Genomic DNA, 46,703 nt, shown 5'->3' on the forward strand with positions numbered 1-46,703 from the left:
CTGTCCGGCTTCAGGCCGGCGTTCCCGCCCGCCCGCCGATCCAGCACGATGCTCACGCCCCGGGGGGCGTCATCCGCGGTTGCGGCATAGGTGTAGCTGTAGCGCTTCCACTCGGTGCCCACCTGCAGACGGGTCCTGCCTGCGCCGGTGGCGCGCATGCCGAAGTCGATCGCACAGGGTTCGGTTGCACGCAGCCAGATGCTGATGGTGCGCACGGCACCATTGGGAAACGCGCTTCCATCCTCGTCCACCACGCCGGCGAAGTTCTGCTCCGGGCCCCCGATCGCATCGGAGACCGGGAAGGACCAGGCACTGGAGCTGCCATCCGGAGCGGGATGACTGGACGACAGGTTGGCCGGCTTCACGTAGAAGCCTTTCCATCGTGGATGGTCGAAGGATGCCGAGAAACGCTGCAGGTTGCGCCGCATCGTATCCGACAGCTTCAAACGCCCCTGCCAATCGGTGCGGTACACCGCCTGCAGGGTGGCCAGTGCGCCACCTGGATGGCGGAACTGCAGGTTGTGCCCATCGATCGCGCCACGCAGGCGTGCATTGATCAGGCGTGCGGTGGAATCATTCATCGTTGCCGCCATGGGTCAGGGTCACCGCGGTGCAGTAGGTGGCCTGGGTCCGGTCCACCACCACGTCAGCCGCCGGGCTGGAAATCTCCACGCGCTGCACGCCCTCGGCATGCAATGCGGCGAACAGGCCGGAGCGGGTGACATCGCGGCCGAGCCGATGCGACTCGGCGATGTAGCGATCCAGGCGCGAGCGTGCTTCGGCCAGCACCACCTGCGAATCCGGGCCGGCGTAGGTGTAGAGCGTGGCGGTGACCGCGTAGTTGATGATTGCCGCCGTGCGTACCAGCACGTGGTCCGTCAGCGGACGCACGTCGGCCGCACTCAGCTTCGCTTCCACTGCGTCGAGCAGCGCCTGGGTGGCCGTGCCATCGGCTTCACGCGACAGCACCGAGACCACCACTTCACCCGGCGACGGACTGGTCGCGCTGGCGTCGAGCACCCGCGGATCGGCACTCAGCGCGTGGAAGATGTAGGCGCCTTCCGGCCCGGCCACGCTGAAGCCTTCCGGACCCAGCTGGATGCGCCGACGGAAATCTTCATCGCTCTCGTAGCGTGGCGGAATGCCTTCCTGCGGCTTGCCCGGGTCCAGCATCTGGCGGCCGATGCCGAAGATCGCGGCCAGCTGGTCCAGGTCGCTGCCGACCGCGTAGGCCAGCATCACGCCACGCGCCGCATCGTTGACGCGCTGTCGGTCGAGGAGGCGCAGGTAGGTGCAGACCTCCAGGATCTTGAAGGCCGGGTCCGACGGCAGCAGCGCGTCGAAGGTGGGGTCGAGCGCCTGCAGTGCGGTCAACGATTCATCGAACAGCGTCTCGAAATCGAGCACTTCGATGACCGCCGGTGCAGGCAGCTGGGAGAGATTGACACTGGTGAACGAGCCGGATGCCACGGTTAGCGAACCTCGATTCCTTCGATGGTGATGGCCTCGCCGTCCGGCAGGTGGATTCCGGTCACTGCCAGGATCATCACGCCGGGGGCGGGGAGGGAGACGTCGACGTTCTCGACGTGAAGCCGCGGTTCCCATCGCGCGAGTGCGTCGACGGTGGCCGCGATCAGGTCCATGCGCAGCGAGCGGTTGGTCGGCGCATCGATCAGTTCGAACACGCGCGAACCGTATTCACGGCGCAGTACCCGGGAGCCAAGGGGCGTGGTGAGAACGTCACGCACGGACTGGTGCAGATGGGCGAGCCCATCCAGTGATTTGCCGGTGTTGGCGTCGATTCCTCGCATGGCCTCTATCGTCGTGGAGTGCGGGTTTTCAGGGCATTGCACGCGTGGCCGCTCAGGGCTGCGCGGGCGTGGTAGGTGCGGTCGGACCCTGTGCGGTGTGCTTGTGTGCCTTCAGGCCGATGGCGCCAGCCTTGACCTCGCCGGATGTGCTGATGTCCTTGCCGGCACTGATCGCACCGGTGACGTCCAGGTCGCCAGTCGCCTTGACCGATGGCGTATCGAGCACGATCGACTCACTGGCGATCACCTGTGCACTTGCACAGGTGACGATGACCTTGCCGCTGCCGACATCGACGTTGAGCGTTGCGGTTTCCTGGTCGTACTCGACAACGCTGCCGTCGGCGAACTCGGTGCGGTGCCGCAGCCGCGAGTCGGCGGGCGCCGGGAACCGGTCCTGGTACAGGCTGCCGAGAACGAGTGCCTGGCCGGGGTCGCCATAGGGGCACGCCAGCAGCACCTGCTCGCCGGGTTCGGGTGCACACCAGCTGCGCACGCCCGGGCCAGCACGGCGCTCCAGCCAGGGAATCCAGTCGGTCAGCATGCCGTCTGCATCCACGCGCACGCGGCCGCCCGCTTCGTCCAGCTCGCGCACGACGCCGATCATCAGCAGGTTGCCGATCAGGCGCGCGTGTTCGGCACTCATGGTGCTGCTCCTTCAATGGGCTGGTAGCGTGCTTCGTGATCACGACCGATCTCCGGTACGAAGCTGTAGAAGGCCTGGGGAACTGCGCCTCCGGTCTCCTCCCAGGCGTTGCTGCCCAAAGCGACCGGCAGTGACCACTCCACCAGCCAGGTGCGAAGGCCTGGCTGCGCCGCCGCCGTGTCTTCGGGCAGTGCGGCGATCACATCGATCGCGCCGCTGGCCGCGCCGGGGAACCGGCCGAGCTGGTGCAGCCAGCCGGCGAGCGCGACGGCGGCCTTGCGCAGCTGCAGTGCCGCGTCGATAGCGGCGGCAGCGACGACGACGCGTGCCTCGAAGCGCAGCAATGCCTGCATCTGCCCGCTGCCATCGTCCTTGTCCTTGCTGCGATCGCAGCGGGTCATTGCCAGCAGGCAGGCGGGTGTGGCCAGGCCTTCAGCACCGGGTTCGCGATAGAACTCGACGGTTGCGAAGTCCGGGAAGCGGGCGCGGATCGCGGCTTCGATGGCGGGGTGCAGTGCGTCGAGAATGGAAGAGGAGGAGTTGGTCGCCATGTCAGCTCGTGCGTTGAATGGGAGTACGCGCCTGGTTGGGGACGCGCGCTGTCTGCATCCAGTGTTGCCATCACCCGCCGCATGGGACATTGCAGGCGTGGCCGCGGGGATCAGCGCTGTTGTCGCGCGGTGGCCGTGCCGGTGGCTGTGCACTCTGCAGGCGCCATTGGCGCTGTACCGTTGAGGGTGATCCCCTGCTGGCTGCCGAGGCTGCACAGCAGGGCACGCAGCTGGTCGGCCAGTGCGTGGTACTGCCGCGCGACGGCAACGTGATTGCGTAGCAGCGCATCGTCGTTGGCCGCCTGCAGGTCCGGCAGCTCGTCCGGCGCACGCAGCTGCGCCGGGGCGATGCTGAGATCAACGCGACAGGGCGCGACCGGCGTTGGCTTCGCGCCAGATGCGCACGAACTCAGCATCAGCATCGCCGCGGTCACGGCCAGGAGTCTTGGCATGGGTCTCGATGTCCTGTTGCAGGGTTTGGAATTGCCGGGTGCGTTCGGCCTGCGTGGCCAGGCGCTGCGATTCGGCCTGCGCACCTGCGCGGGCGTTGCCGAGGTCCCGCTGATGTGCGGCCTGCGCCGCATCAGCGCGCGATGCCTGCTGTGCGGTCTGGACGGTGGCGATGGCAAGGTCCGCGCTGCGGTCGCGCAGCGTCCACCCCAGCCAGGCACAGCATGCATGGGTACCGGCGAGGACCAGCAGGCCCATGCGGAACCGCAGGGCGACGGGCGTCACTGCAGGCCTCCGCCGGCGGCGCGGTAGGCCACGCGCAGTGTTTCCAGCGCATGCTCCTTCTGCCCGTAGCCGGCGCCCGGCAGTGACGCCCAGATACGTCGTGCGGCGTTGATGCCGGCATCGAAGCGACCGAGGCGGATCAATTCGTAGGCACCGCATTGCTTGAGCAGCGCCACGGCCGCGCGGTCCTGCGAAACCGGGCCGAAGTCGGGCAGGCCCAGCCGCGCGCGCAGGTCATCCCAGGTACTGCGCAGGAACTGGTAGCGACCGGCGGCACTGGACTTGATGCCATAGCGTGGCAGCGACACCAGCACGCGGGGATGGTCGCGGTAGTCGTTGAACAACTGGCCACCCACGATCACGTCGTAGCCGCGGTCACGCGAGTGCTGGCTGGGGATGTCGGTGCCTTCGGATACCGCCAGCATGTCCAGGAATGCGGCGACGTTGGCCCCACCGAGGGCGCTGGCTGCAGCGGCGGTCATGCGGCGGCCCCCGGCTGCTTGCGCACCAGGTTCAACAGCGCGTCTATCTGCACGCTCTGCTGGGCGATCTGCGCGCGCAGGGCGTTGACCTCGCCGCGCAGTTGGCCGATCTCCTGGGCCATTGCTTCGCGCTCGTGCATCAGGCCGTCGGCGCGGGTACGCTCGGCTGCGAGCTGCTCCTGCAGGGTGCGCAGGGTGTTGCTGGTGGCCTCGTCTGCGGTGCGGTCGACCTTGGCCGACGACAACCATTGGCGCAGCCACAGCGACACCGCGATCAGTACACCCGAGGTTCCCCCTAGATATTTGGCCCAGTCCGGTACACCGGCCAGCAGGTCGCTCTCGTTCATGCGCGTGCGTACCCCTTGAGCAGGGCCGGATGGACCGCGGTCGGTGGCGCGGAACGGGCGCCACGCAGGGCGCGCTTGATGGTGGTCTGCGAGACACCGAACTCGCGCGCGACGTGCTCGCGCGGCATGCCACAGGCGACCGCTCGTGCGATCTGCTCGCGGCGCTCATGGGCGCTGGCTGCAAAGCACGAGGCCAGGAACAGCAGCTCGCCACCGAAGTGGTTGACCAGCCGTTGGGCAACGTCGCGGCCGAGGATGTCGATCAGGCGATGCTGGTCGGGCAGGGTGGAGGGAACGTAGACGATGACGCGATGACGGCCGGTGGTGCTGGACGTTGTCGGCGGCCACGCACGCACCAGCGTGAGGGCTGCGGATTCGCCGATGACCTCGGCCAGGGTCTGGATGCTGTCGGGCAGGGCGTTCATGGAGGATGTCTTCAGTGGCATTGATCTCCACTGTTGCCATCCCTCACTGCCAGTCAACACCTTTCGTCTACTTTCGAGTATGGGTGCTGAAGGTATTCATCGGTGCCCCGAGGACGGGTGAGGATGGCTGCTCGGGAGCGCATGACGCCCTGCGGCCGCTGGCTGTTGCTGCTGATGTTTGCTCCTTCCTTCGTACTCGCAGTCCTCACAGAGAGGAGGGAAAGGCAGATCAAGGGGATGTGGCAGGTATGGGGTGAGGATGGCGTCCCGTTGGTCGTCCTCCCTCACACCGGTGAGCAGGCCCTGAAACGAAAAAGCCCCGGACGATGCCGGGGCTTCAGGACTGCAGGTGGTGCTGGATCAAAGGTCGAATACCAGGTTGCCGCCGGTCTTGCGCGGAATGTAGCCGGCATCACGCAGCCAGCGCGCTGCATTGACCTGGTCCATGCGCTTGACCGGGAAGCGGTTGGCGAACATCAGGAACCGCGCCACGGTGATCGATTCGCCCTTGCCCTTCAGGGCGGCCAGGGTCTCGGTGAACCACGGCGCGGGAGGTTGCTGGCTGCCAGGACGAGCCGCAGTGCGTTCCTGCCGGGTGGTGCCGGTCTCGGCCCGGGCGTTGGCCAGCGAGCACAGCGAGATGAAGATCGCGTCCAGGCTCACGATGTCCTTGCCACCCTTGGGCTGCGACTTGAACAATTCGATGGCCTTCTGGCGCGTCGACGTGAACTGTTCGACCTCCATGACAATTCCTCTTTGCGAAATGATTGGGGATGCAGGGTGACGACAGGTGCCGTCGGTGATGGGGGACGACCTTACATCATTTTCGCCGATGATGGGCCGGAACCTGCGGTTGGGTCAGGGGAAGCTGCAGGGCAGCGCGGCCCTGCTCCAGGCTCAGATCACGCCGCGCGACAGCAGCTGGTCCAGCGTCCTGCGTACCAGATCGGCCCGGCTGCCGTCGTTGCTTACCTCGATGTCGACCAGCTCATCGGGCAGTGGCTGCTCGCTGGCGTGGGTGTCATGGCCTCCATGGCCCGGGCGGCTGACGCGGATCACGACACCACCGCGGCGACGGATCGCGCAGGCCTCATTACTGAAGCGGACGTCGGGCACCAGTCCTCCCGCAGGCAGGCGCGCGAACAGCGAGCGTACCCACAACTCGGGATGGACACGGTCGCGGCCCCATTCGGTACCCGCGGTCTGCATCAGGTGGCGAGGAGTAAGTTCGGCCAGCCAGTCGATGGTGTCCTCCTTGCGGCTGTCCAGTTCACGCAGGGAGAGCCCGAGGAGGGACGCGACGAACTGCCGCAGCGGTGCGGCGAAGCTGTCGCAGGGCAGTGCCAGTGCCGACGCCAGCCCGCTGGCGAGGGTGTCCTTGCCCGCGCGCTGGGCGCCGGCGATGCCGATGTAGAGCGGCGGACCCGCCTGCGGGCGTGCGCGGAGCGCAGTGCTGGCCAGGGCAGGCCCGGCACGGAACGCAGCCAGCGTGTCGGCGATCATGCGATGGCCGCTGTCGAGGGACGCGGGAATCATGGGAAATCTACTCCTTGAAGGACGTGGCCGCTGCCGGTGGATCAGGAATCACGTGCGGCGGTGCTGCGGGCGCGCAGGATGCGCTGGGTGATGCGGCCACCGCGCGCTGCCGCCGCGATCGGGTCAAAGCACAACATGGCGGTACGCGTACGACGGCCGGCAGCAAGGTGATCGCGGATGGTCCGCTCGGACAGTACCGGTACCCGTTGGTGGATCTGTCGCACGGTGAGCTGCTCACCTTCGAAGGCATGCAGTCGGGGTCGAGGCATGGCGGAAGCGCTCCTGGAAGGTGGCGTGGCCGATACAGTCATCTTGCCTCTGTGGACCGCTCCAGTCAACACCTTTCATCTACTGGCATCCTCGGCGGGCTGGGAGGGGGGATTGGCGATCCATTGCCGTACCGCCAGTGACGCCAATCGCTCGCGCTCCACAGGACCCCGGGTGGCCTGTACGCGCGCCAGGTACTGCTGGCGATGCCGGCGCGGGCTGATCGTTCTGCACCGCCCTTGAGCGTCGATGCAGCGGTAGCCCGCCAGTTGCAGCAGGCGCCGTGCCTCGCAGTCGAGGCGCCACTCGGCGCTGTCGCTGCCGACTTCGCGGCCATCATGGGTGCGTGGCATCAGAACGGTCCTGCGATGTGTTCGGACAGGCTGCGGCTGCGCGGTGGCATCAGCCATACCTTTGCCCGTTCCTTGCCCACCACGCGGGTGCGCACGCCATGCCGCTTCACCACGTAGGCGGCGGCCTCGTTGACCTCGCGCCGGTTCGGTCTGTCGATGCCCACCGCGATGACGATCTCGGTGGCACGGTAGTGCGTGCTCCAATGCTCGGCGGGGAGGGACCAGTCGAAGTGGCGATCGATCAGCTCGGCGATAGGCGAGATGGGTTCGTGCTCGCTGTTGGTGGCATTGAGCGCATCCAGCTCTTCGCCGGACAGGTGCCAGGTCTCGCCATTGCGGTACAGCGCGTGGGCTTCGGCCCACACCTGCTGCATGTCGATCCGCGCCGGTTCACCCAACGCCACGGCATGCACGGTCCACCAGCGGCTGTTGCCGGTCGCGTCACGCAGGAAGCGCTCGTCGTTGACACTGGCGAACAGGATGGTGCGCCGCGCATAGCGCGATTCGGTGCGTGCGTAAGGCCGGCGGATTTCATCGTGGCTGCGCGAGATGAATGATTTCAGCGCGGCGATATCAGTGCGGCGGAAGGTGGCGTCGACCTCACCCAGCTCCACGATCCACTTGGAGATGACCTGCTTGATGCTGTCCTTGTTGGTGGGGTCGAGTACCACGCCATCGGCGATCAGCTGCAGTTCGGCCGGTGCCAGCTGCCGTGCCCAGCGCGTCTTGCCCAGATTCTGCCTGGAGACGAAGGTCAGTACACCACGCGCGACCACGCCATCCGGTTCAAAGGCGGCCGCCACGCCGGAGATCAGCCAGCGCCGCATCAGCACCTCCTTCAGGATGCGGCCATCGGCCATGCGCGTGGGCTGGGCTTCCTGCACGGTGTCGAAGAACGCCTGGAGGCGGGAGTGGCCATCCCAGGGCTGCGAGGTGATCCAGCTGGCAACGGGATTGTAGGGATTGGCTTCGGCCACCTGGCACAGGTTGGTCTCGAAGCTGGCGGTGGCCATGCCGGCACGGTGCATGCAGTCCATCACTTCGCCGGCGGCAACCTCCTTGGCATTGTCGATCGTGGACTGGAGGTCCGGCACCAGGATCTCCAGGTCCTTGCGGATGACGTTGTAACGCACCGTAACGCCGGTGCGGCGGCACAGCTCGGCGAGATTGCGCGCGGTCGGCAACGGGCGGCCGCGTGCGCTGCTGTCGGGGAACGGAGTGAAGGTATCGAAGGCGGAGAGGTTGCCGGGAACCTGGTAGCTCGCGGCGGCCGGGGAGCGTGTGCCGCTCTCGGCGGGGACTTCGCCCGGCGCGCACGGTGGGTCGGCAAGCAGCTGCGCGCGCAGTGCTTCCAGGCCTTCACGCCGATGCAGGTCGTTGAAGTCGGTGGGGCGATCATCGTCGCCGTGCACGATGGCGAATTCCGGCCAGACCACCCGAGCACCGATGTCCGCCGCAGCCTGCGTGGCCTGGCTGACACCAGGGTTCTCCAGTGGTTGCCGCGTCCATTGGTCGTTATCCGCGCAGAGCACGAACGAGGCATCGGGTACGGCGTTGCGCCAGGCACGGGCCACGGCCGTCAGGTTGCCCGCATCCCACGCGACCACGACGCACCAGCCGGTGGCCTGATGGATCGATGCCGCGGTGGCATAGCCCTCGGCAATGGCGATGGGATGCCCGGGCAATGGTTTGCCGATGACATGGAAGCAGCCCTGCTTGCGGCCACCGGCCAGGAAGTCCTTGTCGCGCCCCAGTGCCGGGTCGGTACGGGGAAGGATCGCCTGCAGGGAGACGATGCGTCCGGCAGTGTTCACCACCGGCACCAACAGCGCATTCTCGATGTGGCGGAACACCAGCCCATCGCTGTTGCGTACCGGCCACGCTGCCACGCGCAGGCCATGAGCGTGCACGCCCTTCCGGGCAAGATAGGGGTGGCTGTCGTCGGCGGGCATGGCCCGCTGCCACAGTACGTTGGCGGCCTTGGCTGCGGCATCCTCGCGCTCGCGTTGTTGCCGCTCCCGTTCGGTCCGGGCCGATTCCTGGCGCTGCCGGATCGCGCGCTGCTCGGTGGGACTCAGCGTGGCCGGTGATTGCGCGCACCAGGCGTGACGGGTCCCGGTACGCCAGCTGCCGAACTCGCCGGCGGGCACGTTGTCGCCGAACAGGACCGCCCAGCCATTGCGGGTGCCACGACGGTCACCCTCCACGTGGAAGCGCACCAGCGTGCCGTCGGCGTTGAGTGCATCGCGTCCGCGTGCGTCCGGCACGATGCCGTGTGCATGCATGGCCTGCAGGAACGCCGGGACGACGTCCTGCGTTGGGTGCGGTGTGTACATTCGGCTGGACCCCCTTGGAACGTTGTTCGATGCACAGCGACCGTGGATGGCAATGGCGCTGTGCGATGCCTGCGCTGTGCAGGCCATGCGGCGGCGGCCCGACGCGAAGTGGTCAGCAGGTGATGGAAGGTGTTGATGTGGTCATGGTGTCCGATGGATCCGCCATTTGCAACACCTTTGGATACCTGCTGTCCCTGGATCCGCCAAGGGCGCTCCACGCGGTTCAACATGCGACTGCGATCGCAGATCCGCATCATCGCCGTCTTGTGTCGCAATCGGCGAGAACCGGTTTCCGGATGATGGCCGCGCCGTTCGACGCGGCCCTTCACTCTCTCTCGAACGCCCGCCAGGGCGCCCATGCACAAGGAGCCTGCATGACTGAAGCCGACCTCAATGAAATGCCCCGGCCTGACGCCACATGCGCGCCGCAGGCCGCGGCCGCGACGTTCTCAATCAGTGCGACGACCCCTCGATAAAATACAACCCGCATGACGGACACCATCGACGAAGCGCAGGAACTGGACGCGCGCCATCTGCAACGAGCACTGGCCCGGCACGCAACGCGGGCCCGCAGCGTTGCCCCACTCAGGCCCATTGGGGAATGCCACAACCCGGACTGCAGCGAAGACTTCGACAACGATCCGGCCAGGCTGTTCTGTGGGCCTGCCTGCGCCGAGCGTTTCGAAGCCATCCATCAACACCGCAACGCATAGGAACAGGGGACATGTCTCTGAACAGCAACGACGCTGGCTTCACCGAACGCATCGCCGGATTGTCGGCCGAGCTCGCCGTGCTGGTGAGCCTGGTGGAGAACCACATCCATCTGCAGTTGGCCGACCTGGCCGACTCGGGTGATGTGGATGCACAGGAGCGATTTGCGGTGGCCGATCCGGAGCGCTGGTTGGAGAACGCCCGCAACAGCCTGCAGGCGGGCGTCATGTTCCTGGAACGTGCGGTGCAGCAGCCCGCGCGGTTCTAGCAATGCGATGTGGGGACGGAAGGGGCTGTAAGGCCGCCTTCCGTCCCCCTTTGGGGCCGTGGAGAGCGTCTGCGTCCGCGGCTGCGTCATAACGTCGCACCGCCTTTCTGGAAACCCTGAACTAGGTCCAAGGTTGGCCGTCGCCCCGTAGAATGGTGGCGTGCGTCGTTCTGTCCTCCACCGCCGGTTCCAGGTCCTGGCATGGCTTGCCATGCTGCTGGTGCTGCTCGCCCCGCTGGTGAGCCGCTGGCTGGCGCATGACCACGTTGCGGCCACCGCACCGGTGGCAGCCTTGAATCACGCGATGCACGCAGAGCATGCACAGCACGCGATGGAAGCGCACCATGACCATCACGCGATGGCAATGCAGAACGGGGAATCGACACCGAAGCCGGCTGCCGATCCACACGCCGACCATGAGATGGGTGTGGACTGCGATTACTGCCTGATCGCTGCACGGCTGATCACCCTGCTGGTGGCGGCAGTGTTGCTGTTGGCGCCGATGGCACCGGTGTGCCGCGCGCTGCGCGGTGCGGTGCAGACGTTGCCGCAACGGATCAGCGGCACATTGGGAGCGCGTGGGCCGCCGGCCTTGATGGCCGTCTGAGCCGCACGCGTGTTGCACTGAACGTTCTTCCATGAGGTTGCCGGCCACGGCCGGTGCCCGCACGCGCGTGTTTGCCCCTTTCTGATTGCTGCCCTGCCATTGCGGGGTGGCCTTGCATGCCGTGAACAAATGAAAACCAACCCCAACTCCGCGCGCCTGCGCAGGGCGACACTGCCTGCGCTGTGCATGTCCCTGTTGTACGCCGTGCCCGCCCTTGCCGCCGATGCGCCACCTCCGACCACGCTGGATACCGTGCGCGTGGTCGACACCCGCAGCGGTGAACTGTCTTCCACCGCCAGCGCCGGGTCTGCGCTGGGCCTGAGCGTGCTGCAGACACCGGCCAGCCTGACCGTGATCTCGCGCGAACAACTGGAACAGCGGGGCGACACCAACCTCAATGATGCGATCAGCCGGGCAGGCGCGATCAGTGCGATGCCGCACCCAGGCAACGGCCTGAGTGCGTTGTCCAGCCGTGGCTTCACCGATGGCGCCTCGGTGATGCGCCTGTACGACGGGCTTCGCCAGTACGGCGGCGTGGGCATCACCTTCCCGTTCGATACCTGGTCGACCGAACGCATCGAAGTACTGCGCGGCCCGGCGTCGGTCATCCATGGTGATGGCGCCATTGGCGGGGTCATCAACATCGTGCCCAGGAAGCCCTCGCGTAGCGCCATCGAGAACGAGATCAGCGTGACCGTCGGCAGCGAGGATACTGCGCGCCTGGGCTTCGGCAGCGGCGGTGCGTTGACCCCGGACCTGGCCTATCGGCTGGACGTGAGTGGCAACTACAGCGGTGGATGGGTCGATCGCGGGCGCAACAGGGACGCGACCTTCTCCGGTGCCTTGCTGTGGCAGCCGCGCACGGATCTGCAGCTGACGCTCACCCATGCGCAGGGCTACCAGAAACCGATGCGCTACTTCGGCACGCCGCTGGTGGATGGCCACCAGCTGGAAGCACTTCGCCATCGCAACTACAACGTGGAAGACAGCGACATCCGTTATCGCGACCGCTGGACCCAACTTGATGCGCTGTGGATGCCGACCTCGAACGTGGAATGGCGCACCCGCGTCTACCAGATCGACAGCCAGCGCGACTGGCGCAATGCCGAGGCCTATGTCTACAACCGCGCCACCGGTTTGATCGATCGCTCCGGCAACACCGAGATCACCCACAACCAGGACCAGACCGGATTGACCTCGACACTGCGGGTACAAGGAAACATCGCGGGCCTGGCCAACCGCTTTGCCGTGGGCCTCGATGCCAATCGTGCGCACTTCAAGCACACCAACAACACCTATGCCGGCAGCTCGGGCCCGGTCGATCCGTTCGATCCGGTGCCAGGCCGGTTCGCCAGCGACGCGCCCAACCTGCCGCGCTATCGCAACCGCGCCGAGCAGTACGCGCTGTTCGTGGAGGACCGGCTGGCGTTGAGCGAACGCTGGTCGGTACTGGGTGGACTGCGCCACGACCGCGCGCGCATCGATCGCACCGATCTGATCAGTGGCCAGAACGCGTTCTCGAAGACCTACAGCAGCACCGGCTGGCGTGCAGGTACCGTATTCGCGCTGCAGCCGACGCTGAGCCTCTACGCGCAGTACTCACAGGCGGCGGACCCGGTCAGTGGACTGCTGATGATCAGCCCAGCCAACGGTGCCTTCGATCTGGCCAAGGGCCGGCAGATCGAGGTGGGCCTGAAGCAGGCCTTCGATGGCGGCGAGTGGACGCTGGCGGCGTATCGCATCCGCAAGACCGGTCTGCTCAGCCGTGATCCGCTGGTGCCGGATCGCCGGGTGCAGGTGGGTGCGCAGACCTCGCGCGGTATTGAAGCGTCCTTGAACTGGAACTTCGCGCCGCACTGGTCGCTCGATGCCAACGCGACGGTGCTGAAGGCCGAGTTCGAGGACTTCCTGGAAACCACGGGTTCGCCGGCGGTGCTGGTGTCGCGTGATGGCAACGTACCGCCGAACGTGGCCGAGCGCTTGGCCAACGCATGGTTGAGCTGGCAGTTCCTGCCGGACTGGAGCGCAGCGGCGGGTGTTCGCTATGTCGGCAAGCGCTACGCCGACAATGCCAACGCGTTGGAACTTCCCGGCTACAGCACCACCGACCTGGCGCTGACCTGGCAGGCGGCACCGCGCACGCGGCTGTCCGCGCGGTTGTTCAACGTGTTCGACAAGGCGTACTACGCCACCGCGTACTACACCAGCACGCAATGGCTGCTGGGTGCGGACCGGCGCGTCGAACTCACCGTCGACCATCGCTTCTGAGGAGGCCGGCCATGACGCTGCGATCCACCGCCAGGCGCTGGACCTATCTGGTGCACCGCTGGCTGGGCATTGGTGGGTGCCTGTTGATGCTGCTGTGGTTCGTGAGTGGCATGGTGATGCTGTTCATCGGCTACCCGAAGCTGACGCCGGGTGAGCGGCTGGCGGCGTTGCCGGTGCTGGGGGATGCCCGCGGCTGGCAGGGGCTGTCGGCATTGCCGGCCGCCGTGCAGGCCGAGCCGGAGGCCGTGGCACTGACGACGCTGCGCGGCGAGCCAGCGTATGTGGTGCGAAGCGGCGGCAACGTGGGCGCCTGGTCTGCGCGCACCGGCCAGGTGCTGCTGCCGGTGTCGGCACAGCGTGCCGAAGCATCCGCTGCGCAGTTTGCTGGCGGCCAGGCGTTCGTCGGCGCGATGCGCGTGGATGAGGATCGCTGGACGCACTCGCGCGCGCTGGACGCGCACCGGCCGCTGTACCGGGTGGAGGTAGGGGGCGCGCAGCCGGGTGACCTGTATGTGTCCTCGCACACCGGCGAAGTGGTGCTGGACGCACCGCATGTGCAGCAGCGTTGGAACTATGTGGGTGCCTGGCTGCACTGGCTGTACTTCCTGCGCATGCAGTCGGTGGACCCGGTGTGGACGTGGGTGGTGATCGTGTTGTCCGCGCTGTGCACGGTGGCCGCAGTCAGCGGCATCGTGGTCGGTGTGTGGCGCTGGCGTTTCCGTGGACACTACCGTTCGGGTGCAAAGACGCCATACGTCGAACCATGGATGCGCTGGCACCATCTGATCGGGCTGGTGGCTGCAGCGTTCGTGTTCACCTGGATCTTCAGCGGGCTGATGTCGATGAACCCGTGGGGCGTCTTGAGCAGCACGCGCGAGGCGATCGACAGCGGACGTTATCGTGGTGGTCCGGTGGTGGTGGATGGCGCACTGGGCGAACCAGCGGCGCTGCTGACGGCCGTCGAGGCCGAGCGGTTCAAGCCCGTGGAGATCCAGTGGCGACGCATCGGTGGCGAGCTGTTCGCGGTGCTGCTGGACGGACAGGGCGAGACCCGTATCGTGTCCGGCAGCAATGGGCATCTGCAGGTTGCGCGGTGGCTGCCGGCCGGGTGGCTGCAGCAGAAGGTGCGGGCGCTGTCGGATGCGCCCATGCAGGGGTACTGGGTCCAGCATGCAGCGGATGCGTACTTCTACCCACGTGCACCGGAAGCCATGAACGGCGCAGCGGTGCGCCGCTTCCCGGTGGCGGTGGTGGACTTCGGCGATGCCGAGGCGACGCGCGTCTACCTAGACCTGGCCACCGGCGATCCATTGCTGACGATGGGGTATCGCGAGCGGGTGGGGCGCTGGCTGTTCTACTTCCTGCACAGCTGGGACCTGCCTGCGATGCTGCGCTTCGACACCGCCCGGTTGGCTGTTCTGCTGCTGTTGAGCGTTGCGGGCACTGCGTTGTGTGCAACGGCCACGGTGATCGGCTACCGCCGGTTGCGGATGAAGCTGCGGCGCAGGCGGCGCTGATGCACTGGGCTACACCCGCAGCCAACGCGTGGACACGGCCACCAGCAGCAAGGCCGTGGCCACGCCGATGAACGCGGTGATCAGGCCGAAATGGTTGGCGGCGAAGCCGATCAGCGCCGGTCCGGCAAGGATGCCGGCGAAGCCCAGCGTGGAAACGGCGGTGATCGCCAGCGCACCCGGCATGCGGGTCTGGTGGCCGGCCAGCGAGAACAGCGCCGGTGCGATGTTGGCGCAGCCAAGGCCGACCAGCACATAGCCCGCCAGCGACGCCTGCCATGGCGTGACCAGGGTCAGCACCAGCACGCCAGCGGCAGCAAGCAGAGCGCCGAGAACGATCGCGCGCTGGCGGCCCACGCGCGCCACCAGTGCATCGCCGAACAGGCGGGCGATGGTCATGGTCAGGGTGAAGGTCACATAGCCGATACCGGCGAGGCTGGCATCGACGCGACGCACATCGCTGAGGAACACCGCGCTCCAGTCCAGCATCGCACCTTCGCCGAGGAACGCAACGAACGCCAGTACGCCGATGAACAGCACGATGCCGTGTGGCAGGGCCAGCATCGGTGTGTCGTGCGGCATCCGTTCGCTGTGCCAGTACGCCGCTGACAGCAGCAACGCCAGCAGCATGGCGCCGACGCCGATCAGCACCGACGCTATCGGTGGCAATTGCGCGGACAGCAGCACGGTCATGGTGGCCGCGCCGAGGAAGCCGCCGATGCTGAAGAAGGCATGGAAGCCGGACATCATCACGCGCCGTGCTTCGCGCTCGACGATGACGGCCTGTACGTTCATCGTGCAGTCCATCGCGCCCACGGCGGCACCGAACACGAACAGCACCAGTCCCAGCGTCCAGGCCGAACCGGCCAGTGCCAGGCCGGGCACCGTCAGGCAGATCAGCAGGCTGCTGGCCACCATCACCCGGCGGCAGCCGAGGCGCGCGGCCAGCACGCCGGACAAGGGCATCGCCAGCAGCGAACCGGCACCGAGGCAGAGCAGTACCAGGCCCAGCGTCGCGTCATTGATCCCGGTACGTGCCTTGGCGAAGGGCACCAGCGTGGCCCACAGCGCGGTGGCGAAGCCGGGAATGAAGAATGCAGCGCGGGTCGCGTGCTGTTCGGCACGCGCGCGGTTGGCGAGGGACATGAGCGGTACGGTCAGGGAGGAGTGGGGTGCACCGCAATACCGGCGGCGCGGAAGCGAGCTGCCAGTGCTGGCGGTGCGGTGGTGGTCAGCACCAGATCGTCGATCTCGTCGAGGCTGGCGATCTGCCAGTGGCCGCGGGCGCCGAGCTTTTCCGTGGTGGCGGCGACGATGATGCGACTGCTGCAGGCCACCATCGCGCGCTTGAGCGTGGCTTCCTCGGCATCCATCGCCCACACGCCGGTGTCGCCGTCCACCGCGCAGGGGCCGGGCAGGTACACGTCGGCACGCAGGCGTTGCACCTGGGCCAACGCTTCGGCACCGACCGCACCGCCGCCGCTGGCCAGGCGGCCGCCGATCAGCTGCACCAGGGTGCCTTCAAGCATGCTGGCGGCGGTGGCGATCTGCGGGGCATTGGTGATCACCGTCAGCCCGAGAGCGGTCGGCAGCTGCTGGGCGATCGCCAGGTTGGTCGAACCGGCATCAAGCAGTACGACCTGGCCGGGTTGCAGCAGCGCGCAGACGCGGGCGGCCAGCTCGGCCTTGTCGCTGCGGTCGCGGGTGAGCCGCTCGCGCAGCGGGCGTTCCTTCGGCGGTGGCAGCACGGCGCCGCCGTAGACACGCTGGCACAGGCCCTGTGCGGCCAGCTCGCGCAGGTCTCGGCGGATCGAGTCTTCGGAGACGGCATAGCGGCGCGCCAGTTCGGCGGCGACCACGCGGCCCTGCTGGCGCAGTTCCTCAAGGATCTGCCGGGGGCGCTGGGCGGGGAGGGGGCTGGGATCTGAGCTCATGCTGCAAGTCTGCACATTCGTGCGTTAACGTGCAACAACGTGCAATGGGTGGAAGTGGACACAGGGTGGCTGGACTGCCGGTGAACCCGCCGGCGCCTGGGGTCTATGGATCGCCCTCGCGGCCCGGCATCATGGCGGGGCACCTGGCATGGAATCCCTGATGTCCCCCACCGTTCACCGCGAGCTGCGCATCGGCGCAGACCAGTACACCGGCCAGAAGGTGGTCGACCAGCAGTTCCACAAGTGCGATTTCTCCGGCGCGGACCTGACCGGCACCGAGTTCATCAACTGCAGTTTCTACGATGCCGACAGCCGTGCCGGCTGTCGCTTCAACGGCGCCACGCTGAAGGAAGCCAGCTTCCGCAGCTGCGACATCAGCATGTGCCACTTCAACTTCATCAAGGCACTGGGCCTGGAGATCAGCGAGTGCCGCGCGCAGGGCGCGGATTTCAGCAACGCCAGCTTCATGAACCAGATCACCACGCGGAGCTGGTTCTGCAGTGCCTTCATCAAGAAGTCGAACCTGCGCTACGCGAACTTCTCGCGGGTGACGCTGGAGAAGTGCGAGCTTTGGGAAAACCGTTGGGACGGTGCGAACGTGAGTGGCGCCAGCTTCGCCGGCTCGGACCTGTCCGGCGGCCAGTTCGAGGGCATCGACTGGAACAGCGCCAACTTCACCGACTGCGATCTGACCAACTCCGAGCTGGGCGAGCTGGACCTGCGCAGGACCAACTTGCGCGGCGCCACGCTGGACGTGCAGCAGGTGGCGCTGTTGATGCAGCGCATCGGCATCACCGTGGTGCCGTAGGCATCATCTGGCGTACGCCACCCAGCCCTTGAAGCTGAAGCCGGCATAGAACAGCTCCACGTCGTCGAAGCCGGCCTCCTGCAGCAGGGCGACCTCCTGCTCGGGCGCCAGCAGCGGCAGCCGCTCGGCAATGGCCTCGATCGCGCGCTGCGCATCGGCGCGGGCAACCCCCGAGGCTTCGGCGAACGCCGCGTAGCGCTGCAACCAGCGCAGCTTGCCGGCCGGATCCTGCGGCACGCTGTGGTGCGCCACCACCAGCGGCGCGCCGGGCTGCAGGCGCCGGTGCAGCTCGCGCAACGTGTGCAGGCGCTGCGCGGCGTCGAGGAAGTGCAGGGTCAACAGGCAGGTGGCACCGTCGAAGCGCAGATCGGGCGCATCGTCGATGTAGCCTTCCAGCAGCTGCACGCGCGACTTCAGCGGACCCAGTGTCTGTTCGGCCAGGGCCAGCATCGGTGCGGCCGGATCCACGCCGAGCAACTGCCAGCCCGGCTGTGCCTCGGCGAAGGCCTTCAGCTCAAGCCCGCCACCGGCACCGAGTACCAGCACGCGGCCCTGTGCGGGAACGCGTTCGGCCAGCAGCAGGCGGCTCATCTGCTGCAACGCGAGGAAACCGGGCACCTGGCGCAGCGGTGCTTCGGCATAGCGGGCCACCGCCTGCGGGTCGGAGAACGTGGACATGTGCGGATTCCTTCGACGGGGACAGACCACTGTAGCGCGGCGCGCAAGAGGTATTGCGCGCCGCTGCCGCAGAGACAGCACAGGGCTCAGGCCGCTGCGGCCTCAAGCACGTCTTCCAGCCTCACCTCGCCGAGGAAGCCACCACTGCTGGTTGCCGGCTGCTGCGCTTCGATGGCGTGGGCGAACTGCACGCCCGCGTCGTCCTGCAGGCGTTCGAACAGCTGCTGCACCCTGGGGAACTCGCGGCGGTCGACCACCTGGTGATAGTCGTTCCAGCGCGCGATGCCGGCGAAGTAGGCATCGGCGAAGCTGCGCTGTTCGCCCAGCAGCCACGGGCCCGTACCGATCATCTGCTCCAGCGCCTGGTGGGCGTGGCGCACCTTGGTCGTGCCATAGGCACCCAGCACCTCGGCTTCATCACCTTCCGCATGCTCCAGTGCGTGCCAGAGCGGCGCGTAGGCACCGAAGAAGCTGGTGTTGAGATAGGCCAGCCGGTGGTTGAGGCGATCGAAACCAGCCGTGCCCTGTGCGAAGCCCAGCCCCTGCGCGATCCCCTTCGCAGCCAGGTGGTTGAGGATGGCCAGGCTCTCGCTGAGCAGCTCGCCCTGCGGGGTTCGCAGGGTCGGGGTTTCGCCCAGTGGATTGAGGCGGCAGTAGTCTTCGCCCTGCACCTGGCCGGGCATGTCGATGCGGCACAGCTGGTAAGGCTGGCGCAGCCACTCCAGTGCAACGATGGAGCCGAACGAGCAGCCCGAGGGCACGCCGTAGAAGAGGATCGGGGTCATGGCAGATTTCCGGTTCGAGCCGCGATGCGGCGGGTGAGGAAAGCGTGCCAGCATGGACATTGCCGCTGAAGCCGTCCGAATGGCATCCTGAAGTCCACACGTGTGGACGTTGCGCATGCTCAACCTCAATGATCTGGCCCTGTTCGTGACCGCAGTGGAGCAGGGTGGTTTCGCCGCAGGTGGGCGCCATCTGGGCCTGCCGCGCTCGACCCTTAGCAAGCGCGTGGCGCTGCTGGAAGAACACCTCGAAGTGCGGCTGCTGCAACGCAGTTCGCGCCGCTTCGCGCTGACCGAGGTCGGCCAAGAGTTCTTCGAACGCGCACGCGCGGCGTTGTCGGAGGTAGAGGCTGCGGAGGCCATTGTCCGCGACCGCCAGGCCGAACCCAGCGGCACCGTGCGCATCAGCGCTTCGATTCCGGTGGTGCAGGGCGAGCTTGCCGCGTGCCTGCCCGCGTTGGCCCGCCGCTATCCGCGGCTGCGCATCGAAGTTGAAGTGAGTGATCGTTTCATCGATCTGGCGCAGGAGGGCATCGACATCGCCCTGCGCAGCCACTTCGGTCCGCTGCCGGATTCCGGGTTGGTGCAGCGAATGCTCGGTAGCGAACGCATCGTGCTGGTGGCGTCCCCTGGTTATCTGGCAGCCGCGCCGGCAGTGGACACGCCCGAGCAGCTACGCGCGCATGCCGGCCTGCTGACCGCGCGCCATGCAACGCGCTGGACGCTGCACAGCGCCGACGCCGGCACCGTGCAGGTGGAGCCGCAGGTGGCGCTGGTCGGCAATGAATCGCAGCTGCTGATCGCGGCGGCAGAAGCGGGTCTTGGCATCACCGTGCTGCCCTACAGCCTGTGTGCGGCGGCCATCGCTGCTGGCCGCCTGCAGCAGGTCCTGCCGGCGTGGCATGCCGGCGAAGTCACCACCAGCGTGCTGCTGCCGCATCGTCGCGGCCAGCTGCCGGGCGTGCGCGTGGTGGTGGATGCGCTGGTCGCGCATTACCAGCTCAACGCAGCGCGCGTGCCAGTACCTGCCAGATCCTCGGATCCTGGCACTGCGAGACGTTGAAACGCACATAGTCGGCCGCGCGCTGCGATTGGCTGAACGCGTTGCCCGGGGCCAGCACGATGCCTTCGCGCAGGCACTGCCGTGCCAGCGCAGCAGCATCGCGGCCATCGGGAAGCTGGCACCAGAGGAACAGGCCGGCTTCCGGTTGCAGCCACGGCGTGATGCCCAGCGTGTGCAGTTTCCGCAGTGTGTGCCGGCGCGCATCGGCCAGGCGCGAGCGCACCGATTGCATGTGGCGGCGATAGCCACTGTCGGTCAGCGCGATGTGCATCAACTGCATCGCCAGATGGCCGCCGCCGAAGCTGGTGGCCAGCTTCAGGTCGGTCAGCGCTTCGATCCAGTCGTGGCGTGCAGCGATGTAGCCACAGCGCGAAGCGGCCGACAGGGTCTTGGAGAAGCTGCCGACGTGGATCACACGCGACAGCCCATCCAGCGCAGCAAGGCGCGGTGCCGGCTGCAGTTCGAAGTCGGCGAAGATGTCGTCCTCGACGATGATCAGTTCGCTGCGTTCGGCCAGCCCCAGCAGCCGATGCGCGGTGCTGGCCGAGAGCACCGCGCCGGTCGGGTTGTGCAGGCCCGAGTTGGTGATGTACAGCCGTGGCGAATGCGCCTGAAGTGCCTGCGCGAACGCCTCCAGGTCCGGGCCGCTGTGCGTGTACGGCACGCCGATGGCCTGCACCTGGTGCGCCTTCAGCAGCGCGTGGTAGTTGAAGTAGCTCGGATCATCCACCAGCACGCAGTCGCCGGGCTTGAGCAGGAAACGGCAGAGCAGATCGACCGCGTGCGTACCGGATTCGGTCAGCAGGATCTGCTCAATCGGTGCATCAATGCCCAGCGCCGCGCAGCGCCGTTGCAGCAGCTGGCGCAATGCGGGCAGCCCGAGCGGGCCGGCGTAGTCGACCAGCTGCATGGCATCGGCACGCGCCAGTCGGCGCAGGCCGCGGCGCACGCCGTCGTGATACAGCCAATCACTGGGCATCCAGCCGCAGCCCGGCTTGAGGTGGCCCGCCGGCGTTTCCAGCGATTGCCGCGACACCCACAGCGGGTCCACCGCGCGGTCCAGGCGTGGTTCCATTTCGGCCAGGGCGAGCGGTGCGGCCGGTCCACTGACATAGAAGCCGGAACCGGCACGCGCGCTGATCAGCCCTTCGGCGGCGAGGCGCTCGTAGGCCTCGACCACGGTGGAAACCGACACGCCCATTGCCGCCGCCTGCGCGCGTACCGAGGGCAGCCGCGAACCGGCGCCATCCACCCGCGTGCCGATACGGGTACGGACGGCCTGGATGACCGATTCGATGCGGGTAAGCGGGCGCGTCATGGCGAAAGTGTGCTGTAAGTGTGGGCAGTACAGTTATTTGAAACTGTACTGGATTGTAGCTGGGGGGCGCGGGCCGCAGGTGCTTCCATGGAGATCCCGCCGGGCACCGCCCGGCACCCCGGGAGTACAGACGTGGAACGGTCGGCGAGTGGTTGGATCAATGGCTTCATCGGTGTGGTGATCTTTGCCGGCTCGTTGCCGGCCACCCGCCTGGCCGTGCTGCAGCTGGACGCCGGGTTCGTTACCGCCGCGCGCGCCACCATCGCCGCCATACTCGGCCTGGGCCTGTTGCTGCTGTTGCGCCAACCCTTTCCGCGACGCAGCGACCTGCCCGGGCTGGCGGTGGTCAGCCTTGGCGTGGTGGTCGGCTTCCCGCTGCTGACCGCGCTTGCCCTGCGCCACGCCTCATCAGCGCACACCATCGTGTTCCTCGGCCTGTTGCCGCTGAGCACTGCGGTGTTCGGCGTACTGCGCGGTGGCGATCGGCCGCGCCCGGCGTTCTGGCTGTTCTCGCTGCTGGGCAGCGCCTGCGTGGTCGGCTATGCCGCGCGCAACGGCATTGAGGCCTCGTTGCAGGCCGACCTGCTGATGCTGGCGGCGATCGTGGTGTGTGGACTGGGCTACGCGGAAGGCGGTCGGCTTGCCCGTCATCTCGGCGGCTGGCAGGTGATCAGCTGGGCGCTGCTGCTGGCACTACCGGTGATGCTGCCGCTGACGGTGTTGATGCGTCCGGCCTCGTTCGTCGAAGTGGGGGCATCCGCGTGGTGGGCGCTGGGCTACGTGGCGGTGTTCAGCATGCTGCTCGGGTTCCTGTTCTGGTATCGCGGGCTGGCCCAGGGTGGAATCGCCGCGGTCGGCCAGCTACAGCTGCTGCAACCGTTCTTCGGCCTTGCGCTGGCTGCGCTGTTGCTGCATGAAGCGGTCAGCCTCAGCATGGTGCTGGTGACCGTGGTCGCGGTGATCTGCGTCGCCGGCGCGCGCCGCTTCAGCCGCTGAGCGAAAAAGGGGACGGAGGGGATTAAGTCGTAACTGGCCCTGCTGTGCCTGAAACGACTTAATCCCCTCCGTCCCCTTTTCCGGTGATAGCGAGGGCGTATCGTGGGCGGTGGTCAACGGTATTGGCCGGGGCGGTGAGCTTGGCTGAAGCTGTGCGCATGAAGCCGATGTCGCGTATTTCCTTCGAGGGTCAGGTGGGCCTGGTGACCGGTGCCGCGGGTGGGTTGGGCCTGGCCTACAGCCGCCTGCTGGCCGAGCGCGGTGCGCAGGTGGTGATGCATGACGTCGGTGCCGGTACCGATGGCCGCGGCGCCGATCCGCAGCGCATCCTTCGCAGCGTGGAAGTGCTGCAGGGGCAGGGTCTGCCGGTGCAGGCCGCAAGCGGTCCCATCGACCATCGCTCGGGTTGCCACGCGCTGGTGCAGGATCTGTTGCAGCAACATGGCCGCATCGATTTCCTGATCCACAACGCGGGCTGGGTCGAGTACCAGCCGCTGGAAGCGATCGAGGACGAGGCGCTGGATCAGACGCTGTGCCTGGCGGCGAAGACGCCGCTGTGGCTGGCGCAGGCGGTGTGGCCGGCGATGCGCGCGGCGGGCGGGGGCCGCATCGTCATCACCACCTCCGATCGCGCGCTGTATCCGCAGTACGCACAGCGCGGACTGTCTGCCTATGCGATGGGCAAGCTGGCCGCGCTTGGCCTGGTCAATGTGCTGGCCCTGGAAGGCGCCGAGAACGGCATCGTGGTCAATGCGGTTTCGCCGGTAGCGAAGACGCGCATGTGGGGCATCGAAGGCGAACCCGACGAACTGCATCCGGAGGCGGTCGCGCAGGGCGTGGCCTATCTGGCATCCACGCGCTGCCACGAGGGCGGATGGACGCTGCGCGCCAGCAACGGGCAGTTCCATGCACTGCGCCTGCAGGAGGCCGAGCACGTGGCGTATCCACGCGATCTGCGTGCGGTCAGTGCAGACAGCATCGAGTCGGTGGCATTGCAGTGGCCGGCCATCGCGCGCGCCAGCGTGGACGCGCGTAGCTGAGGGCGTACCCTAGGCAGGTTTCCACTGCCTGCTCCCAGATGATCGACCTGCGCCTGCTTCGCCAGTTCGTGGCCGTGGCCGAAGAACTGCATTTCCACCGCGCCGCGGCCCGCCTGCACATGTCGCAGCCACCACTGACGGCAGCGATACGTCGGCTGGAAGACGTGCTCGGATGTGAACTGATCGTGCGCGGCAACCGCACCCTGGGCCTGACCGTGGCCGGGCAGACGTTGCTGGTGGAGGCACGTGCGACGCTGCAGCAGGCCGAGCAGGCATTGCTGCGCACGCGCGAGGCGGCGAGCGGACAGTCTGGCTGCCTGCGCGTAGGCTATGTCGGCAGTGCGCTGTATGGCCGCCTGCCAGGTTTGATCCGCCGCTTCCGCCAGCAGTACCCGCAGGTGCAGTTGCACCTGCAGGAAGCCACCTCGCGCCAGCAGCAGTTGTGGCTGCGTGAGCAGCGCATCGACGTAGGCGTGCTGATTCCACCGATTCCCGCCGCCGAGCTGGTGCTGCACGACTTCGACCACGACCGCCTGGCGATTGCGCTGCCGCGTGCACATGCGTTGGCCGATGCGGCGGAGGCCAGTGTGGCGATGCTGGCTGATGAACCGTTCGTTTCGTGGCCGGCGGGCGAGGGCATCGGCTTCCATGCGCAGGTGCTGGGCCTGTGTACCGCAGCGGGATTCACCCCACGTGTGGTGCAGGAAGCGCAGGGCATGCACGCGGTGTTGTCACTGGTGGCGGTGGACGCCGGCGTGGCGATCGTGCCGGCCAGCATGGCCAGCTTCCGCCCGCAGGAGATCGTCTATCGCGTGCTGGAGGGCGAAGCCGCCCGTTTCGCCCTGCAGTTCTGCATGCGCCCGGAACCACCGTCACCGGTGCTTGGCAATTTCCTGGACGTGGCGAAGCTGCCTGCCCGCGGCTGAGCCGCGGGTTCACCTGCTGAATCGGCGGCCAGCGTGATCCTCGGTCAGAACCGATAGCTGATGGTGCCGGTGACCACGCGCGGGTAGCCGGCGAAGCAGTCGCCAAACGTACGGCACGGGGCGTAGTAGCGCTTGTCGGCGAGGTTGGTGATGTTCAATGCCATCGTCCAGTCGGTCACCTGCACTTCCACCAATGCATCGGCCAGCGTGTAGCTGGGCGTGATGATGCGCCCGCCATTGCCCAGCGATACGGTGTTGCCGACGTGGCGCACGCCCAGGCCCAGGCGCAGGCGTGCGGCATCGTCAAGCTGGAAGCCCTTGGATACCCAGGCCGAGGCCAGGTCCCGTGGGGTGTCGTTGAGGCGCTGGCCCACTTCCAGCGCGAAGTTGCTGCGGCTGACTTCGGCCTCATTGCGGGCCACCGCGGCGGTGATGGTGAGGTCGTTGGCGAACTGGAACTGGCCTTCCAGCTCGAGGCCCTTGGAGCGGATCTGCCCGGTCTGCACCACGTTCAGCACGTTGTCCGGATCGTTGGTCTGGCGATTGGTTTCGGTGATGCGGTACGCCGCCATCGTCAGCAGCAGATTGCGTGCCGGTTGCCACTTGATGCCGGCCTCGCTCTGGCGGCCACGCATTGGTTTGAAGGCCTGGCCGAACAGGTCCTGGCCAGTGACCGGCAGGAACGATTCGCTGTAGCTCAGGTAGGGCGATACTCCGGCGCCGAGGTCACCGATCAGGCCGGCGCGGTAGGTGGTGGCGTTGTCGGTCTGGCTGGGTTGGCCTTCGGTCTTCGAGCGCGCATGGTCGCGGCGCGCGCCCAGCACCAGCGAGACGCGGTCGGCCCAGCGGATCTGGTCCTGCACATAGACACCCAGCTGGGTGGAGGTCTGGTCCGGCTGACGATCCCAGCCACGCACGACCGGTGCGGCCGACACCGGGGCGTAGATGTCGATCGGCGTGCCGGTGGCATCCAGCCGCTGCAGCTGCTCCTTGTACTGGCTGTAGTCCACCCCGGCCAGCAGCAGGTGCTGGAACGCACCGGTGGCGAAGTCGAACTGCAGCGCATTGTCGGCGCTGAAGATCTGCACGTCGGGGCGGGTGCCGTAGGCGGTGCGGTTGACCACGCGGTGGTCGGCATCGATGAAGGGATCTGCCGGATTGCTGTAGCTGTCCACGTACATCTGCTGCAGGGTGGTCCTGCCATCGATGTAGCGCACCGCCGAGCGCAGGCTGAGCACGTCATTGAAGCTGTGGTCGAACAGCGCGGTCAGGCTGTAGACGCGCGAATCGATGCGATCAAAGCCGGGGTGGCCGATGAAGGTGGAAGTGTCCAGGCGGCGGCCCGGCAGTGCCAGCAGGGTCGCGGCCAGCGGCAGGAACTGCTGGCTGGAGCCGGTCCTGTCGTGCTGGTAGCTGGCCAGCAGGGTCAGCGTGCTGCGTTCGCCGCGCCAGCTGATCGAGGGCGCCAGGTAGATGCGGTCATCATTGAGTACATCGGTCTGCATGTTCGATTCACGCAGCAGCCCGACGAAGCGGCCGGCAAGCGTACCGGCATCGTTCAAGGCGCCGCCAATGTCACCCTGAAGCTGCCTGCGGTCGAAACTGCCGAACTGCACGCCGACTTCGCCCGTGAGGGCGCCGAAGGTCGGGCGCTTGCTCATCGCATTGATGATGCCGCCGGTGGCGCCGGCACCGTACAGCACCGAGGACGGGCCGCGCAGTACTTCCACGCGTTCCAGGCCGTAGATTTCCGGGCGGGCGAGCGGGCTGAACCCGTAGCTGCGGCGCAGGCCATCCTGGTACTGCACGGGGTCCAGCCCGCGTACCGAGGTCGCGTCGTTGCGGGTATCCAGGCCCCAGGCATCGGCGGTGACGCCGGCGCTGTAGCGCAGCACTTCCTGCAGGTTGTGCGCGCCGCGATCGGTGAACAGCTGCTGGGTGACCACGCTGATCGCCTGCGGCGTCTCGGTCAGGGCGGTGTCGGTCTTGGTCGCGGTGCTGGCCCGCTCGGCCACCACGGTCACCTTGTCCAGGGTGCCTGCCGCCGGGCCGTCCTGGGCCTGGGCGACGGCCGAGGCCAGCAGGGTGGGCAGGGCGAGCGTGTACAGCAGCGGGCGGCGCGGCGACAGGGCGGGCATCGTCAGGAATCCGGGAAGGCGGTGACGGCGGATTATCCGGATGCGTGCCTGCAAATACAAATGATTCCCAAATGCAATTGAGTTACCCAGGCCCGGTGTCAGGGCAGGCCGTCCGAGGCGCCGCGGATGCTCAGCCAGGCGCCACCGCCCGGGGCGCTGCCCGCGCGCAGCCGGAAGCCGTGCAGGCCGGCAATAGCAGCCACGATCGACAGGCCCAAGCCGAATCCAGGTCCCTGGCCGGCACTGCTGCTGCCGCGGAAGAAGCGCTGGTAGATCAGCGTGCGATCCTGCGGCGGGATGCCGGGTCCATTGTCGATCACATCGATCCTCGGCGCGCCGTGATCATCGACCGCACGCAGCAGGATGCGGCCGTGCGCAGGGGTGAACTGCAGGGCGTTGGACAGCAGGTTCGCCACCGCTTCGAATAACAGCTCACGGTCGCCGCGCAGCAGGCCGGCCTGTGGATCCACCTGCAGTTCCAGCAACTGCTGCTTCTCTTCGGCCAGTGGCAGGTAGAACTGGTGCAGTTCCTGCAGCAGCTCGGCAAGGTCGACCTCGTCGAAGGCCGAACGCCGCTGGTGGCTTTCCAGTTCGGATACCCGCAGCAGCGCGGTGAAGCGCGCCATCAGCATGTCCGTTTCCGCCAATGCCCTGTCCAGCGGGTCTGCATGCGGATCCTGTTCGTCCAGACCGACGCGCATGCGGTACAGATGCGCCCGCAGGCGGGTGAGCGGGGTGCGCAGATCATGGGCGATGCTGTCGCACACGCCTTTGACCTCGGTCATCAGCTGCTCGATGCGTTCGAGCATGGCATTGACGATGCTCGACAGCCGATCGATCTCGTCGCGACGGTTGGATACCGGCAGGCGCTGGCCGAGGTCGCCGGCGACGATGCGGCTGGTGGCCGCTTCGATCTGCTGGATCCGCTTCAACGGGCGCCGGCGCAGCAGATGCCAGCCGACCAGGCCAGGGATGACGGTCAGCGACACGCCCCACAGCAGTGCATCGAGAATGATGCTGTTGACCGCCATGAGCTTGCCGTTCTGGCGCACGAACACCAGCGTCCGCCCGTCCCGGGTCGCTACGCCAAGTGCGCTGCCGCCGCTCTCGTGCTTTCCATCGACCAATGTCCAGCCTTCCACCGGATGCGAGCTGCCATCCAGCGGCAGTCCCGCTGGGATGGCGGTCAGCGGTCCAGCCAATGGCGCGCCGTCGCCGCTGAACAATCCGTAGGTGTAGACCTGGTGCAGGTCGAAGCGCTGGCTGTCGCGCAACGCATCGTCCAGTGCCTGGCCGTCGAATGCCATGAACAGATGGGCACGCTGCTGCAGCCCGGATTCGGTCAGGTCATTGAGATAGTCCGAGATGCGCCAGTACATCACCCCCAGCAGCAGGCTCGACCAGGCCACGAACAGGATGCAGTACAACCCGAGCAGGCGGCTGCTGGACGAGCACCACTGGTCAGGATTGCGCATCGAAGACATAGCCGGTTCCACGGACGGTGGTGATGGGTTGCGGGCGGCCCGGCTGCTCGATGCGCTTGCGCACGCGGCCGATGTGGACATCGATCAGGTTGGTGCCGGGGTCGAAGTGATAGCCCCAGACTTCCTGGAACAGCATGCTGCGGGTGACCACCTGGCCGGCATTGCGGACCAGGAATTCGAGCAGCTTGAACTCGGTCGGCAGCAGGCTGATCTCCTGCCCGCCACGCCGGGCCGAACGGGTCATCAGATCCAGTTCGAGGTCGCCGGCATGCAGGACACTGTCGGCAGGGCCGGCCTGGCTCTGGCGACGGATCAATACCTCCACGCGGGCCGCCATCTCATCGGAGGCGAACGGCTTGGTCAGGTAATCGTCGCCGCCTGCACGCAGGCCACGCACGCGCTCGTCCACGTCCGACAGCGCGCTGATCATCAGTACGGGGGTGACGATTCCTTCGCGCCGCAGCGCAGTGACCAGCGCCAGGCCATCGATGCCGGGCAGCATGCGGTCCAGGGTGATCACCGCGTAGTCGCCCGCACGCGCCAATGCGAGGCCGGCAGTGCCATCAACGGCAACGTCGACCTCGAAGCCATGGCTGCGCAGCTCGGTTACGATTTCCTCCGCAGTGACAAGGTCGTCCTCGATGGTGAGTACGCGCGGCATGGGCCATTGTGCAGGTTGGATGGCTGCCATCCTCGCAACCGCTCGCGGTGACTGCAAATGAAAAATGTTTCATGCGCGATTCGCCGGATTCCGCGCACGGGTCTTCTATATTCGGCGCCGAGCGTCTCCCCACGACGCGCGGAACCCCGGCACCCGATGAACCTCCTGCACATGCCCTTGCCATGCCATGCCCGGCCACTGCGGCTCCGGCGGCCTCTGCTGCTTGCGCTCGTTCTGCTCGGCCTGCTGTCGGCCTGCGGCAAGGATGCGCCCACGCCGGCCGGCCGGCTTCACGAGGTGGAAGTGCTGACCCTGCAGGAAAGGCCGCTGGCGATGGAACAGGAGCTGCCGGGGCGAACCATCGCATCGCAGGAGTCGGATGTGCGCCCGCAGGTGGATGGCGTGCTGGTGAAACGCCTGTTCGAAGAGGGCGAAACCGTGCGTGCCGGGCAGCCTTTGTTCCAGATCGAACCGGCCCTGTACCAGGCGGCGTTGAATCAGGCTCAGGCCAACCTGAAAACCGCCGAAGCGGCGGCAGTGACCGCACGCCTGCGCGCGCAACGGATGCAGGCGCTGGGCGGCGAGCAGCTGGCCGCGCGCCAGGACGTGGATGACGCCATCGCGAGTGGGCAGCAGGCCGCAGCCGCGGTGCAGGCGGCACAGGCGAGCCTGGATACCGCTCGTACGCGGCTTGGTTTCGCCACGGTGACCGCGCCGATTGCCGGGCGCATCGGCCGTGCGCTGTTCACACCCGGGGCGCTGGTTACCTCGGGCCAGGCCAACCCGCTGGCGCGGATCCAGCAGGTCGACCCGATGAACGTGGACATCACCCAGTCCAGCAACGAGTACCTGGCCTTGCGCCGCGCGATCGCCGACGGTGGCGTGCAGGCCACCACCGCTGCGGTGCGGCTGCGGCTGTCCGATGGCAGTGCGTATCCGTTGCCCGGCACCCTGGAATTTGCCGATATCGACGTGCAGCAGGAAACCGGCAGCATCACCCTGCGTGCACGGTTTCCCAATCCCGCCGGGCAGCTGCTGCCGGGCATGTACGTGCGGGCGCAGGTGGGGCAGGGCACGCAGCGGCAGGCGCTGCTGGTGCCGCAGTCTGCCGTGGACCGCAGCCCGAAGGGCGAGGCGCAGGTGTGGGTGGTGGATGAGGGCGGCAAGGCGAAGCTGCGCCTGTTCCGTACCGCGCGCGCGATTGGCGACCAGTGGCTGGTGCTGGATGGCATCGCTGCCGGCGAACGGGTGGTCGTGGCCGGCGCACAGGGGCTCTCCGATGGCATGGCGGTGCAGGTGAAGCCCGCTGGGGCAGTCACGCCGGCAGCGGCCGGGAAGGACTGAGCCCATGCTGCCGCGCTTCTTCATCCACCGCCCGGTATTTGCCTGGGTGCTGGCGATCTGCATCATGGCCTTCGGCGCGATTGCCGTCAGCCAGCTGCCGGTCGAACAGTACCCGGACATCGCACCGCCACAGGTCAACATCACCGCGAACTACACCGGCGCCTCGGCGCAGACGGTGGAAGACAGCGTCACCCAGGTGATCGAACAGCAGATCAAAGGCATCGATCACCTGTTGTATTTCTCGTCGACCAGTTCGTCATCGGGGCAGGCGCGCATCACGGTCACATTCGACCAGAGCGCCAACCCGGACATTGCCCAGGTCCAGGTGCAGAACAGCGTCAACCAGGCCATCAACCGGTTGCCGCAGGAAGTGCAGCAGCAGGGCGTGACGGTCGCCAAGTCGCAGGGCGACTCGCTGATGGTGGTCTCGCTGTATGACACCAGCCGGCGCATGGAACGGGTGGATGTTTCCGACTTCCTGGTCAGCAACGTGCAGGATCCGATCAGCCGCATTCCGGGTGTCGGCGAGATCAATGTGTTCGGCTCGGCGTATGCGATGCGCGTGTGGCTGGACCCGCACAAGCTGCGCGCCTACGACCTGATGCCGGCCGACGTGCGCACGGCCATCCAGGCCCAGAACACCCAGGTCACGGCCGGCGAACTGGGCGCATTGCCATCCAGCGCAACGCAGAGCCTGAATGCCACCGTCACTGCCCAGTCGCGGCTGCAGACGCCCGAACAGTTCCGCGCGATCATCCTGCGCACGCTTCCCAGCGGCGCTGCAGTGCACCTGGGCGACGTGGCACGGGTGGAGATCGGTGCCGAGAACTACCAGACCAGCAGCTATCTCAATGGCTATCCGGCGGCGGGTTTCTCGGTCACGCTGGCCTCCGGGGCCAACGCGCTGGCCACCGCGGATGCGGTCCGTGAGGAGATCGAACGCCTGCGACCAACGTTCCCGCCCGGGCTGCAGGTCGCCTATCCGCGCGACAGCACACCGTTCGTGCGGGTCTCGATCGAGGGTGTCATCCATACCCTCATCGAGGCCATCGTGCTGGTGGTCGTGGTGATGTTCCTGTTCCTGCAGAACCTGCGTGCTACGTTGATCCCCGCGATCACGGTGCCGGTGGTGCTGCTGGGCACGTTCGGCGTGCTGGCGGTCGCCGGATTCACGATCAACACGCTCACCTTGTTTGCGATGGTGCTGGCGATCGGCCTGCTGGTCGACGACGCGATCGTGGTGGTGGAGAACGTGGAGCGCATCATCCACGACGAGCACCTGCCGCCACGCGAGGCCACCGAAAAATCGATGGGCGAGATCACCGGCGCGCTGATCGGCATCACCGTGGTGCTGGGCGCGGTGTTCCTGCCGATGGCCCTGTTCGGTGGTTCCACCGGCATCATCTACCGCCAGTTCTCGATCACCATTGCATCTGCGATGGCGCTGTCGGCGCTGGTCGCGCTGACGCTGACCCCGGCGCTGTGCGCGACCCTGCTCAAGCCATCTTCGGCGCAGAAACCGCAGGGGCGCTTCTTCAGGGCCTTCAACCGGGGTGTCGAGCGCAGCCAGTTGGCCTATCAGGGAAAGCTCGGTGGCGTCGTCGCCCGGCCGCGGCGCTGGATGGCGTTCTACCTGCTGCTGGTGGTCGCCATGATTGCGCTGTACGCGCGCATGCCCACCGGCTTCCTGCCGGTGGAAGACCAGGGCCAGGTGACCTTCCAGTTCTCCACGCCGGAGGGCACGCCGATGGCGCGTACCGAAGCGCTGGGCGAGCAGATCAGCCGCTACTTCATGGAGCACGAGAAGCAGAACCTGGACGTGGTGTTCGTGGTGGTTGGCCGCAACAATGCCGGCACCGGCCAGAACGCCGGACAGGGCTTCCTCGCACTGAAGCCCTGGGATGAGCGTACCGGCGACAACACCGCTGCGGCGATCATCACGCGTGCCAATGCCTACTTCCGCGGGTTGCCCGATGCCAGGGTCAATGTGCTGGCACCGCCGGCGGTGCGTGGACTGGGCCAGTCCAGCGGCTTCGAACTGTGGTTGCAGGACACCAGCGCCGCCGGGCGCGTGGCCCTGCAGGCGGCGCAGGAACAGGTGGTGCGTGCGGCCGGCGAAGACGATGGGCTCACCTCGGTGCGCCTGAACGGCCTGGGCGACAAGGCCGAGCTGCGGCTGGACATCGACCATGCGCAGGCCAGCGCGCTGGGGCTGTCCCAGGCTGACATCAATTCCACCCTGTCGGCGGCCTGGGGCGGCAGCTACATCAACGATTTCCTCGATCGCGGTCGGGTCAAGCGGGTCTACATGCAGGGTGACCAGCCCTACCGCAGCGTGCCCGACGACATCGGCCAGTGGTATGTGCGCGGTGGCAACGGCCAGATGGCGTCGTTCGCCAGCTTCGCCAGCAGCCACTGGGCGCGCGGACCCCAGCTGCAGCAGCGCTTCAACGGTCTGCCGGCGATGCAGATCCAGGGCAGTGCCGCCGAAGGACGCAGCTCGGGCGAGGCGATGCAGCGCATGCAGGCGCTGATTGCGGACCAGGCGGGATTCGACCTGCAGTGGAGTGGCCTGTCCTATCAGGAGCGGTTGGCCAGCAACCAGACGCTGTGGCTTTACCTGGCCTCGATTGCCTTCATCTTCCTGTGCCTGGCTGCGCTCTATGAAAGCTGGACGGTGCCGGTGGCCGTGGTACTGGTGATTCCCTTGGGCGTGATCGGTACCGTGCTGGCGACCACCGCGGCGGGCTTCGTCAACGACATCTACTTCCAGGTCGGTCTGCTGACCACCATCGGCCTGTCGGCGAAGAATGCGATCCTGATCGTGGAGTTCGCCGAGGCCCGCTATCGCGCGGGCAGTTCAGCGGTGGAGGCCGCGCTGCAGGGCGCACGCCTGCGCCTGCGTCCGATCGTGATGACGTCGTTGGCCTTTGTGGCCGGTGTGATTCCGTTGGCGTTGGCCACCGGTGCCGGTGCGGTCAGCCGTCGTGAGATCGGCATGAGCGTGATCGGCGGCATGGTCTCCGGCACGGTGCTGGCGGTGGTGCTGGTGCCATTGTTCTTCGTGCTGGTGCGCCGCCTGGGCCGGTCACGGCGGCAGGAGTGAGCGGGGGGCGCGGCTGTCATCTGGCTGCCGCAGCGCCATCACCCTTCCTTTGCCCAGCTGTCGCTAGCGTAGGTCGTCCCCGTCCCCCACGGAGACCTGCCATGTGGCTGCTCGACCATCTCTGGCCTGGCCGCAGACCTGTCCCTCCCCCGGTCGCTGCCGAACCACAGGCGACGCCCCGTCGGCCCTGGCTGAAACGCCCGGTGCGGGCCGGGCGCAGCGGCATGGCGCCTTGGCAGAAGGTCGCCGCACCGCCGCGGCGCACACGCCACTAGGCGGTGCGGTCGGCGGGGTGGTTGACCCCGTCGTTGACCGGAATGATGCCCAGTGCGAACGGGTCGATGCCCTCCAGGCAGGCCACGTTGTAGCCGTACTGGTCCGGGTTGGAACGACGCCGGTGGTGGGTGTAGATGCCGCACACGCCGCAGAAATAGTGCTCGGCCACATGCGTGTTGAACTGGTACAGCTGCAGGTGGTTCTGCCCGCGCACCACCTGCAGGCCCGCGCGTGCGACGCTGGCGGCGATGGCGCCACGGCGGCGGCACATCGAGCAGTCACAGCGGCGCGGATCGACGATGCCATCAGGCAGGTCCAGCAGCAGTTCGACCGTGCCGCAGTGGCAGGTGGCGCGATGCCGGGGTTGGACCGGAACGCCGGCCACGGAAGTGATGCCCATCGTTGCTCCTGTGAGGTGAATCTGGCCGCAGAGGCCGCCGCCGACGGTGCACCGGCCTGCCTGAACGGGCCGTAGATGCCACGGTGAACCCGCTTGTGGCTAACTATGCGGCTTCAAGACCGCGACAGGATGCCAGTGAACGCCGCAGGACGTTGGATGACAGGAAGTGCCATGGCGCTGCTGGCGCTGTGGGTGACCGGGCTGCTGGCCTATCAGTTGCCGGGGCCGGGCTGGCTGGCCACCGGCGTCGCCGGGCTGTGGCTGCTGGTTGCGCTGTGGGCGTCGTGGCGGGTCGCGCGGGGCCGTGCCTCGCGCCGCCTGGGTCTGGCGTTCGGGGCATCGCTGGCGCTGGCCGGCCTGTGGTGGCTGCTGCTGACCCCGCGCCAGGACCGGTTGTGGGCCGATGACGTGGCGCAGCGCCTGCACGTGGTGTCCTTCGATGGCCGCCACGTCGTGCTGGACAATGTGCGTGACTTCAGTTGGCGCACCGAAACCGACTACGACACACACTGGGTGCGCCGCGAGTACGACCTGGACCAGCTGCGCTCGGCCGACCTGGTGCTGTCGTACTGGATGGGCCCGGCCATCGCCCACACCCTCATCTCGTTCGGCTTCGAGGACGGTCGCCACGTGGTGTTCTCGCTGGAGATCCGCAAGGAGCGCGGTGAGTCGTTCTCGGCGCTGGGCGGCTTCTTCCGCAAGTTCGAGATGACCTTGGTGGCGTCGGAGGAGACCGACATCATCCGCACACGCACCAACGCGCGTGGCGAGGATGTCTACCTGTACCGCCTGCATGGCATGGACCGCACGCAGCTGAAGGAACTGTTCGCTGCGTACATCGCGCAGGCCCGCGAACTGGATGCGAAGCCCGGCTTCTACAACACGTTGACCAGCAACTGCACCACCATCGTCTTCGACCTGGCCCGCCACATCGCACCGCGCCTGCCGCTGGATTACCGCCTGCTGCTGTCCGGTTACCTGGCCGAGTACGCGCAGGAGGTCGGTGCGCTCACTCCGGGGGTGCCGTACACCGAGCTGCATGCCAAGGGCCGCATCACCCAGCGTGCGCTGGACCTGGGCGATGGCCCGCACTTCTCCACCGTGATCCGCCAGGGCGTGCCCGGCACCGAGCAGGACCCGCAGTAATGACCCAACTCTTTCTGACCCGCTGGCAGCGCATGCTGCCGGCGCTGCTTGCGGCCTTCCTGCTGCTGGGCAGCAGCGGCTGTGCGATGGTGACCGTCAAGCAGGTCAAATCCAGCGATTCGCTGGTCAACAAGCGCGCGGATGTGCTCAACACCGGCAAGCTCAGCCCAGCCGCGCGCGAGACGCTCAGCGCGGCGGGCCTGGACGAGTCGCAGTGCGAGAAGGACTTTCTGGTCTGCCGCAGCACGCTGCTGATGACCGATGACCTCAATGTCGAGCAGCGGCTGTCGGCGCTGTCCGAATTGTGGGTGAAGGCCGCGCTGGCGCTGACGCCGAAGAAGACCGCAGCGGGTGATCCGCCGATGAGCGATGCGGCATTGGATGCCTGGCTGGAAGCGGCGCGTTACGCGTATGCGTATCTGTTCTACAGCGGCAGGTCCCCATCCGACCGTGCCTTCGAGGACCGGCAGACGCAGGTGCGTGACTACTACAACTACGCGGCCGAGAAAGCAGCGGTGGTGCTGTTCGTGCGTGCGCGTGCGGCGGCACTTGCCGGCGAGGACTACACGAAGCCGGTCTCGGTCGGCAGCTGGTCGCTGGCCTCCAACTACCAGCAGCTGAACCTGAAGAGCATCCCGGCGCAGTTGGTGCCGGCCGGTACCGTCAGTTTCGTCGGCCTGCGCAGCACCTATCGCCGCGATGGTTTCGGCGCCGAGCTGGTGATGGTGATGGATCCGCCGAAGCTGGTTGCGCCGGTGATCGCAGCCGATGGCCCCAAGGCCGAGGCGCCGCAGGAGGATGAGGACGACGCACGCCGTGGCCGCCGCCATCGCCATGACGACTCGGTGCCTGAGTTCAGCGAGATGTCCTCGATCAACGTCACAGCGCTGCTGCGCTTCGAGGGCAGCAGCCTGGAAGACGTGATGCGCACACGCCGGGTCGAGCTGGATGCCTATTCGCCGGAAGCCACCGAGCGCATCACCCTGCACGGTGAGCAGGTACCGCTGGCCGGCAATTTCACCGCGGCCTATGGCCTGTGGCTGGCGCAGAGTGGCTTCGCCCGGCAGTCGCTGCGCACCCTGTTCGGCATGAGCGAGGGCATCGGCGAGCCGCACATCTACCTGATGCAGCCGTGGGACCCCAACCGCCGCATCATCTTCATGTTGCACGGCCTGGCCAGCAGCCCGGAAGCCTGGGTGAACCTGGCCAACGAGATCATGGGCGATCCCGAGCTGCGCCAGCAGTTCCAGGTCTGGCAGGTCTATTACCCGACCAATGCGCCGATCGCACTGAACCGCTACGAGATCGCCAATGCGTTCAACGATACGCTGAAGCATTTCGACCCCAACGGCAGCACGCGTGCATCGAAGGACATGGTCTACATCGGCCACAGCATGGGCGGTGTACTGGCGCGGCTGCTGGTGAGCGACTCGGGCGACGTGCTGTGGAATGACCTGCTGGCCAACTACGACCTGAAGGGTGAACGGCTGAAGCGGGTGCAGAACAAGCTGGGGCCGCTGCTGCATTTCAAGGCACAGCCGAACGTGGAACGCGCGATCTTCATCGCCGCACCGCACCAGGGTACCGACATCGCCGGCAACAAGGTCGGCCGCCTGATCGGTCGCCTGGTGCGCCTGCCGCTGACCATTCTCGGCAAGTTCGAGGACGTGTTCATGGCACTGGCGCAGGCCGAGCAGCAGGTCGATGGCACCGCCAAGCCGAAGATCCCGAACAGCATCGACAACCTCAAGGCCAGCGATCCGTTCGTGAAGGCCGCCGCACAGCTGCCGATCGAAGCGGGCCTGAAGTACCACTCGATCATCGCCCAGCGCAAACCGGAACTGCCGGTGGAGAAGTCCGATGACGGGCTGGTGCCGTACTGGAGCGCACACCTGCCGGGCGCATTGTCGGAGAAGGTGATCATTTCCGGCCACAGCGTGCAGGAGACCCCGCAGGCGGTGCTGGAGGTGCGGCGCATCCTGCACCGGGATATTGATGACATGGGGACTGGCACCCGGTAGTGCCGGCCGCTGGCCGGCAATCCCGCAATGCGGCGGCGTTACACCCGCCGCGCGATCACCGTGGCCAGCAGCGCCAGGCCGAAGGTGATCGCCAGGCACAGCACGTAACCGGTGTGGGGTGCGCTTTGCACGAACAGCGCGAACAGCGCGCCGGAAACCGCCAGCGCGGTGGTCACCGACAGGGCCTCGCTCAGCTGCAGTGCCGAGGTGTTGGCACCCTGCTCCTGCGGCGCCGACAACGACAGCGTCAGCACCGACAGGCTTGCGTAGATCATGCCCATGCCGAAGCCGGTCACGGCCCAGCCGAGCAGCGACACCGGCAGTGGCACCACGTTGAACAGCACCGCCAGCGTTGCGGCGATGCCGACCGTCATCATCGTCGTGCCCACCCGCAACAGCTGCTGGCGCGACCAGCCACGCTGCTGGTGACCCTGCAGCCATGAACCGGCGAACCAGCCCAGTGCGCCAAGGCTGAGCACGGCACCGGCCCAGCTGGGCGAGAGCCCGCGTTCGCGCTGCAGCAGCAGCGGCAGGTAGGCCTCGCAGGCGAAGAAGGCGGCCGCCGCGACGCCGCGCAGCGCGATCACGCTGGGCAGGCCACGGCGCAGGATCAGTGTTCCGGGCGGAAGCAGTCGATGCACGCAGAACAGCAGCGCCAGCATCGCCACGCCGATGCAGAGCAAGGCAGGCAGGCCCTGTTGCTGACCGCCGAAGTACAGCAGCAACGCGGCCAGCGAGGCACCACTGGCCCAGCGCACCACGTTGCCGCCTCCATCATCGGCGCTGCCGGCAGGACTGGGCTGCATGCGTGCCAGCGCGGGGCGCAGCAGCAGGGCCGCCGGAACCGCCAGCAATGGCACCGCCAGGAACACCCAGCGCCAGCCCAGGTGCTGCACGATCAGGCCGCTCAACGCCGGGCCGACCATCGATGGCACCACCCAACCGGCCGAGAAGGCGGCGAATACCTTCGGCCGCAGGTGCTCGGGGTAGCTGCGGCCGACCATCACATACAGCGAAACCGAGATCGCGCCCGCGCCGAGGCCCTGCAGCAGCCGCCCCGCCACCAGCATGCCCATGCGCATCGCGAAGCCGGCCAGCAGCAGGCCCAGCACGAAGCAGCCCAGGCCGTACCACAGCGGCCTGGCGGGCCCGTGGCGGTCGGCCCAGCGTCCGGCCAGGGTCATGCCGATCACGCTGGTGGCCAGGGTGCCGCCGAAGGCCAGCGCATACAGGCGCAGGCCATCGAGGGCCTCGGCCACGGTCGGCATGGCCGCCGCCACCGCCAGGGCTTCGAAGGCATGCAGCGCCACCAGCGCCACCATGCCGATGGTGGTGGCGCGGTAGCGCGGGGACAGGATCGACGTATCCGCCGGTGCACGGGCGTCGGCGGGTGAAAGAGCGGGGGACATACGAGTCAGATGCGGGCCGCGCTTGTCAACTGGCGGCGAAGATAGCAGCATGACACCTCAACTGCAGTTGAGGTCAAGCAATGGTGTCCCAGGAACTGAGCGTTGGCGAAGTCTCCCAGCGCAGTGGCGTGGCGGTTTCGGCGCTGCATTTCTACGAGCGCAAGGGGCTGATCAGCAGCCTGCGCACCTCGGGCAACCAGCGTCGCTACAGCCGTGACGTGCTGCGACGGTTGGCCGTGATCCGTGTCGCGCAACGTGTGGGCATGCCACTGGAAGCCGTCGGCCGTGCCTTCGAAAGCCTGCCCGAGGGGCGCGCACCCACCAAAGCCGACTGGGCCAAGCTGTCCGCGCGCTGGCGCACCGAGTTGGAGGAGCGCATCCACATGCTGGAATTGCTGCGCGACGAACTGACCGGCTGCATCGGCTGTGGCTGCCTGTCGCTGCAGCGCTGCCGCCTGGCCAACCCCGGTGACGTCCTCGGCGAACGCGGCGACGGCCCGATGCGCTGGGAGTGACCCACGAAAACGGGACGGAGGGGATTATGTCGTTTGTGCATTAACGACTTAATCCCCTCCGTCCCCTTTTTTCTTACCAGACCGTGATCGTCTCGCCGCTCTGGATGCCTTCCACTGCACGCTGGAAGGCCAGCGCCGCGCGCTGCGCGCTTACCGCTTCGAAGCCCGGGAAGTAGGGGCCGTACGCCGCCATCGATTCGATCAGCACGTTCGGGCTGACCACATTGATGCGCAGGCCACGGGGCAGCAGCTCCAGCGCCGCCGCACGTACGAAGCCTTCCAGTGCGGTGTTCACGGCGGTGGCGTTGACGCCATCGCGGATCGGTTGGGCGCTGATGATGCCGCTGGTCAGGGTGATCGAACCGCCGGCGTTGAGGTGGTGCTGGGCGGCCAGTGCCAGCCGCACCTGCCCCAGCAGCTTGTCCTGCAGCCCGATGTTGAACTGTGCTGGCGTCATCTGCTGCAACGGGCCGAAGTGCACCGAGCCGGTGGTGGAGATCACCGCATCGACCGGGCCGGTACGCGCGAACAGTTCGGCGACGCTGGCGTCATCGGTCAGGTCCACTCGGAGTTCGCCGCTGCTGCGGCCGGCGGCGAGAATCTGATGCTGTTGGCCGAGCTGGCGGGCGACTGCCTGGCCGAGGGTGCCGCTGGCACCGACGAGGAGGATCTTCATGGCCGTTCCTTGCGTGAGGGAGTGAGCGCAGTCTGCGCCGTCACGGTGCGGTTAGGTAAGCGGCGTATTCTTCGCAGATTCCTAACTCTGGATTAGCAATGGATACCCTTCGCTGCATGCAGGCCTTTGTTGCCGTGGCCGAGCGCGGGAGCTTCGCAGGGGCTGCCGAACAGCTGCAGGTGTCGGCGGTGATGGTCGGCAAGTACATCCAGCAGCTGGAGGCGCACCTGGGCACCGCGTTGCTGCAACGGAACACCCGCCGCCAGCGCCTGACCGAAGCCGGCAGCGCCTACCTGGCCGGGTGCCGGCAGGTGCTGGAGCAGGTGCAGCAGGCCGAGGCCGACGTGGCCGGACTGCAGATACAGCCACGCGGGCTGCTGCGGGTCAGCGCACCCACCACCTGGGGCAGCTGCGTGCTGGCGCCACAACTGGCCGGCCTGCTGCGCGCGCAGCCGCAGTTGAACATCGAACTGGATCTGAGCAACCGCCGTGTGGATCTGATCGAGGACGGCTTCGACGTAGCGATCCGGGTCGGGCCACTGCCGTCGCAGGAAGTGGTGGCGCGGCCGCTGCCACCGTATGCGATGAGCCTGTGTGCGGCACCGTCCTACCTGCGCCGGCGCGGCACGCCGCGTACGCCCGCGGATCTGCAGGGGCATGATTGCCTGAGCCACCTGGCCTGGCGCGGTGGCCACGGCTGGCAGTTGGCCAATGGCGAACAGGTGGATTGGGAGGCGCGTCTGACCTGCAATGATGGGTTTGCGTTGCGCGAAGCGGCGGTCGCCGGCGCGGGGCTGGTGCTGCAGCCGACCGCATTGCTGGCCGGTGAGATCGCGGCAGGGCGGTTGAAGCCGCTGCTGCGCGACTACCTGCCCGAACCACGGCCGATGCACCTGATCTACCTGCCCGACCGCAGGCCGCGTCCGCGGTTGCAGTGCTTCGTCGATTTCGTCATGACCACATTGGGGCAATGAGCATCCACGCCAGGCGTGGATGACGGTGGGTGCCGACCGTTGGTCGGCACGCATCGGGATCAATCATTCGCCGCAGACAGTTCCTGCCCACGCACCTGTGCGGCACGCAGTGCGGTGTCCACCAGGGCCTCGAAGCCACCGGCCTGGAAGCTCTCGATCGCGGCCTGGGTGGTGCCATTCGGCGAGGTCACGCGGCGGCGAAGCTCGGCCGGGCTCTCACCGGCTTCATCAAGCATGCGCGAGGCACCCAGCAGGGTCTGCACCACCAGCGTGCGCGCGGCGTCGGCTGGCAGGCCCTGGGCAATACCCGCCGCTTCCATCGCTTCGGCCAGCAGGAACACATAGGCCGGGCCACTGCCGGATACGGCAGTCACTGAATCCATCAGCGCCTCGCTGTCGATCCACACCGTGCGCCCGGCACTGGCCAGCACCTTCTCGGCCTGTGCGTGCTGCTGCGTGTCCACCGACGGTGTGGCGAACAGGCCGGTCACACCGGCGCCGAGCAGGGCCGGGGTGTTGGGCATCGCGCGCACTACCGGCAGGTTGCCGCCCAGCCAGCGTTCCAGCTGCGCGCTGGTGATACCGGCGGCAATCGACACCACCAACGGCTGGTTTGCCTGGGCCAGTGCCCGCAACGACTGGCAGACCTCACGCAGCACCTGCGGCTTCACCGCCAGCAGCCAGGTGCTGCCCTGCGCGGCGGCATCTGCGGCGTTGTCATGCACCTGCACACCGAAGTCGGCGGCCAGCGCCTGGCGCAGTTCGGCCACCGGTTCGGCGACGTGGATGTGCGCGGCGGGTGTGCCCTGGCGGATCAGGCCGGCGATCAGGCTGCGCGCCATGTTGCCGCCGCCGATGAAAGTGATGGAATCAGCTGCCATGGAAAGCTCCTTGGAAAGTCAGGCTGGGCGCGGGCGCGCGCCGAACAGTGCGGTACCGATCCGCACCAGGGTGGCACCCTCGGCGATGGCTTCGGCGTAGTCGCTGCTCATGCCCATCGACAGCGTGTCGATCTGCGTGTGCTGGGCAGCCAGCGACTGGAAAAGTGTGCGCATGCGCACGAATGCATCCCGACGGCGCTCGGCCTCGGGCCATGGCGCGGGAATCGCCATCAGTCCGCGCAGGCGCAGGGTGGGTTCGGCGGCAATTGCGGCGGCGAGTACGTCCACTTCCTCCGGTGCACAGCCATGCTTGCTGGATTCGTCGTCGATGTTGACCTGGATCAGCACGTTCAGCGGGCCGCGCGCGGCCGGGCGATGGCGCGCAAGCGCCGTTACCAGCTTGGGCCGGTCCACGCTCTGCACCCAGTCGAAGTGGCTGGCCACGGCATCGGCCTTGTTCGACTGCAGGTGGCCGATCAGGTGCCACTCCAGCGCCAGGTGCTGCAGCGCCTGCATCTTGGCCAGCGCTTCCTGCACATAGTTTTCGCCGAAGGCATGCTGGCCCTGTGCGGCCAGCGCGGCCACGGCCTCGGCCGGCTGGGTCTTGGACACCGCCAGCAGGCGTGGATCGGGCCTGCCCGCGGTCTCGGCGGCGGCATGCAGGTTGCTCAGGATCTGGGGCAGGGGAGTGGCCACGTAACGCGTTCCGTTGAATCAGGAGGCTATACTGCCGCCCGGGGAAAGATCCTTCCAGTCGAAGCCGTTATTGGGGAGTAGCCGCTCATGGATATCGCCGAGCTGTTGGCGTTTTCCGTAAAGAACAAAGCGTCCGACCTGCACCTGTCCGCAGGCCTGCCGCCGATGATCCGCGTGGACGGCGACGTTCGCCGGATCAACATCCCAGCCCTGGACCACAAGCAGGTCCATGCGCTGGTGTACGACATCATGTCCGACAAGCAGCGCCGCGATTACGAGGAATTCCTCGAAGTGGACTTCTCCTTCGAGATTCCGTCGCTGGCGCGCTTCCGTGTGAACGCGTTCAACCAGAACCGCGGTGCCGGTGCGGTGTTCCGTACCATTCCGTCCGAGGTGCTCACCCTCGAGGACCTGGCCTGCCCGCCGCTGTTCCGCGAAGTGATCCAGCAGCCGCAGGGCCTGATCCTGGTGACCGGTCCGACCGGCTCGGGCAAGTCGACCACGCTGGCGGCGATGATCGACTACATCAACAAGAACGAATACGGCCACATCCTCACCGTCGAGGATCCGATCGAATTCGTGCACACCTCGCAGAAGTGCCTGATCAACCAGCGCGAAGTGCACCGTGACACGCATGGCTTCAACGAAGCGCTGCGCTCGGCGCTGCGTGAGGACCCGGACATCATCCTGGTCGGCGAACTTCGTGACCTGGAAACCATCCGCCTGGCACTGACCGCCGCGGAAACCGGCCACCTGGTGTTCGGCACCCTGCATACCAGCTCAGCGGCCAAGACCATCGATCGCATCATCGACGTGTTCCCGGCCGGCGAAAAGCCGATGGTGCGCTCGATGCTGTCCGAATCGCTGCGTGCGGTGATCTCGCAGGCGCTGCTGAAGAAGGTTGGTGGCGGTCGTACCGCTGCGTGGGAAATCATGGTCGGCACCCCGGCCATCCGCAACCTGATCCGTGAGGACAAGGTGGCGCAGATGTACTCGGCCATCCAGACCGGCCAGCAGTACGGCATGATGACCCTGGACCAGCACCTGCAGGACCTGGTCAAGCGCAGCCTGATCACCCGCAACCAGGCCCGTGACTACGCCAAGGACAAGCGCCTGTTCGAGTAAGGCGGGGCAGCCACGGGCGGCGCGTGCAATGGCGCGGCCGCTCCGTGTTGTTTCCTCCATCGACCGTTACTTGGTAAACCGCTTTTCCGGGAGCCTGCCGTGAACACCACCGCGACCACCATCGATTTCACTTCGTTCCTCAAGCTGATGGCGCACCAGCGCGCCTCGGACCTGTTCATCACTGCGGGCATGCCGCCGGCGATGAAGGTCAACGGCAAGATCTCGCCGATCACGCAGACCCCGCTCACGCCGCAGCAGAGCCGCGACCTGGTCCTCAACGTGATGACCCCGGCGCAGCGCGAGGAATTCGAGAAGACCCACGAATGCAACTTCGCCATCGGCCTGTCCGGTGTCGGTCGTTTCCGCGTGAGCTGCTTCTACCAGCGCAACCAGGTGGGCATGGTGCTGCGTCGCATCGAGACGCGCATTCCGACCGTGGAAGAGTTGAGTCTGCCGCCGATCATCAAGACGCTGGCGATGACCAAGCGCGGCATCATCCTGTTCGTCGGTGCCACCGGCACCGGCAAGTCAACGTCGCTGGCGGCGATGATCGGTTACCGCAACCAGAACTCGACCGGCCACATCATCACCATCGAAGACCCGATCGAATTCGTGCACAAGCACGAGGGCTGCATCATCACCCAGCGTGAAGTCGGCATCGATACCGACAGCTGGGAAGCGGCGCTGAAGAACACCCTGCGCCAGGCGCCGGACGTGATCATGATCGGCGAAGTGCGTACCCGCGAAGGCATGGACCATGCCATCGCGTTCGCCGAAACCGGCCACCTGGTGCTGTGCACCCTGCATGCTAACAACGCCAACCAGGCGATGGACCGCATCGTCAACTTCTTCCCGGAAGACCGCCGCAACCAGCTGCTGATGGACCTGTCGCTGAATCTCAAAGGCGTGGTCGCTCAGCAGCTGATTCCTTCGCCCGATGGCCGCTCGCGCAAGGTGGCGATGGAGATCCTGCTGGGCACGCCGCTGGTGCAGGACTACATCCGCGATGGCGAAATCCACAAGCTGAAGGAAGTGATGAAGGACTCGGTCCAGCTGGGCATGAAGACCTTCGACCAGAGCCTGTTCGAGCTGTACCAGGCCGGTGAGATCAGTTACGAGGACGCACTGCGCTACGCCGATTCGCAGAACGAGGTACGCCTGCGTATCAAGCTCAGCCAGGGCGGTGACGCGCGCACCCTGTCGCAGGGGCTGGATGGCGTGGAGATCTCCGAGATCCGGTGACCTGGCGATGTGTAGAGTCGACTGACAGTCGACTCTACCGGGCGCGCGGGCGATTGATGAATTCCGGTCATGACCGACTGCCGTCCAGCCGGTTCAATCCATCGCCAATGCAGGCGTATCGTCAGCGCTCCCCTCTCTGGAGCACGACGATGCAGACACGTGAACTCGGCCGCAGCGGCCTGAAGGTTTCCGCCCTGGGCCTGGGCTGCATGGGCCTGACCCATGCCTACGGCCAACCGGTCGAAACGGGCCAGGGCATTGCCCTGCTGCACGCCGCCGTCGAGCGCGGCGTGACCTTCTTCGACACCGCCGAGGTGTACGGCCCGTACACCAACGAAGACCTGCTCGGCCAGGCCCTGGCACCCTACCGCGACAGGCTGGTGATCGCCACCAAGTTCGGCTTCAAGGATGCGCGCACCGATGCCGGCCTGGACAGCCGCCCGGAGAACATCCGTGCTGTGGCCGAAGCCAGCCTCAAGCGCCTGCGTACCGACCATATCGACCTGTTCTACCAGCACCGCGTCGACCCGAACGTGCCGATCGAGGACGTGGCCGGTACCGTGCGCGACCTGATCGCCGAGGGCAAGGTCGGCCACTTCGGGCTGTCCGAGGCCAGTGCCGCCACCGTGCGTCGCGCGCATGCAGTACAGCCGGTCACCGCCGTGCAGAGCGAGTACTCGCTGTGGTGGCGGGAACCGGAGCGCGAGCTGCTGCCGACTCTGCAGGAACTGGGCATCGGCTTCGTGCCGTTCAGTCCGCTGGGCCGCGGTTTCCTGACCGGTGCGATCAACGCCGATACCACTTTCGACGCCAACGACTTCCGCAACACCGTGCCGCGCTTCGAAGTGGAAGCACGCCGCGCCAACCAGGCGCTGGTGGACCGCATCAGTACGATTGCTGCGGCTCGTGGCGCGACCCCGGCGCAGGTGGCGCTGGCCTGGCTGCTGGCGCAGGCACCGTGGATCGTGCCGATCCCGGGCACTACCAAGGTTCACCGCCTGGAAGAAAACCTGGGCGCGGCCAACCTGCAGCTGGCGCCGGAGGAATTGCAGCGCATCGCACAGGCGCTGGATGAAGTGTCGATCGTCGGCGAGCGCTACAACGCGCAGCGTGCGGCGCAGGCCAAGGGCTGACCACCCGGCGGGTGCGGACCGTTGGTCCGCACTCCTTGACCCTCACCCCATCGGCCCACGCAGCGCATCAAGCACCGTGCGCATCGCCACGGTGACGTGGCGGCGCGACGGGTAGTACGCGTAGTAGCCATCGAAGTGGGGGCACCAGTCGTCCAGCACCGACTGCAGCCGGCCATCGTCCAGCATCGGCTGCACCTGGTCTTCCGGCAGCCAGGCCAATCCACTGCCGGCCAGCGCAGCGGCGCGGGTCATGCCCATGGTGTTGAAGGTCCACTGGCCGGCGACGCGCACGCTCAGTTCGTTGCCATCCTGGCCGAAATCCCACGGCATCAGCCCGCCATGCGTGGGCAGGCGCAGGGTCACGCAGTTGTGGCCTGCCAGCTCGTCCGGATGTCGTGGCACCACATGCTGGCGGAAGTAGCTGGGCGCGCCGACCACGCGCATGCGCAGCGGCGGGCTGATCGGCACAGCGACCATGTCGCGCGCCAGCCGCTCGCCGAGGCGGATGCCGATGTCATAGCGCTCGGCCACGATGTCGGCCAGCCCGTAGTCGGCGGCCAGTTCCACCTTCAAATCCGGATACTGCTGCAGCAGCGGCGCCAGCCGTGGCCATGCGATGTACTCGGCGGCGTGGCCGGTGGCATTGATGCGGATGGTGCCGGCCGGGCGTTCGCGGTACTCGGCCAGCGCGGCCAACCCATCCTCGATCTCGGCCAGGCGTGGGCCCAGGGTATCGAGCAGGCGGGCCCCGGCTTCGGTGGTGGAGACGCTGCGGGTGGTGCGGGTCAGCAGGCGCACGCCGAGGCGCTGTTCCAGGCCGCGCATGGCATGGCTGAGCGCGGACTGGGATATGCCCAGCTGGGCGGCGGCCTTGGTGAAGCTGCCCTCGCGGGCAACGTGGACGAAGGCCTGCAGGTCGTTGAGGTTTTCGCGGGGCATGACGGGATGATACGGCCGGGCTGCGCCCGGCACCTGCCGAATCAACGTCAACGGCAACGTCAAAAGCTGGCTTCCCGTGGGAGGCGAGGTGGCTCAGGTTGCGGGGGACGGCGCAAGTCCCCCTCCGGGGCCCGGCCC

Annotated in this window: 48 protein-coding genes and 1 pseudogene (1 of these 49 cut by a window edge); 20 read left to right on the top strand and 29 right to left on the bottom strand. The window is 67.1% G+C overall.

What is annotated here, in order from left to right; genetic code table 11:
* The 15 genes from ARC63_RS23850 to ARC63_RS10915 form a co-directional block, all read right to left on the bottom strand.
* On the bottom strand, window positions 1–581 hold the 5' end (the start) of the coding sequence (locus ARC63_RS23850; RefSeq protein ID WP_019336910.1) for a phage tail protein I. Its footprint begins 721 nt before the window's first position; the window shows 581 of its 1,302 coding nt (coding positions 1–581); its start codon is at window positions 579–581; its stop codon lies off the left edge, out of view.
* A complete protein-coding gene (locus ARC63_RS10850) occupies window positions 574–1,470 on the bottom strand; it encodes a baseplate assembly protein (protein WP_010483779.1) in 897 nt (298 codons plus the stop codon). The genes ARC63_RS23850 and ARC63_RS10850 overlap by 8 nt, the downstream gene beginning before the upstream one ends.
* Before the next feature lie 2 nt (window positions 1,471–1,472).
* Window positions 1,473–1,811 carry a GPW/gp25 family protein gene (locus ARC63_RS10855; protein WP_010483777.1) on the bottom strand — a complete coding sequence of 113 codons (339 nt, stop codon included), beginning with the start codon at window positions 1,809–1,811 and terminating at the stop codon, window positions 1,473–1,475.
* Between the two features lie 52 nt (window positions 1,812–1,863).
* Entirely contained in the window at window positions 1,864–2,454 is a 591-nt protein-coding gene (locus ARC63_RS10860) for a phage baseplate assembly protein V (RefSeq protein ID WP_053442589.1), read from the bottom strand.
* The gene (locus ARC63_RS10865; RefSeq protein ID WP_010483773.1) at window positions 2,451–3,005 is read right to left on the bottom strand and encodes a hypothetical protein; all 555 of its coding nucleotides are present in this window, start codon (window positions 3,003–3,005) and stop codon (window positions 2,451–2,453) included. Before ARC63_RS10865 ends, ARC63_RS10860 begins: the two co-directional genes overlap by 4 nt.
* A 110-nt stretch (window positions 3,006–3,115) precedes the next feature.
* Window positions 3,116–3,421 (bottom strand): hypothetical protein, encoded by a 306-nt coding sequence (locus ARC63_RS23440; RefSeq protein ID WP_158003730.1) that lies wholly within the window; start codon window positions 3,419–3,421, stop codon window positions 3,116–3,118.
* Window positions 3,363–3,740: a hypothetical protein gene (locus ARC63_RS10875; protein ID WP_029550698.1), complete on the bottom strand. Its 378-nt coding sequence runs from the start codon at window positions 3,738–3,740 to the stop codon at window positions 3,363–3,365. The genes ARC63_RS23440 and ARC63_RS10875 overlap by 59 nt, the downstream gene beginning before the upstream one ends.
* The gene (locus ARC63_RS10880) at window positions 3,737–4,222 is read right to left on the bottom strand and encodes a glycoside hydrolase family 24 protein (RefSeq protein ID WP_057503277.1); all 486 of its coding nucleotides are present in this window, start codon (window positions 4,220–4,222) and stop codon (window positions 3,737–3,739) included. The genes ARC63_RS10875 and ARC63_RS10880 overlap by 4 nt, the downstream gene beginning before the upstream one ends.
* A complete protein-coding gene (locus ARC63_RS10885) occupies window positions 4,219–4,569 on the bottom strand; it encodes a hypothetical protein (protein ID WP_010483765.1) in 351 nt (116 codons plus the stop codon). The genes ARC63_RS10880 and ARC63_RS10885 overlap by 4 nt, the downstream gene beginning before the upstream one ends.
* Window positions 4,566–4,994: a helix-turn-helix domain-containing protein gene (locus tag ARC63_RS10890; protein WP_231298629.1), complete on the bottom strand. Its 429-nt coding sequence runs from the start codon at window positions 4,992–4,994 to the stop codon at window positions 4,566–4,568. Before ARC63_RS10890 ends, ARC63_RS10885 begins: the two co-directional genes overlap by 4 nt.
* A 360-nt stretch (window positions 4,995–5,354) precedes the next feature.
* The gene (locus ARC63_RS10895; protein ID WP_019336915.1) at window positions 5,355–5,738 is read right to left on the bottom strand and encodes a hypothetical protein; all 384 of its coding nucleotides are present in this window, start codon (window positions 5,736–5,738) and stop codon (window positions 5,355–5,357) included.
* Window positions 5,739–5,891: 153 nt separating this feature from the next.
* Window positions 5,892–6,530: a deoxynucleotide monophosphate kinase family protein gene (locus tag ARC63_RS10900; RefSeq protein WP_057503279.1), complete on the bottom strand. Its 639-nt coding sequence runs from the start codon at window positions 6,528–6,530 to the stop codon at window positions 5,892–5,894.
* 41 nt (window positions 6,531–6,571) lie between these two features.
* Window positions 6,572–6,799, bottom strand: a complete 228-nt coding sequence (locus ARC63_RS10905; RefSeq protein ID WP_010483758.1) for a hypothetical protein — start codon at window positions 6,797–6,799, stop codon at window positions 6,572–6,574.
* A 75-nt stretch (window positions 6,800–6,874) separates the two neighbouring features.
* The gene (locus ARC63_RS10910) at window positions 6,875–7,150 is read right to left on the bottom strand and encodes a hypothetical protein (RefSeq protein WP_049410201.1); all 276 of its coding nucleotides are present in this window, start codon (window positions 7,148–7,150) and stop codon (window positions 6,875–6,877) included.
* On the bottom strand, window positions 7,150–9,486 hold the full coding sequence (locus ARC63_RS10915; RefSeq protein ID WP_057503280.1) for a VapE domain-containing protein: 2,337 nt from the start codon (window positions 9,484–9,486) through the stop codon (window positions 7,150–7,152). Before ARC63_RS10915 ends, ARC63_RS10910 begins: the two co-directional genes overlap by 1 nt.
* Window positions 9,487–9,515: 29 nt before the next feature.
* Between ARC63_RS10915 and ARC63_RS23240 the strand changes: the two genes are divergently transcribed.
* The 6 genes from ARC63_RS23240 to ARC63_RS10940 all read left to right on the top strand — a co-directional run bounded on the left by ARC63_RS23240 (window position 9,516) and on the right by ARC63_RS10940 (window position 14,857).
* Window positions 9,516–9,962, top strand: a complete 447-nt coding sequence (locus ARC63_RS23240; protein ID WP_139042416.1) for a hypothetical protein — start codon at window positions 9,516–9,518, stop codon at window positions 9,960–9,962.
* 12 nt (window positions 9,963–9,974) lie between these two features.
* A complete protein-coding gene (locus ARC63_RS10920; protein WP_057503281.1) occupies window positions 9,975–10,199 on the top strand; it encodes a hypothetical protein in 225 nt (74 codons plus the stop codon).
* Window positions 10,200–10,210: 11 nt separating this feature from the next.
* A complete protein-coding gene (locus ARC63_RS10925) occupies window positions 10,211–10,465 on the top strand; it encodes a hypothetical protein (RefSeq protein ID WP_005408345.1) in 255 nt (84 codons plus the stop codon).
* 211 nt (window positions 10,466–10,676) lie between these two features.
* A complete protein-coding gene (locus ARC63_RS10930) occupies window positions 10,677–11,072 on the top strand; it encodes a DUF2946 family protein (protein WP_019336919.1) in 396 nt (131 codons plus the stop codon).
* Window positions 11,073–11,201: 129 nt separating this feature from the next.
* Window positions 11,202–13,340: a TonB-dependent receptor gene (locus ARC63_RS10935; protein WP_057503282.1), complete on the top strand. Its 2,139-nt coding sequence runs from the start codon at window positions 11,202–11,204 to the stop codon at window positions 13,338–13,340.
* 11 nt (window positions 13,341–13,351) lie between these two features.
* A complete protein-coding gene (locus ARC63_RS10940) occupies window positions 13,352–14,857 on the top strand; it encodes a PepSY domain-containing protein (RefSeq protein WP_057503283.1) in 1,506 nt (501 codons plus the stop codon).
* Between the two features lie 9 nt (window positions 14,858–14,866).
* On the opposite strand, the gene ARC63_RS10945 is transcribed toward ARC63_RS10940, so the two are convergent.
* On the bottom strand, window positions 14,867–16,000 hold the full coding sequence (locus tag ARC63_RS10945; protein ID WP_057503284.1) for an MFS transporter: 1,134 nt from the start codon (window positions 15,998–16,000) through the stop codon (window positions 14,867–14,869).
* Window positions 16,001–16,011: 11 nt separating this feature from the next.
* Window positions 16,012–16,788 carry a DeoR/GlpR family DNA-binding transcription regulator gene (locus tag ARC63_RS10950; RefSeq protein WP_057503285.1) on the bottom strand — a complete coding sequence of 259 codons (777 nt, stop codon included), beginning with the start codon at window positions 16,786–16,788 and terminating at the stop codon, window positions 16,012–16,014.
* A gap of 160 nt (window positions 16,789–16,948) precedes the next feature.
* Between ARC63_RS10950 and smqnr the strand changes: the two genes are divergently transcribed.
* Window positions 16,949–17,596, top strand: a complete 648-nt coding sequence (smqnr, locus tag ARC63_RS10955; protein ID WP_010483741.1) for a SmQnr family pentapeptide repeat protein — start codon at window positions 16,949–16,951, stop codon at window positions 17,594–17,596.
* A 3-nt stretch (window positions 17,597–17,599) separates the two neighbouring features.
* On the opposite strand, the gene ARC63_RS10960 is transcribed toward smqnr, so the two are convergent.
* On the bottom strand, window positions 17,600–18,274 hold the full coding sequence (locus ARC63_RS10960) for a class I SAM-dependent methyltransferase (RefSeq protein WP_049410213.1): 675 nt from the start codon (window positions 18,272–18,274) through the stop codon (window positions 17,600–17,602).
* Between the two features lie 86 nt (window positions 18,275–18,360).
* Entirely contained in the window at window positions 18,361–19,059 is a 699-nt protein-coding gene (locus tag ARC63_RS10965) for a glutathione S-transferase family protein (RefSeq protein WP_057503286.1), read from the bottom strand.
* A 115-nt stretch (window positions 19,060–19,174) separates the two neighbouring features.
* Between ARC63_RS10965 and ARC63_RS10970 the strand changes: the two genes are divergently transcribed.
* Complete coding sequence (locus tag ARC63_RS10970; RefSeq protein WP_057503287.1) at window positions 19,175–20,119, top strand: LysR substrate-binding domain-containing protein; 945 nt, start codon at window positions 19,175–19,177, stop codon at window positions 20,117–20,119.
* Here the strand turns inward: ARC63_RS10970 and ARC63_RS10975 are convergent.
* Entirely contained in the window at window positions 20,058–21,437 is a 1,380-nt protein-coding gene (locus ARC63_RS10975; protein WP_057503288.1) for an aminotransferase-like domain-containing protein, read from the bottom strand. The two genes, ARC63_RS10970 and ARC63_RS10975, sit on opposite strands and share 62 nt — an antisense overlap.
* 132 nt (window positions 21,438–21,569) lie before the next feature.
* On the opposite strand from ARC63_RS10975, the gene ARC63_RS10980 reads away from it, so the two are divergent.
* The 3 genes from ARC63_RS10980 to ARC63_RS10990 all read left to right on the top strand — a co-directional run bounded on the left by ARC63_RS10980 (window position 21,570) and on the right by ARC63_RS10990 (window position 24,399).
* Window positions 21,570–22,433 carry a DMT family transporter gene (locus ARC63_RS10980; protein ID WP_057503289.1) on the top strand — a complete coding sequence of 288 codons (864 nt, stop codon included), beginning with the start codon at window positions 21,570–21,572 and terminating at the stop codon, window positions 22,431–22,433.
* Between the two features lie 158 nt (window positions 22,434–22,591).
* Window positions 22,592–23,473, top strand: coding sequence for an SDR family oxidoreductase (locus ARC63_RS10985; protein WP_057503290.1), 882 nt, complete (start codon window positions 22,592–22,594; stop codon window positions 23,471–23,473).
* A gap of 38 nt (window positions 23,474–23,511) precedes the next feature.
* Entirely contained in the window at window positions 23,512–24,399 is an 888-nt protein-coding gene (locus ARC63_RS10990; RefSeq protein ID WP_057503291.1) for a LysR family transcriptional regulator, read from the top strand.
* 44 nt (window positions 24,400–24,443) lie between these two features.
* Here ARC63_RS10990 and ARC63_RS10995 read toward each other — a convergent pair whose 3' ends face one another.
* The 3 genes from ARC63_RS10995 to ARC63_RS11005 all read right to left on the bottom strand — a co-directional run bounded on the left by ARC63_RS10995 (window position 24,444) and on the right by ARC63_RS11005 (window position 28,682).
* Window positions 24,444–26,537, bottom strand: coding sequence for a TonB-dependent siderophore receptor (locus ARC63_RS10995; protein WP_057503292.1), 2,094 nt, complete (start codon window positions 26,535–26,537; stop codon window positions 24,444–24,446).
* Window positions 26,538–26,635: 98 nt separating this feature from the next.
* Window positions 26,636–28,012: a sensor histidine kinase gene (locus tag ARC63_RS11000; RefSeq protein WP_082587853.1), complete on the bottom strand. Its 1,377-nt coding sequence runs from the start codon at window positions 28,010–28,012 to the stop codon at window positions 26,636–26,638.
* Complete coding sequence (locus tag ARC63_RS11005) at window positions 27,999–28,682, bottom strand: response regulator transcription factor (RefSeq protein WP_057503294.1); 684 nt, start codon at window positions 28,680–28,682, stop codon at window positions 27,999–28,001. The genes ARC63_RS11000 and ARC63_RS11005 overlap by 14 nt, the downstream gene beginning before the upstream one ends.
* A gap of 156 nt (window positions 28,683–28,838) precedes the next feature.
* Here ARC63_RS11005 and ARC63_RS11010 point away from each other — a divergent pair, with 156 nt between their 5' ends.
* Complete coding sequence (locus tag ARC63_RS11010) at window positions 28,839–30,026, top strand: efflux RND transporter periplasmic adaptor subunit (protein WP_057503295.1); 1,188 nt, start codon at window positions 28,839–28,841, stop codon at window positions 30,024–30,026.
* Between the two features lie 4 nt (window positions 30,027–30,030).
* Window positions 30,031–33,132 carry an efflux RND transporter permease subunit gene (locus tag ARC63_RS11015; RefSeq protein ID WP_057503296.1) on the top strand — a complete coding sequence of 1,034 codons (3,102 nt, stop codon included), beginning with the start codon at window positions 30,031–30,033 and terminating at the stop codon, window positions 33,130–33,132.
* Window positions 33,133–33,403: 271 nt separating this feature from the next.
* Here the strand turns inward: ARC63_RS11015 and ARC63_RS11020 are convergent, their stop codons facing one another.
* Window positions 33,404–33,808 carry a GFA family protein gene (locus tag ARC63_RS11020; protein WP_049453579.1) on the bottom strand — a complete coding sequence of 135 codons (405 nt, stop codon included), beginning with the start codon at window positions 33,806–33,808 and terminating at the stop codon, window positions 33,404–33,406.
* Window positions 33,809–33,979: 171 nt separating this feature from the next.
* Between ARC63_RS11020 and ARC63_RS11025 the strand changes: the two genes are divergently transcribed.
* Window positions 33,980–34,954 carry an Lnb N-terminal periplasmic domain-containing protein gene (locus ARC63_RS11025; RefSeq protein ID WP_082587854.1) on the top strand — a complete coding sequence of 325 codons (975 nt, stop codon included), beginning with the start codon at window positions 33,980–33,982 and terminating at the stop codon, window positions 34,952–34,954.
* Window positions 34,954–36,975 carry an esterase/lipase family protein gene (locus ARC63_RS11030; RefSeq protein WP_057503298.1) on the top strand — a complete coding sequence of 674 codons (2,022 nt, stop codon included), beginning with the start codon at window positions 34,954–34,956 and terminating at the stop codon, window positions 36,973–36,975. Before ARC63_RS11025 ends, ARC63_RS11030 begins: the two co-directional genes overlap by 1 nt.
* 38 nt (window positions 36,976–37,013) lie before the next feature.
* Here the strand turns inward: ARC63_RS11030 and ARC63_RS11035 are convergent, their stop codons facing one another.
* A complete protein-coding gene (locus ARC63_RS11035; protein WP_057503299.1) occupies window positions 37,014–38,435 on the bottom strand; it encodes an MFS transporter in 1,422 nt (473 codons plus the stop codon).
* A 29-nt stretch (window positions 38,436–38,464) separates the two neighbouring features.
* Between ARC63_RS11035 and soxR the strand changes: the two genes are divergently transcribed.
* Window positions 38,465–38,899 carry a redox-sensitive transcriptional activator SoxR gene (gene soxR, locus ARC63_RS11040; protein WP_019336938.1) on the top strand — a complete coding sequence of 145 codons (435 nt, stop codon included), beginning with the start codon at window positions 38,465–38,467 and terminating at the stop codon, window positions 38,897–38,899.
* A 73-nt stretch (window positions 38,900–38,972) separates the two neighbouring features.
* On the opposite strand, the pseudogene ARC63_RS11045 reads toward soxR, so the two are convergent.
* Window positions 38,973–39,602: pseudogene (locus ARC63_RS11045) on the bottom strand (short chain dehydrogenase); the annotation flags it as partial.
* A gap of 71 nt (window positions 39,603–39,673) precedes the next feature.
* On the opposite strand from ARC63_RS11045, the gene ARC63_RS11050 reads away from it, so the two are divergent.
* Window positions 39,674–40,549, top strand: coding sequence for a LysR family transcriptional regulator (locus ARC63_RS11050; RefSeq protein ID WP_057503301.1), 876 nt, complete (start codon window positions 39,674–39,676; stop codon window positions 40,547–40,549).
* Between the two features lie 59 nt (window positions 40,550–40,608).
* Here the strand turns inward: ARC63_RS11050 and proC are convergent, their stop codons facing one another.
* Together proC and ARC63_RS11060 are read right to left on the bottom strand one after the other, a co-directional pair.
* The gene (gene proC / locus ARC63_RS11055) at window positions 40,609–41,430 is read right to left on the bottom strand and encodes a pyrroline-5-carboxylate reductase (RefSeq protein ID WP_057503302.1); all 822 of its coding nucleotides are present in this window, start codon (window positions 41,428–41,430) and stop codon (window positions 40,609–40,611) included.
* 18 nt (window positions 41,431–41,448) lie between these two features.
* Complete coding sequence (locus ARC63_RS11060) at window positions 41,449–42,126, bottom strand: YggS family pyridoxal phosphate-dependent enzyme (protein ID WP_057503303.1); 678 nt, start codon at window positions 42,124–42,126, stop codon at window positions 41,449–41,451.
* Window positions 42,127–42,213: 87 nt separating this feature from the next.
* Here ARC63_RS11060 and ARC63_RS11065 point away from each other — a divergent pair, with 87 nt between their 5' ends.
* The 3 genes from ARC63_RS11065 to ARC63_RS11075 all read left to right on the top strand — a co-directional run bounded on the left by ARC63_RS11065 (window position 42,214) and on the right by ARC63_RS11075 (window position 45,626).
* The gene (locus ARC63_RS11065) at window positions 42,214–43,251 is read left to right on the top strand and encodes a type IV pilus twitching motility protein PilT (RefSeq protein ID WP_006422551.1); all 1,038 of its coding nucleotides are present in this window, start codon (window positions 42,214–42,216) and stop codon (window positions 43,249–43,251) included.
* 99 nt (window positions 43,252–43,350) lie between these two features.
* Entirely contained in the window at window positions 43,351–44,493 is a 1,143-nt protein-coding gene (locus tag ARC63_RS11070; protein ID WP_006422552.1) for a PilT/PilU family type 4a pilus ATPase, read from the top strand.
* A 149-nt stretch (window positions 44,494–44,642) separates the two neighbouring features.
* On the top strand, window positions 44,643–45,626 hold the full coding sequence (locus tag ARC63_RS11075; RefSeq protein WP_057503304.1) for an aldo/keto reductase: 984 nt from the start codon (window positions 44,643–44,645) through the stop codon (window positions 45,624–45,626).
* A 42-nt stretch (window positions 45,627–45,668) separates the two neighbouring features.
* Here ARC63_RS11075 and ARC63_RS11080 read toward each other — a convergent pair whose 3' ends face one another.
* Window positions 45,669–46,565 carry a LysR family transcriptional regulator gene (locus tag ARC63_RS11080; protein WP_057503305.1) on the bottom strand — a complete coding sequence of 299 codons (897 nt, stop codon included), beginning with the start codon at window positions 46,563–46,565 and terminating at the stop codon, window positions 45,669–45,671.
* Window positions 46,566–46,703: the final 138 nt, after the last annotated feature.

This window comes from Stenotrophomonas geniculata ATCC 19374 = JCM 13324 (assembly GCF_001431625.1).
Lineage (GTDB): Bacteria > Pseudomonadota > Gammaproteobacteria > Xanthomonadales > Xanthomonadaceae > Stenotrophomonas > Stenotrophomonas geniculata.

What these genes read in the sequence shown, in the direction of transcription:
- ARC63_RS10855 (WP_010483777.1), bottom strand. Translation starts at nt 1,811, where the DNA reads ATGCGAGGAATCGACGCCAACACCGGCAAATCACTGGATGGGCTCGCC.
- ARC63_RS10860 (WP_053442589.1), bottom strand. Translation starts at nt 2,454, where the DNA reads ATGAGTGCCGAACACGCGCGCCTGATCGGCAACCTGCTGATGATCGGC.
- ARC63_RS10865 (WP_010483773.1), bottom strand. Translation starts at nt 3,005, where the DNA reads ATGGCGACCAACTCCTCCTCTTCCATTCTCGACGCACTGCACCCCGCC.
- ARC63_RS23440 (WP_158003730.1), bottom strand. Translation starts at nt 3,421, where the DNA reads ATGCTGAGTTCGTGCGCATCTGGCGCGAAGCCAACGCCGGTCGCGCCC.
- ARC63_RS10880 (WP_057503277.1), bottom strand. Translation starts at nt 4,222, where the DNA reads ATGACCGCCGCTGCAGCCAGCGCCCTCGGTGGGGCCAACGTCGCCGCA.
- ARC63_RS10885 (WP_010483765.1), bottom strand. Translation starts at nt 4,569, where the DNA reads ATGAACGAGAGCGACCTGCTGGCCGGTGTACCGGACTGGGCCAAATAT.
- ARC63_RS10890 (WP_231298629.1), bottom strand. Translation starts at nt 4,994, where the DNA reads ATGAACGCCCTGCCCGACAGCATCCAGACCCTGGCCGAGGTCATCGGC.
- ARC63_RS10895 (WP_019336915.1), bottom strand. Translation starts at nt 5,738, where the DNA reads ATGGAGGTCGAACAGTTCACGTCGACGCGCCAGAAGGCCATCGAATTG.
- ARC63_RS10900 (WP_057503279.1), bottom strand. Translation starts at nt 6,530, where the DNA reads ATGATTCCCGCGTCCCTCGACAGCGGCCATCGCATGATCGCCGACACG.
- ARC63_RS10905 (WP_010483758.1), bottom strand. Translation starts at nt 6,799, where the DNA reads ATGCCTCGACCCCGACTGCATGCCTTCGAAGGTGAGCAGCTCACCGTG.
- ARC63_RS10910 (WP_049410201.1), bottom strand. Translation starts at nt 7,150, where the DNA reads ATGCCACGCACCCATGATGGCCGCGAAGTCGGCAGCGACAGCGCCGAG.
- ARC63_RS10915 (WP_057503280.1), bottom strand. Translation starts at nt 9,486, where the DNA reads ATGTACACACCGCACCCAACGCAGGACGTCGTCCCGGCGTTCCTGCAG.
- ARC63_RS23240 (WP_139042416.1), top strand. Translation starts at nt 9,516, where the DNA reads ATGCACAGCGACCGTGGATGGCAATGGCGCTGTGCGATGCCTGCGCTG.
- ARC63_RS10920 (WP_057503281.1), top strand. Translation starts at nt 9,975, where the DNA reads ATGACGGACACCATCGACGAAGCGCAGGAACTGGACGCGCGCCATCTG.
- ARC63_RS10925 (WP_005408345.1), top strand. Translation starts at nt 10,211, where the DNA reads ATGTCTCTGAACAGCAACGACGCTGGCTTCACCGAACGCATCGCCGGA.
- ARC63_RS10930 (WP_019336919.1), top strand. Translation starts at nt 10,677, where the DNA reads ATGCTGCTGGTGCTGCTCGCCCCGCTGGTGAGCCGCTGGCTGGCGCAT.
- ARC63_RS10935 (WP_057503282.1), top strand. Translation starts at nt 11,202, where the DNA reads ATGAAAACCAACCCCAACTCCGCGCGCCTGCGCAGGGCGACACTGCCT.
- ARC63_RS10940 (WP_057503283.1), top strand. Translation starts at nt 13,352, where the DNA reads ATGACGCTGCGATCCACCGCCAGGCGCTGGACCTATCTGGTGCACCGC.
- ARC63_RS10945 (WP_057503284.1), bottom strand. Translation starts at nt 16,000, where the DNA reads ATGTCCCTCGCCAACCGCGCGCGTGCCGAACAGCACGCGACCCGCGCT.
- ARC63_RS10950 (WP_057503285.1), bottom strand. Translation starts at nt 16,788, where the DNA reads ATGAGCTCAGATCCCAGCCCCCTCCCCGCCCAGCGCCCCCGGCAGATC.
- smqnr (WP_010483741.1), top strand. Translation starts at nt 16,949, where the DNA reads ATGTCCCCCACCGTTCACCGCGAGCTGCGCATCGGCGCAGACCAGTAC.
- ARC63_RS10960 (WP_049410213.1), bottom strand. Translation starts at nt 18,274, where the DNA reads ATGTCCACGTTCTCCGACCCGCAGGCGGTGGCCCGCTATGCCGAAGCA.
- ARC63_RS10965 (WP_057503286.1), bottom strand. Translation starts at nt 19,059, where the DNA reads ATGACCCCGATCCTCTTCTACGGCGTGCCCTCGGGCTGCTCGTTCGGC.
- ARC63_RS10970 (WP_057503287.1), top strand. Translation starts at nt 19,175, where the DNA reads ATGCTCAACCTCAATGATCTGGCCCTGTTCGTGACCGCAGTGGAGCAG.
- ARC63_RS10975 (WP_057503288.1), bottom strand. Translation starts at nt 21,437, where the DNA reads ATGACGCGCCCGCTTACCCGCATCGAATCGGTCATCCAGGCCGTCCGT.
- ARC63_RS10985 (WP_057503290.1), top strand. Translation starts at nt 22,592, where the DNA reads ATGAAGCCGATGTCGCGTATTTCCTTCGAGGGTCAGGTGGGCCTGGTG.
- ARC63_RS10990 (WP_057503291.1), top strand. Translation starts at nt 23,512, where the DNA reads ATGATCGACCTGCGCCTGCTTCGCCAGTTCGTGGCCGTGGCCGAAGAA.
- ARC63_RS10995 (WP_057503292.1), bottom strand. Translation starts at nt 26,537, where the DNA reads ATGCCCGCCCTGTCGCCGCGCCGCCCGCTGCTGTACACGCTCGCCCTG.
- ARC63_RS11000 (WP_082587853.1), bottom strand. Translation starts at nt 28,012, where the DNA reads ATGCGCAATCCTGACCAGTGGTGCTCGTCCAGCAGCCGCCTGCTCGGG.
- ARC63_RS11005 (WP_057503294.1), bottom strand. Translation starts at nt 28,682, where the DNA reads ATGCCGCGCGTACTCACCATCGAGGACGACCTTGTCACTGCGGAGGAA.
- ARC63_RS11010 (WP_057503295.1), top strand. Translation starts at nt 28,839, where the DNA reads ATGAACCTCCTGCACATGCCCTTGCCATGCCATGCCCGGCCACTGCGG.
- ARC63_RS11015 (WP_057503296.1), top strand. Translation starts at nt 30,031, where the DNA reads ATGCTGCCGCGCTTCTTCATCCACCGCCCGGTATTTGCCTGGGTGCTG.
- ARC63_RS11020 (WP_049453579.1), bottom strand. Translation starts at nt 33,808, where the DNA reads ATGGGCATCACTTCCGTGGCCGGCGTTCCGGTCCAACCCCGGCATCGC.
- ARC63_RS11025 (WP_082587854.1), top strand. Translation starts at nt 33,980, where the DNA reads ATGGCGCTGCTGGCGCTGTGGGTGACCGGGCTGCTGGCCTATCAGTTG.
- ARC63_RS11030 (WP_057503298.1), top strand. Translation starts at nt 34,954, where the DNA reads ATGACCCAACTCTTTCTGACCCGCTGGCAGCGCATGCTGCCGGCGCTG.
- ARC63_RS11035 (WP_057503299.1), bottom strand. Translation starts at nt 38,435, where the DNA reads ATGCTGCTATCTTCGCCGCCAGTTGACAAGCGCGGCCCGCATCTGACT.
- soxR (WP_019336938.1), top strand. Translation starts at nt 38,465, where the DNA reads ATGGTGTCCCAGGAACTGAGCGTTGGCGAAGTCTCCCAGCGCAGTGGC.
- ARC63_RS11050 (WP_057503301.1), top strand. Translation starts at nt 39,674, where the DNA reads ATGGATACCCTTCGCTGCATGCAGGCCTTTGTTGCCGTGGCCGAGCGC.
- proC (WP_057503302.1), bottom strand. Translation starts at nt 41,430, where the DNA reads ATGGCAGCTGATTCCATCACTTTCATCGGCGGCGGCAACATGGCGCGC.
- ARC63_RS11065 (WP_006422551.1), top strand. Translation starts at nt 42,214, where the DNA reads ATGGATATCGCCGAGCTGTTGGCGTTTTCCGTAAAGAACAAAGCGTCC.
- ARC63_RS11075 (WP_057503304.1), top strand. Translation starts at nt 44,643, where the DNA reads ATGCAGACACGTGAACTCGGCCGCAGCGGCCTGAAGGTTTCCGCCCTG.
- ARC63_RS11080 (WP_057503305.1), bottom strand. Translation starts at nt 46,565, where the DNA reads ATGCCCCGCGAAAACCTCAACGACCTGCAGGCCTTCGTCCACGTTGCC.